Consider the following 57,671-nt stretch of genomic DNA (forward strand, 5'->3'; position numbering starts at 1 on the left):
CACGCCTGGCAGCGGTGCAGAAGTTCATTGTCAGCCGGCTGGGCGACGGGTTTGTCTTCCTGGGCGTCGGTCTGCTCTATGCGGAGCATGGCACCTTTATTCTGCCGGATATCATCGCGCAAAGTGGCGCGGTTGCCACCAATGGCGTCTATGCCTGGTGGGCCTCAGTGGCCCTGGCGCTGGCCGCGGTGCTCAAGTGTGCCCAGATTCCCTTTCATGGCTGGTTGCTGCGGGTCATGGAGGCGCCAACCCCCGTGTCGGCGCTGCTTCACGCCGGAGTTATCAACCTGGGTGGTTTTCTCTGGCTTCGGCTGTTTCCTGTCTTTGATGGCTTTACGCCTGGCCACATGATCCTGCTGGCAGTCGGGGGCACTACGGCGGTTGTCGCGGTGCTTACCATGATGACCCATTATTCCGTCAAGCATGCCCTGGCCTGGTCCACCTGTGCCCAGATGGGTTTCATGTTGTTCGAGATCGGCATGGGCGCCTATACCCTGGCCCTGCTTCATCTGCTCGCCCACTCTGTCTACAAGGCCCATTCGTTCCTGGCTTCCGGGCGTACGGTGGCGGTGTCCGCAACCCATGGTTTTCCTCCCGCGCCCTGGCAGGTTCGCTTTCTCAGGGCCGGGGTCTGTGCTGGTGTCGCCGGTGTTGTGATTGTGCTGGCGCCGCAGATCGTCCAATACAACCCTGTGCTTGGTGCGGTGCTGGTGCTGGCGGTGGGTGCGGCCGTTCTGGGTATACCCGGTGGCACCTCGCCTCTGGTGGCGGGACGCCTGTGCCTGCTGGCTGTGGCGCTGGTGCCGGGCTACTTCCTGCTCCACCTGTTGCTGGGGCCGGCATTGCCTGACCACCAGCCGGTGCTACTGCCGCTGGCGGCACAGTGGGTGGGATGGCTGGTGGTTGCGGCGCTGCTGACAGGCACCGTCATGACCCATCTCAGCCCCCGGTACCGTCTGGTCCGGGCACTCTGCACCCACTTCCGTCACGGGCTTTACCTGGACGTACCCTTTGACCGGGTAACCGGTTTCCTGGCCGCCAGGGCCCTTCGTGCACCCTACGCATTGCGTCGCGTGCCTCATCATCCCTTCAGAGTGGAGGATCGGTCATGACTCTTCCCGCCATGGCAACCGCCGCTGTGCAGCCATTGTCCGGTGACTGGCAAGAGCGGCTCAGGTCTGTCTGCCCCCGTATTGCGCCGGTCTGGCCGCTGGATCAGTGGATTGCGGTGAATCCGTTCTGGGGGCTGAAACATCTGCCGGCGCCGACCGCAGACCGACTCCTGAGGCAGCGGGGTGGTTTTTCCATCCTGATGCCGCCCGCCTTTTACAAGGAGGCCTGGGATGGTGGGCGGATCCGCCGCGGAGACCTGGAGCAGGCCCTGCGCGAACGGGAGAGCACGGAGGATCCGGATGCGCTCGTACGCTGGCTGTCGTTGGCGCCTCCGGTTGATGTGGGCGGTTGTGCCGCATCCGTGCTGGAAACCTATGCTCCCGTGCGTGAGGGCGAGCCGGTCATCAACGTGGTGCGGGATCAGATTGCAGAAACCTGTGCCGCGTTCTTTGATGGACGCCAGGCCGGCTGGTCCATGAGCCGTGATACCGATTGCCTTTACCGGTTCTGGCTCGAATCCAGCCGGAACAGCCTGCTGCTGGACACCGCTACGGGTGTCGGCGGGGCGCGGAATTGCCTGCGGTCCATGCCCGAGGACCCGGCCGCGGCCATCCGGCAGGCGGTCTCAACCCTGAATCTCAATGGGGAGACCCTTGAGGCCATGGGCCACTACTGGCTGCTGCAGGTCAATGGCTGGGCCTCCTGGTGCCGGGGCGAGGACTGGCGGGCCAACCTTGGGAAAGGCGGTTCCGATCGTGTCTGGGAGCTTCTGGCCATCACCCTGGTCTGGGAAGCGACGGGTCTGGTATGCGCCTCGATGGAGCAGAAAGTCCGGTACCGTAAAAACCGTGCCGGTCTGAACAGGCTGCCCCCGGCGGGCCGTTCTGATCAGCTATGGCTGTGGCATCGTGCCTTTGAAATCGGCTACCAGAGGACACTCTGGCAATCGCTGATGCGTCCACGGAACGAAAGCGCCAGTGATACAGGGCCGGTAGCCCTGCAGGCGGTGTTCTGTATAGATGTGCGTTCGGAAGTGATGCGTCGTCACCTGGAAAGGGTGCTACCCCAGGCACGGACACTGGGTTTTGCCGGCTTCTTCGGGCTGCCCATGGAGCACCAGGCCCACGGGCCGTTCCGGCCTGTCCGGCGCCTGCCGGGCCTGCTGTCAGCGAATTATCGTCTGATGGACACCTGCGGCAGTCCGGGGCAGGACCGTCAGGTGAACCGGATGCTGGACCAGCGGGAGATCGGCCGGGGCTCGGTCCGAAAGGCCAAGTACGGCAGCCTGTCGACCTTCACGCTGGTGGAAACCACCGGCCTGGCGTGGGCCTGGAAACTGGTGCGTGACAGTCTGAAGCGCCCGGAAGGAAACCACACCCCGGCCACACCGCCGGAAGGACGGCTGGTTCACGCCACCGGCGGTGATCCCCTGAGCGACGCCGAGAAAGCGGGGCTGCTGGCCGGCGCTCTGCGCGGTATGTCCCTGACCCGGGATTTCGCGCCCCTGGTGGCCTTTATCGGGCACGGCAGCCGAACCGACAATAACCCGAACCAGGCCGGTCTCGACTGCGGCGCCTGCGGCGGCCAGAGTGGTGCCGTCAACGCCCGTCTGACCGCCCGCCTGTTCAATGATCCCTCGGTGCGGGCGGCGCTTTCGGGGCAGGGCATCCGCATACCGGACTATTGCTGGGCGGTGGCCGGCGAACATTGCACGTTGACGGATACGGTCTCGCTGCTGGAAACCGACCGCGTACCTGACACCCACTTGTCCCGTGTGGAGGCGTTGTCCCGGGCCTTCGCGAAGGCCAGTGTCGAGGCACGGCGGGAAAGGGCCACGGCGCTGGGGCTCAACGGGCTGGGTGACGGACAGCTGCTCGAGATGATGGAGCGCAGGGGGCGTGACTGGTCCGAGGTTCGACCGGAGTGGGGCCTGGCGAATAACGGTGCCATTGTCTTCGCCCGGCGGGACTTTACCCGTGGTGCAGACCTGGGTGGGCGGGTGTTCCTGCATGAATACGACGCAGCTCAGGACAGCGACGGCAGCATTCTGGAAGCGCTGCTGACTGCTCCCATGGTGGTGGCTAACTGGATCAACCTGCAGTATTTCGCCTCCGTCACGGCGCCGCAGGTACACGGTGCGGGTAACAAACTCCTGCATTCCGTGGTGGGCGGGAACGTCGGCGTGATTGAAGGCAACAGCCCGCAGCTGAGGATCGGCCTGCCTCTGCAGTCCGTGCATGATGGCACGCTCTGGCGCCATGAGCCGGTGCGTCTGACCGTGGTGATCGATGCTCCGGCGGACCGGATCGAGGGTATTCTCAGCCGGCAACGGAATGTCGCCGACCTTGTGGAAAACCAGTGGCTGTTCCTATGCCGGTATACGGAGCAGGGCGTGGCGCAATACCGCGATGGCCAGTGGGATGAGGCGATGGCACAGCGGTAGACGGTCGTGTCTGCCGCTGTCGGGTCCGGCCTCAGTAGGCGCCGCGGATCAGATCAATGCCCGGCCGCAGCACCTCGTGCCATTCCTCCTCAAGGGCGGGTGAGTATTCGGGGTCGTGGTGTCGCACGGCTTTCATCAGCGCCGTCAGCCACAGCTCGTACCAGGCCGGGTCAATATTGTAGTGGTGACGGTCGTGGCTCTCGCCCAGTGCCCTGAGCTTGCGGTCGGACATGCCTCGCGCCGTCAGTATCAGCTGCATGATGCCATTGCGCAGCAGGTGGCGCTGGGCGGCCATGTCGGTATTGGCAAATCGCTCCCGGATCTGTTCCGAGCTGTCCATGAAGAAGGTATAGAAGTTGATAAAGAACTGCTCGTCGCGGCAGCAGCGTCCATAGCTCTGGAAGACGTTGTCGGTCGGGTTCATCCTTGCTCACTCCTGATAAATTAGGGGGCTATCTTAATCACGCGCTCCCGAATAGCAAGTAGCCGAAAGTCACAGGCGGTCAGGATATCCACGCCCGTTTGCCAATACCGGCAGCGATGCTGTGGTACCGTCATGACCGCGCTGGCTCGTGTTACTGAACCGTCGCTCAGCGGGCTGAACAACGGCCTGTAATGTCCAGGGCCATAGCCACTTCCACTCTACTCTCTCCATCAGCTCTCCCCGACGATGCTCGCAGTTGAGCAGGACAAGGTGCAAGGGCCCTGCCCCCCGTTTCCCTCTGCGCTGGCGCCTTGGGTATGCTGGCTCACCTAATATAATTAAATAATCTAAGGTTATGCCTAAAAAGATGGTAGGCTTTGACAATCATCAATCAACGACGCCACACCGATAAACACAAGAGGGCCGAGTTATGACCAGCAGCACACAGCAGCCTGTTGCAGGCACACAGTACAGCATCGTTATCGTGGGTGGCGGCGCTGCCGGCATTTCTGTCGCCGCCAGTATTCACAGGCGCGACCGGAACATCGACATCGCCGTTATCGAGCCGTCCGACACGCACCACTACCAGCCGGGCTGGACCATGGTGGGTGGCGGGGTGTTCGCGCCGGAGGTCACAGCCCGACCAACATCCGAAGTCATGCCCGGGTATGTCACCTGGGTCCGGCAGACGGTGACCGACGTGGACCATGACGCGAACCAGGTTCGTCTGGGAGATGGGTCGGTGATTTCCTACCAGGCGCTGATCCTCGCCCCCGGGCTTGAACTGAACTGGGCCGCCGTCGATGGCCTGGAGGCTGCCCTGGGGTCCAATGGCGTGACCTCAAACTATCGTCAGGGTATGGCGCAATACACCTGGGACAGGGTGCAGCACCTCAAGAAGGGCACGGCGCTGTTCACTCAGCCGCCCATGCCCATCAAATGTGCCGGGACTCCCCAGAAAGCCATGTATCTGTCCGCAGACCATTGGTTGAAGGCGGGAGCGCTGGGGGAAGTGGACGTCCAGTTCCACAATGCCGGTGCGGTGCTGTTTGGCGTCCCGGCCTATGTTCCGGCGCTGCAGGAATACATCGACAAATACGGTATTGATGTGAACTTCCAGAGCAACCTGGTGGCCGTGAATGGTCCCGCCAGAAAAGCCACCTTCCGGGTGACCGATGGGGAGGGGGCCGTGAGCGAGCGGGAAGTGGGGTTTGATCTGCTCCATGCCGTACCGCCCCAGCGGGCGCCAGCGTTCATCCGTGAGTCGGCGCTGGCCAACGACGGCGGCTGGCTGGACCTGGCTGACGATACCCTCCAGCACAAAACCTGCAATAACGTCTTCGGCCTGGGGGATGTCAGCGGTACCAGCAATGCCAAGACGGCCGCCGCCGTGCGTAAGCAGGCGCCGGTGGTGGCCGAAAACGTGATTTCAGCGTTGCGGGGGCAGCCGCTGCAGGCCGCGTACCTGGGCTATGGCTCCTGCCCGCTGACGGTGGAAAACGGTCGTATTGTGCTGGCGGAATTCGGCTACAACGGTGTTCTGCAGCCGAGTTTCCCCAAGTGGATCAATGATGGCACCAAAGCTACCCGCGCGGCCTGGTGGCTCAAGGCCAAACAGCTGCCGACGCTGTACTGGCACGGGATGCTGAAGGGGCGGGAGTGGCTGGCACACCCGGCTACGCGGACCGTGGAGTGATCCGTGACCATCAGGTGGGTTCTGAGTCCGGTTTGGTGGTCTGCCATGACCAAATGTCAGTTTTGGTTGCTCTGGATCAACCCAGGCTATCGACGGCATTGCTTTGGTATGTCTAAATCGCATATGAATAGAACCAAAAGTATGATTTGGTGTGTGAGTGAATGACACTCCATACGGAGGATTGAGTATGAACAAGCCACTTGTGACCCATTTTTTCGATGAGCCCACCAACACCTTCAGCTATGTGGTTCAGGACCCGGACAGTGACGCCTGCGCCATCATCGACTCGGTGCTGGACTTTGACTATGCCGCTGGCCGCACCGATGTAAGATCCGCCGACGAAATCATCCGATTCGTGACAGACAACGGGCTGAGTGTTGAGTGGATTCTGGAAACCCATGTCCACGCTGATCACCTGTCCGCGGCTCCCTACCTCCACCAAAAGCTGGGTGGCAAGACCGGCATTGGCGCCAGGATCGTTGAGGTACAGAACATCTTTGGCAAGGCCTTTAATGCCGGCACCGACTTTGCCCGCGATGGCAGCCAGTTCGACCGGCTGTTCGAAGAGGGTGATTCCTTCCGGATCGGCAACCTGGAGGGCAGCGTCCTGCATACGCCCGGACATACCCCGGCCTGCCTGACCTATGTGATCGGCGATGCTGCTTTTGTGGGGGACACCCTGTTCGCCCCGGACGCCGGCACGGCCCGCTGTGATTTCCCCGGTGGTGATGCTCATACCTTGTTCCAGTCGGTCAAGAAGGTACTGGCCCTGCCGAGGGAAACCCGGATCTTCCTGTGCCATGACTATAAGGCACCGGGGCGCGACGAGTTCATGCACGAAACCACGGTGGCCGAGCAGCGGACCAGCAATATCCACGTCCGCGAGGGTATGACAGAGGACGACTTCGTTCGCCTGCGGACCGAACGCGACGCCACGCTGGATATGCCGCGGCTGATCCTGCCATCGGTGCAGGTCAACATGAGGGCAGGGGAGATGCCTCCGGCCGAGGACAACGGCCAGGTCTACCTCAAGGTTCCCATCAACCTGTTCTGAGGATGGAGAACATGAGGATGCATAACCGCGCAGCGCATCGGGCCGTGGCGCACACCGGCCACCGGACAACGCTGGCACCGGAGTGAACACCATGACCAATCGATTGGCCCGGCTGCTGCCCATCGCAGGCTGGCTCAGGGACTACCAGGGACAGACGTTCGTCAGTGATGCTCTGGCGGCGGTGATCGTCACGCTGATGCTGGTGCCCCAGGCCCTGGCCTATGCCCTGCTGGCGGGGCTACCGCCCGAAGTGGGTCTGTATGCCAGCATGTTGCCCCTGGTGGCCTATGCGGTGTTCGGCACCAGCGCCACGCTTGCCGTCGGGCCGGTGGCGGTGGCGTCACTGATGACAGCCTCCGCCCTTGGGGGGATCGCCCAGGCCGGCTCGCCGGAATATGTGGGTGCGGCCCTGGTGCTGGCAGCCCTGTCAGGGCTGATCCTGTTCGGGATGGGCCTGCTGCGCCTGGGATTTCTGGCCAACTTCCTCAGTCATCCGGTGATCTCCGGCTTTGTCACCGCGTCCGGGATCCTGATCGCCGGTAGTCAGCTCGGTCACATCCTGGGCATCCAGGGCGGTGGCCACAATCTTCTGGCGATGGTTCAGGGGCTGCTGTCACAGCTGGATCGCATCAATCCGATCACCCTGACCATTGGTGGTGGAGCGCTGGTCTTCCTGTACCTGTGCCGGACGTTCCTGAAACGGGGTCTGGTCGGCCTGGGTATGGGCGAACGGCTGGCGGATCTGACTGCCAAGGCGGCACCGGTCACCGCGGTGATGGTGACCACAGCGGTTGCCTGGGTTTTCGAGCTCGGTGCCAAAGGCGTCAATCTGGTGGGTGAAGTGCCCAGCGGCCTGCCAGACATTGCCCTGCCATCCCTGGCCCCGGACATCTGGGCAACACTGTTACCGGCTGCTGTGCTGATCAGCCTGGTGGGGTTTGTGGAGTCCGTGTCCGTGGCCCAGACGCTTGCAGCGAAGCGACGTCAGAGGATCGATCCGAACGCCGAGCTGATTGCCCTCGGCCTGGCTAACATGACAGCCGGCGTCAGCGGCGGTTCTCCCGTTTCAGGGGGATTTTCCCGCTCCGTGGTCAACTTTGAGGCCGGTGCCCAGACTCCGGTTGCCGGTGCCCTGACGGCCGTCGGCATCGCGGTGGCGACGCTGACGCTGACGGGGCTGCTGGCATTCCTGCCCAAGGCCACCCTGGCTGCCACCATTATCATCGCCGTGAGTACACTGATCGACCTGCCGGCGATCCGGCGAACCCTCAGTTACTCGAAATCCGATGGCGCCGCGATGCTGGCCACGATCCTCCTCACCCTGGGGCAGGGGGTGGAAGCGGGTATTGTGGTCGGCGTGGTGCTATCTATCGGTCTGCACCTGTATCGCACCAGCCGTCCCCACAGTGCGGTCGTTGGCCGGATGCCGGGTACTGAGCATTTCCGCAACGTGCAGCGGCATGAAGTGGAAGTGGACGACTGTACGGTGGTGTTACGGGTGGACGAGAGTCTGTATTTCGCCAACGCCCGCTATCTCGAGGAAACGGTCCTGCAACTGGTGTCCGATCATCCGTTGATGAAGAACCTGGTGCTGGCCTGCCAGGCGGTCAACGATATTGATGCCTCTGCCCTGGAAAGTCTCGAAGCGATCAACCGGCGGCTCAGCGATGCGGGTATCAGACTGCATCTGGCCGAGGTTAAGGGGCCGGTCATGGACTGTCTGAAGCGGACACCTTTCTGTGACGAGCTGACCGGCCAGGTATTCCTGAGCACCTATGACGCCTGGAAGGCATTGGTGACTACCGCTGACGGTTTCCTCAAGACGGGGTGAAGCCAATCCTGACCGGCGGAGGGGAAGGTCCAGGCCGCCTGGAGCCGGCTGGCGGTCTGGTGGTTATTCATTAGCTGGCTGACGACTCGTAGTCGCGGATCATGGCGGACAATTGATCCTTGAGATGGAGGCGCTGCTTCTTGAGATTTTCAAGGTGGTCATCGGAGGTGTTTTCCGCACCCGTCTCGTAGCGATGCACCTCATGTTCAATGTCATGATATTCATCGAAAAGCTTCGCGAAATGCGTGCTGCTGCTTTTCAGGTGATGAATGGCGTCTTTTGATTCGGGCATTTCATGAACCAGATCGTGCTTTTCTACAGGCATATAGAAAATCCTATGATTGGCGGGAAGTGGAATTGCCCTAGCGTACGTTTTTCATGCTACGCCCTTTGAGACACTCGTCAATGGCTCCACGGCTCAGCAGCGAACTCAAGTATCACCGTGGAATCTTTCCCACGGTGATACTTTCCGGGTCAGAGTTCCTTCATCGCTCCGGTAGTCGCCTGGAGAACGTCTTTGGCATCCCCCTTCACCATCAGGCTGTTGTCGCGGATGAACAGGCCATTGGGTATGCCTGCAAAACCCGGTGAAAGACTGCGTTTGACAACAACCACGGTCCTGGCCTTATGCACATCCAGAATCGGCATACCAAAGATGGGTGAACCGGGGTCTTCGGCGGCCGCCGGATTCACCACATCGTTGGCGCCGAGGACAATGGCGACATCCGCCTGGGGCAGTTCGGGGTTGATGGCCTCCATATCCTTGAGCTGGTCATACGGGATTTCCGCCTCGGCCAGCAGCACGTTCATGTGGCCGGGCATACGGCCGGCTACCGGGTGAATGGCGTAGCTGACTTTCACGCCGCGTGCTTCCAGCTGGCTGGCCAGTTCCTTCACGGCATGCTGGGCCTGGGCCACGGCAAGTCCGTACCCCGGCACCATGACCACGCTCCTGGCGCCATCAAGCAGCAGCGCCAGGTCATCCGGGGTCGCGTACTTGACCTTGCCTTCGTAGAAGTCGCCCTCGTCCTGACGACCGGTAGCCTGGTCGGTCTGGCCAAAGGCGCCGCCGAACAGGACGTTGGGCAGTGACCGGTTCATGGCCTTGCACATAACGGCCGTCAGGATCAGCCCCGAGGCGCCGACCAGCGATCCGGTGATAATCAGTCCCTGGTTGCCCAGGACAAAACCTGTGGCCGCGCCGGCCAGTCCGGAGTAGGCGTTGAGCAGCGCCACCACCACCGGCATGTCAGCACCACCGATGGGTTGCACCAGTCCCACTCCAAGTAGCAGGCACAGCCCGACCACGACCGCCAGAACCATGGGATTGGGGGTGGCACTGGTGATGAAGGACGCGCCGCCCCCAACGATGGCAACCAGGCAGGTGAGTGCCACGATCTGCCAGAGGCGATTGTTGCGACTGTCACCAAGATTGCCCTTGAGTTTCAGCACGGCCACCAATGAACCGGTCAGGGTAACCGAGCCAATGACAATGGAAGCCATGATGGCGGTGGTCCAGCCACTGCCACCGAGCATGCCGGCGCCCTGGGCATTGAACCAGGTGCTGGTGGCTACCGCGACGGAGGCGGCACCACCGATACCGTTGAGACTGGCCACCAGCTCCGGCATCTGGGTCATGGCAGTGCGTTTTGCCAGCCAGACACCGATGCCGCCGCCCAGCAGCATGCCCGCGATGATACTGGCGTAGCTGACCACCTGGTGGTGGAGCAGTGCGGCCACTATCGCAATCAGCATGCCCACTGCAGCCATCTGGTTGCCGCGAACCGCAGTTTTCGGTTTGGTCATGCCCTTGATGCCGAGGATGAAGCACACAGCCGCGGCGAGATAGGAAAAATTCAGCAGAGCAAACATGATTACCCCTTCCTTTTGAACATGTTCAGCATGCGGTCAGTGACCAGGAAACCGGCCACGATGTTGATACTGGCGAGCGTGACCGCCACAAAACCCAGGATGGCGGCCAGTGTCGGTGACAGGTTCGAGCTGCCGGCACTGATGATGGCGCCAACAACCACAATGCCGGAGATGGCGTTGGTGCCGCTCATCAGCGGTGTGTGCAGGGTTGGAGGTACCTTGTTGATCAGCTCGACGCCGACAAACAGCGCAAGAATGAAAATGGTGAAACTCAGGACAAAGACTTCCATCAGGCGTTCTCCTCGACGTCTGTGGCGGGTTCTTCAGTGATCTCTGGTTGGGCGCCGTGCAGCACCTGGCCGTGATGGGTGACCAGGGTCGCCGATACGATGTCGTCATCCAGGTCGGGGGCCAGGTGACCGTCCTCTGTCATATTGAAGAGGAAGGCGCTGATGTTCCGGGTCAGCAACTGGGAGGCATGGACGGGCACACGGGATGGATGATTGACGTGTCCCACCAGGGTGACGCCGTCGATATCCACCTTCTGGTTGAGCCGGGTTCCCTCCACATTGCCGCCTCTTTCGGCAGCCAGGTCGACCACAACGGAACCGCCCTTCATGCGGTGGAGCATGTCCTGGTCGATCAGTTTCGGGGCCGGTTTGCCGGGCACCGAGGCGGTGGTAACCACCAGGTCAGCCCGGGCGACACAGTCCGCGAGTTGCTGACGCTGCGCCGCATAGAAGGCCTCATCCTGGGCCTTTGCGTAACCGCCGTCGCCGGAGGTATCCGCCTCTGGCACCTCAATGGCGATGAAGTCGGCGCCAAGGCTCTCCACCTGCTCTTTCACTTCGGGGCGCAGGTCGTAGGCTTCCACCACCGCGCCCAGGCGACGGGCGGTGGCAATCGCCATCAGTCCCGCCACGCCAGCTCCGATCACCAGCACCCGGGCGGGGTGGATGGTGCCGGCGGCGGTCATCAGCATCGGGAAATAGCGGGGCAGAGCCATGGCGCCGCTCAGCACGGCGCGATAACCGCTGATGCCGGCCATGGCGCTCAAGACATCCATCGACTGGGCCCGGGTGGTCCTGGGCACCAGATCCAGGGCGAAGGCCTGGACCGACCTGGCGGCCAGCTGCTCAAGCAACGGGCGATTGAACCAGGGGTCGAGGAGGCAGATCAGGGTGGACTCGGGCTGGAGCAGGTCCGCCTCTTCCGAGTCCGGTGCCAGAACCTTCAGAATGACCTGTGCCTGCCGGTACAGGGATTCGGCATCACCGGCAATAATAGCGCCGGCGTGGCGGTACTCGTCATCGGAAAAATGGGCCGGTAGTCCCGCTCCGCTTTCGACCACGACCTCGTAGCCGGCTTCCAGCAGGGGGGTAATACCAGACGGTATGATAGCGACGCGGTTTTCACCACTCTTCCGCTCTCTGGGAATGCCAATCATCATGCGTACAGGCTCCGTTCAGAGTCAGGTTGGTTGGTCCCGGAGGTGAGTCCGAGGGTGCTCAGGGTGTGATTTCTGACATCGGCGAGCAGGCCATGGTCTTCCCGCAGGGACTGGCCGTAGCTCGGAATCATGGCCTGCAGGGTTTGCCGGCGCTCACCTGTCACCAGGTCCGGCAGGCAGCGTTCGATGACGTCCAGCATTGCGGGGACACAGGTGGAAGCCCCTGGTGAAGCCCCCAGCAGCGCCGCCAGGGAGCGATCGCCGGAGGTCAGTACCTCGGTGCCGAACTCCAGGGTGCCCCTGCGGTTGTGGTCGGGTTTGATGATCTGCACTCGCTGTCCGGCACGAACCAGTTTCCAGGCGTCCGGATTCACCTCGGGCAGGAAACTGCCGAGTTGTGCCAGGCGTGACTCGCGAGAGCTAAGGGCTTCCCGGATCAGGTACCGGGTCAGGGGCCAGTTGCCCCGGGCCACGTCCATCATCGGGCGGAGGTTGTCACGCCGTACCGAGGCGGGCAGGTCCAGCGGGCTTCCCCGCTTCAGGAAGCGGGTGGTAAACCCGGCAAACGGCCCGAAGAGCAATGCCGCCTTGCCATCGATGTAGCGGGTATCCAGGTGAGGGACCGACATGGGGGGTGCGCCCACCGGAGCCTGGCTGTAGACCTTGGCGTTGTGGGCCGTTGCCAGGGCTTCGTCCTCACAGGCCAGCCACAGGCCGGATACCGGAAAGCCGCCATACCCCCTGGCTTCACGAACACCCGCCTTCTGGAGCAGCGAAAGCGAAGCACCACCCGCACCGATGAACAGGAAGCGGGCGGTCAGCTCCCGGGTCTCGGACGTGGCAGGGTTCCATAGTGTCACCTTCCAGTGATCGCCAGGCCGCTCAATGTCGGTTACCTGCCAGCCGAGGTTGATCTCGCAGTTATCCCGTTGTGCCAGGGACCGCCCCAGCAGACGGGTCAGTGCACCGAAGTTCACGTCGCTGCCGTGGGCAACCCGGGTCGCCGCCGCCGGCTCGAACACCGAGCGGGAGCGGGTCACCAGGGGCAGCCACTGGTTCAGTGTTGATGACTGGTCCGAGAACTCCATGTCGGCAAACAGCGGGTGCTCCTGCAGGGCGGAATGCCGGTTCTTCAGGAATCGGCAGGCCTCCTGGCCCTGCACCCAGCTCAGGTGAGGCACATTGCGAATGAAGTTCTCCGGCGCGGGTAGCCGGCCACTGGCCACCAGTGAGCTCCAGAACTGCAGCGACACTTCGAACTGCTCATTGATGGTCAACGCACGGTCGATGGATACGGTGCCGTCGGGCTGCTCCGGGGTGTAGTTGAGTTCGCAGTAGCCGGCATGACCGGTACCGGCGTTGTTCCAGGCATCGGAACTCTCCGGAGCCAGCTGGCTGGACTGCTCAACCACGGTAATGGTGCGGGAGGTGTCGAGTTCGGCGATGAGGGACGCCAGGGTAACGCTCATGACGCCCCCGCCAATCAGCAGGACATCGGTGTGTTGGCTCGACATATTGAAACCTCGTAGGTAGTTACCGAAACAGGAGGGCGGAGTCTAGACGGATCCGGTCCGTAAAAAACTCGATTTATTGATGGGGATAGTTCGAGAAAATCGATGAATAGAAGGTTTTGGCAGCTGGAAGGCTTACGTAATCCGTGGGAACGTCAGGAAAGGTCGCCGCTGCTCATGGTAGCGACGACCTTAATAGGGGAAGTGGTTTTCGTGGTGAGAGACGAGAGGTGTTCAGGCAGGCATGCAGTTGAAGGTAACGCCACACAGCCGGAATCCGTCGGGCCCGGTCGGTAGCCCGCTGGCCTTCGCCCGGGCCAGTATGTCGCACGGGTCCGCTACGTTCACGTCGACACCGGTCAACCCCTGCCCGGATGCTGTGTCCCCTTTTGAGAAACGCAGAACCGCGTTGGCCAGCTCAATGGCAGGCAGCCCGTTGTGAACCTGGACGGGTTCCCCGAGCACCCGGGACCAATGTTGCGCCAGGCGCTGGGGATCGTTGCCTGACAGTTCCAGGCCGACGATCCCCCTGACCGATTCGTTGCGGCCCATCCCGGTCCACGCCAGGCCACCGGCCGGCTGCCAGTTGCCTGTCATGTCGGCCTGCTGGTCCCAGTCCACCTCAAGAAAGGCGGCTTCCATGTCCCGGGGATGCAGTTGCATGATGTTCCAGGTGCCCCGGTCTGATTCGTAGGCCACCCGGACCTGGTTGTCTGCCGCCCGGGCCCGAAGCTGTGCCTGTTCTTCCAGCGTCGGAGCCTGGCAGATCACCATATAGCCACCGTCTCCGCCTTTGCGCTCGAGAAAGCGACCGGCCGCGGTACCAGGCTGTGTTGGTGCCACCACCTCCAGGAACTGGCTGCCCAGGGCAAACAGGGCATTCTCCAGGCCAAAGGTGGCCACCTCGGGGTCCCGGTGGCAGACAGGGGTCCGGAACACCGCTTCGATGTCACGCCGGCAGGGTTCCAGTTTTTCGGCAACCAGGCAGACCTGGCGAAGGTGGATAGGCATGGAGGGGCTCCTTTTATTCGGTATGTTGCCGGGTATGTCCAAGCATGAGCTCCGCCAGCTTTGGCACCAGCGCCGGTGAGATCTCGTGGCCCATCTCCGGTATTACCACATGTTGTGCGTTGGGAATGGCTTTGGCCGTCGCGTCTCCGCCGCTGGGCGTCACCAGCGGGTCGCGGTCACCATGGATAACCAGCGTGGGTGCCTGGATGGTTTTGACCTGATTCGTTCGGTCCCCACTTTTGAAGATGGCACCCACCTGCCGTGACATGGCGTGAACCAGGTCCGGGGCGCCGCGGTCCCAGGCCTGCCTGAACAGTTCCCTGTTGGCCTCAGGGTCTGAGGGAAAACCGGGCCCGCCAGCCAGTTTGATGGTTTTCAGGTTCCATGCGATGTAGGCCTCACGGCTCTTCTCGGTGGGTTTCGCGAAGTGCAGCATCAGCCGGGGGACCGGTTGCCCGACGTTGCGGGCCCCGGTGGTGGAGAAAATGGAGATGAGGCTCTTGACCCGTTCCGGATACCGGGCCGCGATAACCTGGGCAATCATGCCGCCCATGGACATGCCCGCCACATGGGCCCGGTCCAGGTCCAGGTGATCCAGCAGTTGCATGGCATCTTCGGCCATATCATCCAGGCCATAGGCCCCTTTCGGTGCTTTTCCGGTGAGCTTCTGCCAGAGCGATGGTTCCGGTCCGTCGATTCGTGAGGAACGTCCGGAGTCGCGGTTGTCGAAGGTGATGACGCGATGGCCGTTCTGGCACAACGTTTCAATCAGCTCGCCCGGCCAGTGGATCAGCTGAAAACCCAGACCAATGACCAGCAGGATGGGGTCGCCGCTGCTTTTGCCGTAATCGCGATAGCACAGATTGACGCCGGTCTTGAGTTCAACGAACTTGTCTTCGCTCATGTGATGTCCTTGAGGGGATGACTTGTTATTGTGTTTGTAGGGGGCGTCGCAGGGATAACACCCAGGTAACAAGGGCAGACGCCACCAGCGCACCGGCGAAGGGCGCCAGCGTTGGCGCGCCACCGGGGAAGCTGGCGATGTGGAAGGCCTCGGTAATGCTCCCGGTGATGACCCAGCTGGGCAGGATCGCCCCGGCCAGGCCTGCCAGTACACCGCCCATTGCCGCCGCCGTTGTGACCCGGGACCAGAGTCCCATCAGCACCGGAATGATGGCCGTCGCGCACAGCAGGTCGGCAATCAGGAACAGCCGCAGAACCGATACGCCCTGCAGTGCCACCGCAATGACTGGCACCATGAGTACCACGGTCACCCAGCGGGCCGAGGTCAGCGTCAGGCCTTGTTTTTCGGCCACCGCCAGGGAGGCGATACCGTTCTGCAGGGTGTCCACCGACGAGGCGACCAGCGTCACCGCCAGGACCAGGGCGACGGCTCCCAACCATTGCGGCGCTTCACTGAGCAGTGCAAAAAAAGGAATAGGTGGCGTGCCCAGGTCCAGTCCCGCCATGGCGGCACTCATGCCCAGACCACCAACCACGGCCACCACGACGATGGTCGTTCCCCCGCCGAGGATTGCCCCCTTCCAGAGGGAGGCGCTGTCCCGCGCCGCCCATACCCGTTGCCAGTAACCCTGGTGGAACAGGTTGGCGGCGGTCACCGCAAGTACCAGCGTCAGGGCAACACTGACTGCGCTCCAGAAGGGGATGCCGGGCATGTCGGCCGTTCCGGCCGTAACCGGCAGGTGTTTCCAGTCCACAAACAGCACGGCGGCCAGCAGTGCCATCAGCATGAGCGCCTGCCAGCGATCCGTGGCGAGGCTGGCCCGTAACCCGCCCCAGGTGGTGTAGACCAGGGTGGTCAGCGCGACGGCAATGATCACGAGCTGGCCGTTGAGGTCTGACAGCAACCCGGTAATGGCTCCTATAGCCGTCAGCTCCGCCGCCAGGAAACAGAGCATATAGAGGACCGAAATCACCGACACCCACCGGCGCATGCCCTTACCGAAGCGCTGCTCTGCAAACTCGCTGATACTGCGCCCTTTGGGCAGTTGCTTTCGGATCAGTGGGCCCAGGGCGGCGAACACGATGAAGGGCAGCGCCGCACCCAGGGCATAGCCTGCGAGGGCGACCGGACCGACGAATGCGCCCACCTCCGGCGGCGCAAACAGAATCCAGGCGCCCATGCCGGAGGCCAGGAAGGAAAGGCCGATGGTTGTGGCGCCCTGACTGTTGCGGGCAGTCATGTAGTCGTCGAGGCCGTTCGCTGTTTTACGGGCACGCAGCCCCAGCCAGGCGAAAAGGCATAAAGCTGCCACTATGGCAGCCAGGTGTGTCATCATCATGTCGCACTTCCTCCGCCGGTATGAACCGGATCAGGTTCCAGGGTCTGTCCACTGTCCCGTCCGGTCAACGCAACGGGATACCAGGACACTCTCAGCCCCGACCACGAAGATCGGGACTCCCCTGTCGACTGGATTGAATTGTCAGCTTGTCATATTTCAGCCCCTCAGGGCCTTGGGGCACTGTAAGGTGACAGGAAGTCAAGGTCCAGCCAACGAGTGGTGCTCAATGACTTGCAATCGCGCCTTGTGGCCCTTATACCATCATATCAGGCGACATAACGGCAGTTGCTGTTCCAGTCTTTCTGAAAAACATGCCTGGGTGATGCCAACCGGTGCGCCCATCGATTCGTATACATGTATCCATAACCAGAAGAGAGCCTGACGCCATTTATGGCCATACACTTTTATGAAGAAGGTGACCTGTCATCCGGATTTCATGGTTGGCGGGTTGCCGTGATGATCCGCGGCAAGCGCTACCAGAAGTACCTGAGCCTGCGCCCGCCCAGTGATAACGTGCCCCCGGAGCTCTGGAAGCGGTACCAGAAAACCCGAGCCGAGTACTACGACGCCCGCTGGTCCATGCGTGCAGCGGCCGTAAAATACCTGGACTTCATTCGCACCGAACATGCCCGAACCAAACCCTGCAGGGGCGTGGGATTTCAGGGGATCACCCTGGGCATTGGTACCATTGGTGGGGGCCAGACCGAGCAGTGTTACTTCCAGGTGAACGTGCCGGGCAACCCGGTCCGGATTGCGATCACCGAACATCAGACCCTGTCACGGGCCTGGGACCAGGCGGTGACGCTATGGGGTGAAACCTTCGGGATCCGTCCCCGGGACATTGAGAAGAAACGTCAGACTCCACCCACGCCAGAGCAGTTCAAACAGTTGCGCAAGCACCTGAACGACGAGCAGAACGCCAGTCTGGGGGTGGGGGTGCTGCACCATGTCTATGCCGAACAGCGGGCCGAACTCGAGCGCAACAAAGCCCGCATCAGGCTCAAGGACCAGCCGGTTGAGAAGGATGAGCTGTTGGAGGTGCACTCCCGTCTGGAGCGTGAGATCAGCAAATACATGGATAAGTCCCGGGCGCGGGCCTGAGCAGTGAAGAGACTGGGCCGGTGTGACGGCGTATCCGGCTCTTGGCATAGAGGTCGGTTAAGGCCTGCCGGCGATGCCCTTTGTACCGCAGAATGAAGATCTGGTTTTAAGTGCTGAAGATTCGTGTTCGCGAATCATGCCGGCCAACCGATCCTTGAGGTTCAGGCGCTGCTTCTTGAGATCTTCCAGGGGCTCGTCGGAGGTTTTCTCTGCGCCTACTTCGAAGTGGTGAACGGCATGATCTACCTCATGGTACTCGTCAACTGCTGACACCTTGCCCGTTTTGTGTAACTGACGCCTTTTCCGGGATGCTTGCTTTCTTCCTGCCATGAACAGTCGCCGCTGACAGGGAATGTAATCCCGATGTCATAAACGGTGCGCAGTATCAGACCTTCATCTGACGATGATGGAGTGGTCGTTGCTTCGACGGTTCAGAGTTCCTGAAGAGCAGGAGGTCAGCATGTCGAGAGAATTCCTGGTTCTCTTCCTTCGCTCCTGGTTGCCGGCACCGGACCAGCCAGTTTATCAACTGTGGCGGCGCTGGCTGGTATTGCTGCTGTTCTGGCCGTTGCTGCTGGCCCTGTTGCTGATCAATGGCAGCGGACTGGCCCTGGATCGCCTGTTCTTTCCCGGTTATCGCCATGTCCGCATCCGGGCCCCGGTGTTTGTCATTGGCATACCCCGCAGCGGCACCACGTTTCTGCACCGGTTGCTGGCACTGGACCGGCGCTTCAGCACCACGGCGTTGTGGGAACTGGTGTTCGCACCCTCCATTACCCAGCGCTATTTCTGGCTGGGCTTTGCGCGACTGGACCGGCTGGCAGGCGCACCTCTGGCCCGATTGTTGGCAAGTGTCGAGCGGCGGGTGCTCGGCAAGCTGGATGATATCCACGGCACCGGCCTGGCTGCCCCGGAGGAGGACTATCTTGCCCTGGCGCCGGTGTTGGGCTGTTTCCTGCTGGTGCTGCCACTGCCGGACGAGCGGCTCTGGCGACTGGCCCGGGGCGACCAGGCGCTTTCCGGGCGGGAGAAACGTCGTATCCTTGGCTTCTACCGGGGCATTGTGCAGCGGCATCTCTGGTTTCATGGCCCCGAGCGGACCCTGCTATCCAAGAACCCCTCCTTTACACCCCTGATCGAAAGTCTGGTGGCGGAGTTTCCGGATGCCCGCTTCGTGGCCTGTTTCCGCAATCCCACACGGGCGGTGCCCTCGCAGATCAATGCCATTCTGGTGGGTGCGCGCATCTTCCGTGGCCGTGACATTGATGCGGATTACTGGCGCGACCGGCTGACCGACATGCTCTGTTTCTATTACCGCCACCTTTTCGAGACCTTGCCGAACCTGCCAGGTTGCGTATACGCACAGGTCCTGCTGGAAGAACTGGCGCCCCGCCCTTATGCCGCCGTGATGTCCGTGTACCAGCAGTTCGGGTGGACGCCGGATGAAGGCTTTGATTCTGCGCTGAAAAAAGAGGAGGAACGCGCCCGGCATTACCAGAGCAATCATCAGTATTCGCTGACCGGAGTGGCCCTGCCCCCCCAGCGCCTGTCGCGGGATTTCGGCTTTGTTTATCGGCACCTGGGCTATCCCTTGCCTGAATCCGAGCAACCGTGATTACCGGAGTGCCGGCACAGGTCTGTCTTGTGACCCCAGTTTGGCCAGTAATACTTTCGACATAAAACGGGCTCAAACTGAATGAATGGAAACACAAGACCTGCGCATACTTTTCGTCGTGGACGCCATCAAGGGTCGAAACGGAGTGGGCACCTACTACCAGGACCTGGTGGGCCTGCTGGGAGGGCGCATTGCTCGTGCAGAGCTGGTCGCGCCATCGCTGGACCACCCCCATACCTGTCAGGGCGGTTCTCTTCCAATGCCGGGGGACACCACCCAGCGCCTGTTTTTTCCACACATGCGAGCATTGACCCGGCTGATGGAAGAGATGCAGCCTCACGTAGTGGTGGTTCCCGGACCCGCATCTTTTCTCTCGGCGGTTACTGGCTGGCCAGCAAGATGGGTATTCCAGTCTGTGTGACCTTCCAGACCGACTACACCCATCTGGTGCGGCTATATTGGGGCCCCTGTCTGGCACGGCTGGCCAGCGTACTGCTCAACCGGTTAAATCGGGCCATGTTCCGCGGCGCGTCCTCGGTGGTCACAATCAGTGAGCCCATGGCGCGATTAGCCCGCGCCATCGGTGTGCTCCGGCCACAGATGGTGGGCACCCCCGTGGCGCGGGAATTCACCCGCACTCCGGCCGAGCCTCCGCGAGACGGCGTCCGGTCGGTGCTCTATGTGGGACGGCTGGCAGCGGAAAAGCATATTGACGCCTTTCTGGAACTCGCAGCTCGTCGTCCGGACCTGACCTTCACAGTACTCGGCGACGGCCCCTTGCGAAGTGAGGTTCAGGCCAGTGCCCGGCGGCTGAACAACCTGTTTTTTGCCGGCTGGCTTTCCCGCGAGGAGGTCATGGCCTTTCTCGACGATCATGACGTGCTGATACTGCCCTCGTCGGTGGAAGCCTTCGGTACTGTGGCCCTGGAAGCCATGGCCCGGGCGCGCTGGGTGATCACCTCACACGCCTGTGGCATCAATCAGTGGCCCGGACTGGTCCGGGGCCTGCTGCCGCTTCACGAAGGGGAGACCCTCGGCCAGGGCCTGCGGCGGCTCGAGCGGATGGAGCCGGACCGGCGCACCGAGCTCGCCAGGCGTGCCCGCCATCTGGCGTTTGCGGTGAATGACGAGACCCTGGCGAGCTGGGAAGACGTATTGTGTCAGACCGCGATGCGCGTGCCTGAGCGGCCTGCACCGTCAGCTACCCTGGGATTGCTGCGTCGACTTGGCGCCCGAACCTCGGTATGAACGCTGTGGCTGACGGGCTCGAGGCCCTGATCTCGATTCATGACGTGATGCCGGAAACCCGACAACAGGTCCAGGCCCTGCTGGACCGGCTGCCGCCGGCAGTGCCCACAGGTTCGGTTCTGTTGCTGGTGGTTCCCGGTCAGGATTGGTCCCCAGGGGATCGGGCCTGGTTGGCCTCGTTGCAACGTCAGGGGTATCCCCTCGCCGGCCACGGCTGGTGTCATCAATGCGCGTCGCCGCGCACGGTCTATCATCGCCTGCATAGTGCGCTGCTTTCCCGTGACGCGGCGGAGCACCTCTCCCTGGACGCCGGGGCGATCGCCAGACTGATCCGGGCCAATTATCAGTGGTTTGAACAACACGGCCTGGAGCCACCGGAACTCTATGTGCCGCCCGCCTGGGCACTGGGGTCTATCGAACGCGAAACATTGCCTACGCTGCCGTTTCGCTTCTATGAAACCCTGACCGGGATCTATGATGCGGATCGGGACGACTTTTGTCGTTTACCGGTCATTGGCTTTGAGGCGGATACTACCGTTCGGGCTCGACTGCTAAGGTCGATCAACAATGTGCAGCTATGCCTGGCGCGGTGGCAGCGCCAGCCGGTACGCATTGCCATTCATCCCCACGACGCGGAGCTGTATCTGGCGAGGGATCTGCAAGCGGCCCTGGCGTCGGTGCGGAACCCACTGCCTCTGTCCTCTTCCTGCCGGGATGGAGCGGGCCGGGCTCTCTTTGCGGAGGGTCTTAGCGCCTCTGGATCTGTTCGATCAATTCGGCACGCTCGGAAGCAGTCCTGGAGTCTACCGGAGTAGTTCCGGAGGAGTCTGAGGTAAACGCAACCAGAACAATTGCCATGATCGCAAAAAGCAGGGGAACGACAAGCCCGGCAATCTCGACCCCATCAAAGGCGACTTCTTTGAGTTCAGGGGCGCCAAGGTCCTTTGCGTTTTCCATTATCGAGTGCCTTGTGTTTCCGGTATGCCAGGCTGCGGGCCTGGCGAGTGTGTCTGGAAGCTGTTTGTGCCGCGAATGTTAGGGGCTGATGAGGGGGTGGGCAATCGATTTTTTCACGTGATGAAGGCACGTATGGGTATTCGCCTACTCGCTGTCTTCAGTGGCGTAAGTGTTTGTTACAGAGTGCTTCTCTTTGGTTCGATCGTGTCATTCTGATGTCATTTCAGAGTGGACTTTGACATTGAACTGGTCCGGATATAGCAACACTTCTATGCGACGGTTCATGCGCCGGGTGGCGGCGTCAGTTTCCTCCACCAGCGGACGGGTGTCCGCGTAGCCTGCTGCCTGCATTCGCTCGCGGGCTATGCCGGTGATCTCCAGCACCCGCACCGCTGAGGCGGCTCGGGCGGCCGACAGCTCCCAGTTGCTGGGATACCGGTCTTGCAGGATGGGGGATATGGGGCGGCTGTCACTGTGGCCCTGAACGCTGATGAGGTGGTCAGGGAAGCTTTCCAGCGCAGTGGCGAGCAGTTTCAGGGTCTCACGACCGGGCTTGCCTATACGGGCGGAGCCGGAATCAAACACGATTCTTTCCGGTAGTTTGATGACGGTGGTGCCGTCTTCCAGTCGCGATACCAGTGTCTGCTTCTCGTTGCTCAGGTCCTCCAGCTGGGTCTGCAGGTTATCCATGGCAGAGCGCTCACGCTGCAGACGGGCCTCCAGTTCCTCGATGGTTTCGCTGGCACTGCGTCTCTGGGCCTGCTGCAGGGCCAGCTGCTCCCGCGCTTCCCGGTACTGTTCAGCAACCGACTGGCGCTCTTCGGCCACCTCCTCCAGGGCCGCTTTTCGTTGTGCGAGTTGTTCGCGGGCCTGTTGCCGTTCGGTCCGCGCCGTTTCCAGCTCATCGGCGAGCTCATCCGCCTGGGCGCGGGTGCGGGTCTGCTCCTCTGTGGCTGCGGCCAGGGAGGATTCCAGTTTTTCGCGGCTGGCAAGCAGTTTCGTGATTCGGGATTTGCTTAGTGCCAGCTCCTCATCGAGTGCTTCGATCCGGGCCTGGCCCTGTTCCAACCGATCGCCCCGGGCGCTGGCCTGCTTCTGGCTGGCGGACAGGTCGGCCTCCAGGTCAGCAATACGCTCTTTCAGGTCTTCAATCTGGCTCCGCGAAGCTTCCAGTTCATTGTCAGAACGGGCAAGAGACTGCTGCGCTTCATTGAGCCGGGCTTCCAGCCGGTCTGCACTGGTACTCCGCTGGGCCAGGCGTTGCCGGGCCCGGGAAAGTTCCTGCTGCAGGTCTTCGGCGTCGGACAGGGCTTCTTCCCGGGCGTTTTCAAGCTGCGCCATTTCCGAGTAAAGGGACCGATAGAAATAGACGCTGGCAATAGCTGCCAGCACCAGGAGAATAATCAGTGTTATGGAGAACCAACCTTGTCGCGCCATAGCGATGCCCACATGCTGTTATCAACTACATATATTTTAAAGGCCAGTCTAGCAGTTGTTGGGATCAAGGCGTCGATCCCATAACGTCGCCGATTTCCCGGGCCCAAAGAAGCCCGTGGAGTGTTCTCGGAACTACCCAATCATGGACTCGATACCGTTTCGTTGGTGTTACTGAGGAATGCGCCTTGCCAGGCCCTGCAACGCGCGCTTATTCCGGGTGGGGCATGCCAAAAAGTGATGCTAGATCGAATGGATAGCTGTATCGGTAAAACAGGTCATTGTGTAGTTCCAAACCTGAAACGTGACCGGTACTCCGTCGGCGTCAATCCCGTCCAGCGTTTGAACATACGGCGAAAGTTGGCACTATCACAGCACTCGAGCCATTTTGCCACCTCATCGTGGCTCCAGCCTTTAACGTAGAACTGGTACAGGCTCAGGTGCAGCCGCGCCTCGTCGTAGATGATCTGGTACGAGGTTTCACACTCTTTTAAACGGCGTTTTAGTGTAGCTGGGCTCGTGCCCAGATAATCGCTAACGACGCTAAGGCTTCTGAAATTGGCAGGATCACTCAAAATGACCCGGTAAACGAGTTCCGGTAGGCCATGGGCAGGCTGGGCGTTATTCAGAAGCTCTGCAGATTCCGATAGAACAGACGCACGAACCAGCTCTGATACATTTTTCCAGGGTTCGAAAAGCGCTCGGCTTTCGATACGCATCAGGTCTATTCCGGCTGAGAACCGTAGCGTTTCACCAAACGCAACAAGGTACTCGGAGGTGTTTTTGGGCTGGGGCTGCTTCAGATAGATTTGCCAGGGAAGCGTTCTGCCGGCCAACCAGTTGGAAGCACTGCGCACTCCGGACATCAGCGCCGTAACCACAAAGGGTTTGGCTTTTCCTAAGCCGCCGGCGTCGGTCCAGTAGAGGTAGGTCCATTGATCGTCCTTGACCAGGTTGGGAGCCATGAAGGGGCACAGAAAAAAACGAAACCGGACCAACGTTTCCAGAAACGCCATCAGGTTTCCGGAGTGCGCCAGAAGCGTACTGGGTGAGCCATAGTGCCCTGGGAAGAGCTGGCTGCCCCACAACAGGTTCAGCGCAGAACTGCTGTCCATGCCCGAAACATTCGTGATCAGGCGCCGGAAAGCGCTTGCCGAGAGCTTCTGACTGGCGTTGCGAATATCGGAAGGAAACAAGCCCGTGTTCCTGAGCAAGCGATCCTCAGCAATATTCCTGGACATGGCCAGTTCTATTAACAAAGCCACCTGATGATGCGCCGCCAGCACCCGGTCCTCCGCGGTATAGAACCGGGGCGCCTCTCCACTGGACGTCATGCCGCATACTCCTTGCGTGAGGCACCTTTCGCCTGCGCAAGAGAACGGTTTGCCCGCTCCATCAATTCCGTTGCATCTGAAGACTTTGCCTGAGCCACTCCGACACTGACCGAAACCGGGATTGTGTTGCCCTGCACCGCAGATTTGTGGGCCAGGTGAGCAACGGCATCGGAAATCTCGCTTGCTATCAGTCTTGCAGCGGCTTCTCCGGTCCCAGGTAGCAGTATTGCGAAACGGTCTCCAGCAAACCTGCACACCAGGTCGTGCCTGCGAACGTTCATAAGTAACAGTTCGCCGATCACTTTGAGCAGACGATCTCCCTCCAGCGTACCGTATTCCCGGTTAATCAGATCGAACCCGTCCACATCCACCATTAACAACGATGGGGGAACGATCCTGTCATCCAGGCTTTGAAGTTCCGTCTCAATCTGGGATTTCAGATAGTCTGATCGGGAGAGTTTGGTAACCGAATCCACCTGCCTATGTTCTCTGACGGAGAGCTCTCGTCCGCGCAACTGATCCTGAATCACCAATTGTTCCTGGTGCCAGTGATACATTCCCCAGGTAACCAGCAGCATTCCGATCGGTAACGGGACGGACTCCAGCCAGGTATCCCACCATTGTGAGTTGGCGAAACGTATGAATTCGTCCAGGTTGTCTTGCCAGAGCGCGAGAAATACCAGACCGAAGCCAGCGGTGAGAATAGTACTGACCCGCCCGGCTGGCCGGCTGCGGAGGATGAAGATCAGCCAGGTCAGGAGCATGGCCGCCGTCCCACCTTCGCCAAACACATCGAGCCAGTCGATCTCGCCCCAGGTTTTCACATCACCCAGTATCAGGCTCGCGACCAGCGTGGTGTTTGCAATAACGGCAAGTAGCAGCAGTTTCGCACGATGAGGTTTCAGGCCTGTCAGACTCATGCTTACATCCAGTGAGTTAGTGAACGAGGGCAGCTATATCAGGCCGTCATTTCATTTCCGTGACACATGGTGGGGGTCAAATTGGCTCAGTGTTTCGGTGAAGTCGGATGTAAAAAAATATCTGCAGGCCGCATGCGCGGCGAGAGAGGCCATGTTGAATGGCTTCTGGTGAGGATGGTTGAGAGTCATTTGAGCTCATTCGCGGTCAGAAATGTCGTGTAACTTATTGAATAAAAAAGCTGTTCAAAAAAATGTAACCGTTCAGACACATTTGAATCCTAAGGTCTGCGTCACCAGTCGGAAGCAAGCAAAAGGATTCAAAGATGTACCCCAGGTTATTGCCAGCCCTGTTGGCACTCTTCTTGTCAGTCGTTGTAAGCGGCTGCACGACGCTCTTCCCCGGGAGCGACGCTACCCCAGTCCGCTTTGCTGTACTCGGCGATGCCGAGCCAAAACCAAAAGCAGCATTTCCAAACGTCGAAGCCGCAGTTCAAGACGTCAACAAACTGGCCAAACAGCAGAAGGTGGAATTTGTATTGGGTGTCGGTGACATCGCTCACAAGGGCACCTTGCTTCAATACGACAATGTAACGCCTGTCCTGCAGCAGCTGTCTCTGCCTTTCTATCCGATCATGGGTAATGAGGAGCATGGCAGTACTGTGGATCGATTCCTGCAGTACGCAACCCGTTGGAACAACGGGAAGATTGAAGTTACAGCCCCAAGCTATGTCCTCGAACAGGAAAACGTCGCCATTGTGATGGCTTCGCCGGATTTTGGCAGGGACTTTAATGACTCCGGGATTACCTGGATGTTGGAGCAGATCGAAGCCCTCAGTCCAAAGCCGGTTCTGCTGGTGGTTCATGGCGCCCAGGCGGGGATATATCCGGAACGGGCTGACAAAGGGATCAAGCACCCAGGGTTTTCCGACGTAGTTGCCCAGCCAAATCTGACTGCGGTGATCTCTGGTGATCTTCACATGGATATGGATCGGGTCGTTCATTCCAAGCAAATCGACGGCGTTCACTATCTGCATATTCCGGCACTTGAGCGCACCAAGATTCCTGATGAAAGCCGTCACAACCCCATGTTTCGTGTTTTCAATGTTCACGCCGATGGCACCGTCACAGTAGACACCTACCAGGTTGGCTTGCCAGAGCCGCTTCAGCGCCACGCCTATCAGTTCGACCTCAGGCGCTAACGCTTTATTGGGACAGATAACGATCACCTGAATCAATCATCTCCAATGACAGAGGCCTTACCAATGAAAATGGAAACAACCAGCTTCAAACGCTCCCGCCTGGCGTTCGCTATTGCCGCTCTGTGCATCGGTTCAACGACTTCCATGGCCGGTGCACAGGAGAGTGCCGCACCGGTATCTGCGGAAGAAACGGTGACGGTCGTCGGGCAGGCTGCCCGGCTCCGGACCTCGCTGAATCAGCAAAGGATGTCCGACAACCTTCAAACGATTGTCACATCCGATTCCATTAACGCACTTCCGGATGCGAACGTTTCTGAATCCCTGCAACGATTGCCCGGCATTTCGATTGAGCGAGATCAGGGCGAGGGCCGGTTTGTTCGTATTCGCGGCCTGGGGCCGGATCTGAACAGCGTGAGTGTAAACGGTACGCAATTGCCGGCTCCAGAGGGCGACCGGCGGGCTGTGGCCCTGGATGTTCTGCCTTCGGGCCTGGTTTCCTCGTTGGTTGTTACCAAAGCACCTACGCCGGATATGGACGCAAACGGTATTGGTGGAAACATCAACATAAAAAGCATCTCCGCACTTGATAAGGATGGGCCTTTTGGCAAAGCCAAAATCGAAATGAGCCACAACGAGCTTGTGGACAAGACCAGCCCGGCAGGGGCGCTGTCTGGTGGAACAACGTTAGATCTGGGAACTGACGGTGCTCGCCTGGGTGTTGCCGCGGCTCTTAGTTGGGAAGAGCGTGAGTTCGGGTCTGACAACGTGGAGACGGGAGGCGCCTGGGACTTTGGCGAAGACCCCGCCGTGCTTGAGGAAATTGAGCAGCGGGATTACCTCATAACCCGTGAACGCCTTGGTGCGGCACTGAACCTGGATCTGGAACTCAATCCGGACAACCTTCTGTACCTGCGAACCATGTACAGCCGTTATTCGGATGATGAGAAACGGGTAGGCAACATTTTTGAGTTTGAAGATCATCTGGCCGAAGGCGCCACCGGGTCTGCTGAAGTTGAGCGAGAGCTTAAAGCCCGCGAAGAAGTTCAGGAAATACTCTCCGCCTCTTTGGGTGGTGAGCACCGGCTGCGTGAATGGTTGGTCGAGTACAGCATCAGCGCCAGTGAAGCCTCTGAGAAAGAAGACGATGGCCTGGGCGGCGCTGTTTTTGTTGCGGAAGATTCCTTTGATGGCGTGGGATTCCGGGGTACACGAAAGCCGGATGTGTCTGGCCCTGCCTCCTTGTACCAGGCAACCACTTTCAGTCTTGATGAGGTGGAGCTGGCGGACAGCGAAGCTACCGACGAAGAGCAGAACGTTCGCTTCGATATTACGCGGGATCTGAGCTTTGGGGCTCACCCGGGGCTCGTCAAATTTGGTGCGAAAGCGAGCCAAAGAACCAAGGAAACAGACGAGAACGTCTGGGTTTATGACGACTTTGAAAGCGCGGGAATCAGCGCAGACCGTTTAGGGATGGAAAACTTTGCCGGCGGTGAGCTGGATTACAACCCAGGGCGAGTGGGTAGCGATCTCAAGGCCGATGCAATCAGGGATCTCGTTTCAGGCCTGAATAAAGCTGACTATTTTGATGAAGAAGAATCTCGCATCAACGACTACCGCATTGATGAAGACATCACTGCCGCCTATCTGATGGGCCGGGTGGACGTGCGTGGTCTACGTCTTCTGGGTGGCTTCCGCTACGAACATACGGATCTGAGCGCTGAAGGCACCAGGCTTGAAGATGGTGAGTTCCTCGATAACCGGGTATCCAATGACTATGGCAACCTGCTGGGTTCTCTTCACGCCCGATACGAGATAGGTGATCGCACCCAGTTACGGGCATCGCTGACTCAGTCTCTGGCGCGTCCGACATTCGAGCAGCTGTCACCAGCATTTGTGATCGAAGATGATGAAGCCGAGTTTGGTAACCCCAATCTTGATCCGCTGGAGTCCGATAACTTCGATATCGGGATTGAACATTACATGGGGCCAACCAGTGCCATCTCGGCCTACGCGTTTTACAAGCGTATCGACAACTTCATTTATTCCACCGATGTTGCTGGCACCGGTGAATGGGCCGACTTCTCCGAAGCCAAAACCTTTGACAATGGCGACACCGCCGAACTGCGTGGGGTAGAGCTGGCGGTCTCTCACAAGTTCAGCAGCCTGCCTGCGCCGTGGAATGGCGTCATCGTCGGTGCCAACGGTACCTGGACCCGATCAGATGCCACGGTTACCTCAACTGACGACGGCACGCCTGTTCGCCGAAACGTGCGTCTGCCTGGGCAGTCGGACACCACCGGTAACCTGACACTGGGCTATGAAACCGACCGTGCCAGTATCCGCCTTGCGGGTAACTACAAGTCTGATTACCTGATGGAAATCCCCGATGTGGCCGATGAGCGTTACGACCTCTACGAGGATGATCATTTTCAGCTTGATCTGACCGCAAGCTACTACCTCATGGATAACCTCATGATTCAGTTTGATGCGGTGAACCTCACGGACCGTCCTTATTACGCCTATACCGGCAGTGAGCAGTACAACGCCCAGTATGAAGAGTACGGCCGCACCTACCGCCTGTCTTTGACCATGACCAGTTTCTGAAGCCATGTGTTCCCCGGCCATTCCGGCCGGGGCCAGAAATCAATCGCACTCATGAATTGGAAAAACCGAATGTCAGCAACACGAAAACGTCTTTTCTCGGCAGCCATCGCCATCGCTACCCTGGCCGGCTGCTCATCTTCTTCAGAGTTACCCGAGGAGGCTCCGGTTCTGGATACTCTGCCATTGTCTGGCGAATGGGCCCGCGCCACAGAAAGCAAGCAAGGTTGGGTGGTAACCAATGAACAGAATGGTATTGCATTAGTCGAATTGGATGGCGATGTGGTCGATAGCTGGGAGACGAATGCTGAGTTCCTGGACGCACGGAGCGTTCGCGGGAATGCAGGTTCTCTGGAAGTATTCGCAAGCTATAACCCCGAATCGGGCGAGCCACTGCTGTTCACCGTGTCACCTCAGGGAAAAACAATAGAGAACCGCACCACGGTGACTTCGTTAGGGTTCCCCATCGAAGGTTTGTGTCTGTTCAACGACACAGACAACGGCGATCTCTACCTTTTTGCTCTAAGTGAAAAGTTCCTCGCCCATCAGTATCTGGTTACACAGTCTGCAAATCATGGTTTTCAGCTAGTGGAGGTGCGGAATCTTCCCATACCTGCTGGCGCCGAAACCTGTGCAGCGAATGATGTGACCGACACCCTGTTTGTGGCAGAGGAGGGGGTTGGCATCTGGGCTTACAGTGCGAATCCGGAGGCCGATCTGGCCCGAAGTCCGGTTGCCATGGCGGAGCCATTTGGCGCACTTGGTAACGGTCCCAAAGGTCTCGATACGATTCCCGGCGGCATCGTTGCGTTCGAACTGGGTCGCCCGTTCATTCATCTTGTGCAGGCTACAGGGGACGGCTACAAACACCACAGCAGTGTGAATCTGGGCGAGGACACAGCGCCGGATTCCATTACCGCAACAGCCAGCAGTGACCAAGTCAGGGCGGTTCTGTTCGATGAGAACAGCGAACAACTCAAGCAGACAAACCTGTCCTTTACGGCAACAGATTCCTCGCAGTCGGCCGGTTTCAAGAAGGTGCTTCCGGTGGTTGAAACAGATCCTGTGCCAGTCATCGGTGATGCTGCCGATGATCCCGAGATCTGGGTCAATGAAAGAGCCCCCGGCAAAAGCCTGATTCTCGGCACGGACAAGCGCAATGGTCTGCTTGTCTACAACCTGGAAGGAGAGGAGCTTCAGAGTCTGAATGTCGGGCGCATTAACAACGTCGATGTTCGTTACGGTGTGCCCTATCAGGGGAAAAACGCCGACATCGCCGTTGGCACCAATCGAACCCGAAACAGCCTCAGCCTGTTTGCCATCGACCGGGAACGCTCTTCAGTTATTCCGGTTACAGAAGTGCCGACAGGGCTGTCCGAGATCTATGGGTTCTGCATGTACCAGTCGGACACGGGCACCTACGCTATTGCCAACGACAAGGATGGTCGCTTCCATCAGTTGCGGTTGACCCTCACAGACAAGAGCTGGACTGGCGAGCTGGTACGGGAGTTCAAGGTAGCGTCACAGCCTGAGGGCTGCGTCGCCGATGATCGCCGGAAAACCCTGTTTGTGGGCGAGGAAGACGAGGCTATCTGGGCCCTGGGCGCCGAACCTGATTCCGGCCATGAAATGTTGAAGGTGGACAGTGTTGGCGAGCATCTCACTGATGACATTGAGGGTCTGACATTCTATCGCGGCGAAACGCAGGACTACCTTGTTGCCTCCAGCCAGGGCGATAACACCTACGTCATCTACAACGCCAAGGCCCCCCACCAGTTCCGTGGCAAGTTCCGGATTGGTATCAACCACGACAAGCTCATCGACGGTGCCTCTGAGACCGACGGTATTGCAGCCACGTCGGCGGATATGGGCGGTATCTGGAGTGAGGGCATGCTGGTTGTTCAGGACGGGCGGAATGTACTTCCCTCAGAGGCCCAGAATTTCAAATACGTGCCATGGAGCCATATCCGAAGCGCTTTGGATCTCGAGCGCTGAGGCTTGGTACAGGGACGTCGTGGGTGTCCCTGTGCTGTCACAAATCAGCCATAGCATTGACACAGTCATCGAATAACCGAGGAGCTTCCCGTGTCTTATCTCTACCTCAAGGCGCCCGTCTGTGCAGGTCTGGCTCTGTGTCTGACCGCAATATCGGGCTTGTATGCCCCCCATGTTACGGCTGCAGACCTGGACGATGTCACCCGCCAGGCTGCTGACCGAGTTGCCCAAACGACGAAAGCGGAAAAGGCAGTGGCCGGGCTGGATCAACAAACCCGACAGATCGCGGCGGAGTATCGACAGCTGCTCATGGAAGCGGAGCAGCTGAGCGCCTATAACCGGCTTGTCGCTCAGCAAGTGGCGAATCAGGAAGACGACATTCAGCGCCTTGAACAAACTGTTCAGAACGCCGAGGGGATGGAGCAGAAGCTGCTGCCCATTGTGACTGACATGATGTCGAGCCTGGAGAACTTTGTCGAGCTGGATAAGCCGTTTTTGCTGGAAGAGCGCCAGCGCAGCATTGAAGAGCTCTACGAAAGTCTTGAAGACCCCAGCGAGTCCCTTGCGATCACGTTGCGACGAGTGATCGACACCTATCAGGCGGAGATTGAATACGGCCGAAATCTTCAGTCCTGGCGTCAGTCTCTGGCAACAGGCAGCAGCGAGCGTGAAGTCGACATGTTACGGGTTGGTCGGCTGGCTCTGATGTACCGGACGCTGGACCGGAAGGAAATCGCCCTCTGGCAGCCTGACTCCAGAGAATGGCAAATCCTGGACGCAAACCAGTGGAATCGTGCCTTTGATCAAGCCCGAAAAATTGCCCGCAAACAGGCGGCACCGGACCTGGTCACCATTCCTGTGTTCGCCACCAGTACCGCTTTTAAGAAAGAAGGAGTCCAGCCATGAAGCAACCATATCTGGCGTGCCTGATGCTGGGCGTTTTTCTGTTCGCTGGCGTGGTTCAAGCCCAGCAAAACGAACCGCAACGCCCCATGTCCATGACTCAGTTGCTGGACCGGGTTCGAGCCGCAGCCAGCGAGGAACGCTCTGCTCAAGAAGCTCGAGTCAATCGTTTTGTGCAGCAGCGAGACAAACAGGCAGAGCGGCTTGAAGCTCTACGACGAGAGGTCGCAGAGGCGCGTGCTGAAAGTGAGTCGCTTGAGCGGCAATTCGAAAAAAACGAGCAAAACCTGGTTACCCTCCGGCAATCAAGAGATGAAGCGCTTGGGGATTTGCAGGAACTCTCTGGTGTACTGGCCAACTCAGCCGGTCAGATTCGCGCGACGTTGAAGGACTCACCAATACACCTTCAGTTCCCGGAACGGGATGGCTTTCTGCAGGAGTTGATCCACTCACTGGAAACGGATACCGGACTTCCTGATGTCAGTGACATACGCCAGTTCTGGTATGAGCTGCATCGTGAGCTGGTTGCCTCCGGGGAAACTCATACGTTTGAGACCACCGTTACGTCTTTGTCTGGAGACTCGGTTTCCAGGCCCGTATCGCGTCTGGGTACGTTCAATGTTGTCAGTGAGGGTGAGTATCTCCAGTACCTCCCCGCAACCGGAACATTAACCGAGCTGGCGAAGCAGCCAGGTCGCCAGTACCAGGTACCGGATAATCTGCTTGAGGCGTCCCAGCCTGTGAGTGTTTCCCTTGATCCAACCCGTGGCCAGTTGCTGGATATGCTCCTTCAGGTGCCCGATCTGTCTGAACGGATACGGCAGGGTGGCGTTGTTGGGTATGTGATCCTGGCACTGGGCGCGGTAGGCCTGTTGCTGGCCTTGGAGCGACTTCTGGTGTTGGGGCTGATGGGCAGCCGGGTAAACCGGCAGGCTCGTAAACCTGATTCTCCGGGGAAGAATCCACTGGGAAGGATTCTGACTGCGGCCCGCAGCTGGCAAGGAGCTGACGCGGAATCACTGGAAGTCGCGATGGGGGAGGCATTGCTCAAGGAGCGGCCGGCAATTCATCGAGGGCTGGCGCTGATGAAGATCATCGCGACCGTAGCCCCGCTTCTCGGCCTATTGGGTACCGTGGTTGGCATGATCCTCACCTTCCAGTCCATCACGCTTTTCGGCAACGGAGACCCGAAAATGATGGCGGGTGGGATCTCCCAGGCATTGGTAACCACCGTTCTGGGTCTGGCTACGGCCATCCCCGTTCTGTTCATGCACACCCTGGTCAGCGCAAGAGCCAGGACCATTTGGCAGGTGCTGGAAGAACAAGCAGCCGGTGTTATCGCCGAGAGCTTCAGAGGTACCAGCCAGGGCCGGGTTAAACCGTCCGTATCTTCATCCCAGCCAGAGCCGGAGCTTTCCCCGTCATGAATGCAGAGATAGAAACCTTGCTTCTGGATATTGCGGCCTTTCTGGATCAGGGCGGCCCGGTGATGTGGGTAATTGCGCTGACCAGTGCTCTGCTCTGGGCTTTGGTAGTAGAGCGGATTCTGTATGTGCTGGTAGCGTTTCCGCGCTACCGCAACAGGATCCTGCGGGTCTGGCACGAACTCCAGCCAGAATCCAGATGGGTAAAGCAGAAGATGAGAAGCAGGTTGGCCTCTGTCACCCGCCAACGCCTTGAACGCAATCAGCCGGTCATCCGTGTTCTGGTCGCCATCTGCCCGCTGTTGGGCCTTTTGGGAACAGTAACCGGCATGCTGACGGTTTTTGATGTGCTGGCGTTTACCGGTACCGGGAACGCTAGAGCCATGGCGGATGGCGTTTCGCGAGCCACCCTGCCGACACTCGCCGGGATGGTCGTCAGTCTGGTTGGTCTGGTGGCTATTTTGTTGCTGGCGAGATTGAGCCTGCGGGCTGAAATGCAGATCAAGCACCTTCTCAACGACACCCCTTCCGGCACCGCTCAGGAGGTAGCCAGACATGCGTAAGTTTGCATGGAATGAACACGAAACGGCTGATGAAAGTACGATCGATGTGACACCCATGCTGGATGTGGTGTTCATCCTGCTGATCTTCTTTCTGGTAACAGCGTCCTTCGTTCGCGAGTCTGGTATCGAAGTGGAGAGGCCCCAGGCAACCACGGCGGAATCGAAGGATAACGCAGCTATACTGATCGCGATCGACAGCTCTGACAGTGTGTGGATTGACCGCCGAAAAGTGGCAACGGATTCCATCACCGGCATGGTGGCCCGTCTGCACTCCGAGAGTCCGAAAGGGTCGGTCGTGATTCAGGCGGATGCTGACGCTTCTACGCGAGCTCTGGTTGCGGTCATGGATGCAACTCGCCGGGCCGGTGTATCGGATATCGCGTTGGCGACGGAGCAGTAATCGTTTATGACTTCCCAGCACCCAACGCCAATTGCGACCGCGCTTAAGCCACGGCGTCACCCTGCATTCTGGTTTATGTCGATTACCCTCGGTTTGTCGCTTGCAGTGATTTTGGTCGCAGGCATACGACAACTGGTGCTTACCGACAATGTCGATGATGGAGGCTCAAGCCAACGTGTGTCTCTGGATTTCGTACACATTCCACCGGAACCGCCGGCAAGAGAACAGCGGCAAAAGCCCGAACCGCCACCAAAGCCAAAGCCTCCTCCCAAAACTCCGGAGGTGCCCTCTGTTACTGCAGACCTACCGGCGCCTTCTCCCTTGCCCACACCGGCAATGCCAGCCTTTGGAGGACTAGCGCTGGATGCTGGCGGCTTCAACCTGGGAGCAAGAAAGCAGGGAGAGTTCCAGCCATTGGTGAAAATCGCTCCTCGCTATCCAGAAAGAGCGTTGATGAGGGGAATAGAGGGTGACTGCACCGTTGAATACACGGTTCGAGAGGATGGCACGGTTGAGGACATCAAGGTCCTGGAATCGGCCTGCGACAGCTATCTCTTTGAGAAGCCGGCCGTCGCTGCTGCTGCCCGTTTCCGTTATCAGCCACGCACATCCGACGGTCAGCCGGTTGCGGTTAAAGGGGTACGCAACACTTTCGAATTCCGCATAGAGGAACAGTAACGTGAAAACTCACCTGTACTGTCTGATATTCGCTGGGCTTTTGGGGATGTCGTCTTTTTCCTCCGCCGATGCAATGAGGGAGTCTGTTTATGACAAACTGAATTCGGCCAAGGTGCTGATTGAGAAGGGGCAGCTTGAAACGGCCAGCCAAAAATTGGGCACGTTGGCCGGGCAGAAGAACCTGACCACGTATGAACGTTCCCAGGTGCTGAATCTGAGCGGGTACCTGGCTATTCAACAGACAGATTACCCCAATGCTATCCGTCACTATCGAGCCCTATTGGCGCTTGCAGAGGTTCCTGAAGGACTGCAGCTCAGTACCCAACGAAATCTTGCCCAACTGCACTATCAGACAGCTGATTGGCAAAAGGCACTGACAGTGTTGGGCAACATGCCTGCAGAGTCTGTGAGTAAAGACTCACAGTTGTTGATGCTGAAGGCCCATAGCCTCTTCCAACTTGACCGGTACAGGCAAGCAGCGACGGTGCTTGAAGCCCTTGATAGTCGAAGGTCATCGGAACAAGCGCTGAATCTCCTCCGGGCCTGCTATCAACAGCTGAAGGATCACAAGGGTGCCATCCGGGTGCTGGAAGTCCTCGCTGAACGCTTTCCTGATACGGATTATCTTAAAGCGCTGGCCAGTCTCTACGGAACGCAGGGTAATTACCGTTATCAGCTGGCTTTGCTTGAAACCCTGTATACCGACGGGCGGTTGGAGTCTGAAAGTGAGTGGCACGCACTGATTACGTTGCACCTTCATCAGAACCAGCCGGGCAAGGCTGCACTCCGGCTCCGGGAGGCCATTGATCGCGGCATCTTGCCGGTATCAGATAAGAACCAGTTCAAGCTGGCTCAGGCCTGGATACAGGCCCGGGAAACAGACAAGGCAATCGCCATTCTCGAAGAACTTTCCGGCCGCACCAGTAACGGCGAGAGTGAACTGATGGCGGGGCGCCTCTTGTTGCAGTACGACCAGTGGAAAAAGGCTGTGCCGTGGCTGCGAAAAGCATTGGACAAAACACCATCGGAAGATCCTGAAATCTCACTTCTGCTCGGCATTGCCGAGTTGCGCAGCGGCCAGCACATTCACGCCAGGCAATCACTCCAGCGCGCTGCACACAACCCGAAGACAAAAGAGCGCGCCAGACAATGGCTGTCGTATCTGGACCAGATTTCGACGCCTGTGACCGTCCTCCACGAGTAAGCTCTCAACTCATGCAAAAGGAATATAAACATGACCATCACTCGCAATGATCATGGGTTTCATCAGGAAATGGAGCGTCTTGATGACGTTCCGGATAACCGGTCAAGCAGCCGGAACCTTGCCGACCGTGTTCAACAGGATCGACGCAGATTCCTGCAAGGCAGTCTCGCCACGGCAGTGGCGTCGTTTTTTATGGCACCTCCGCAGATAGCCATGGCCAGCGGTACTGCGAGTTATGCCGGCCTGACCGGTGCAAAGATCGGGTTCAGGCCCGTGCCTCCTCAAATGGCTGCTGATTTCGATTCGGTGGTGGTTCCGGAGGGCTATAAGGCCCAACCGTTTTTCTCCTGGGGCGACCCGGTTGTGCGTGGCGCGAGCCCGTGGCAGCCGGATGCTTCGGATGACTGGCAGAGCCAGGCGTTGCAGGCGGGTCAGAATCATGACGGAATGGCGTACTTTTCATTCCCCGAAAATCCGAAAACTCACGGCTTGCTCGTGATCAACCACGAGTACATCAATCCCACCCTCCACCCCAATGGCTTCAACAGCAACAAACTTGAAGATGGGTCAATCCAACGGTCGGAAGCTGAAGTGCGCAAGGAACAAATGGCCCATGGTGTGAGCGTGATTGAGGTCAAAAAGAGCGGTAGCCAATGGGAGATTGTCAAGGATTCCCGTTATGGACGCCGTGTTACTGCGCAAACCCCCATGAACTTGACAGGGCCTGCGGCCGGTGTGGATTTGCTCAAGACCGCGTCTGACATTACCGGCAAACGAGTACTTGGGACTATCAATAACTGCGCTATGGGCCAGACGCCCTGGGGAACCTACCTGACGTGTGAGGAAAACTGGAAGAACTACTTCGTAAACCGCGACCCTGACGATTACTCGAGCCGCCGCGAACACCATCGCTATGGTGTGGCTCAGGGCCTGAACAGCAAAAACTACGCCTGGGATTCTGTCGATGCCCGGTTCAATGCGACGCCAGATGAGAGTCAGCGCTACCTGGGCCAGGTCAACGAACCGAACCGGTTTGGTTGGGTGGTGGAGTTTGACCCTTTTGATCCCGAGTCCGTGCCGAAGAAGCGCACAGCCCTCGGTCGGCTGGTCAGGGAGTGTGCTACCGTCACCCATGATGAAGAAGGCCGAGTAGCCATTTACTCCGGTGACGACACACGGGGCGAGTACGTTTACAAGTTTGTTCCGAAAGGACGTTACCAGCGGGGAAACGCGGCAGCCAACACTGACCTTCTGGACGAAGGCACGCTCTATGTGGCTGTGTTCCATGAAGATGGTGAAGGCGAGTGGCGGGCTCTGGAACTCGGCCGCTATGGCCTGACTCCCCGTAATGGCTTTCATACCCAGGCTGATGTTCTGATCAATGCCCGGATGGCGGCAGATATTGTTGGCGCAACCCCCATGGACCGTCCCGAGTGGGTTGCGGTTCACCCGGCTTCTAAGGAGGTCTACGTTGCGCTCACCAACAATAAGCACAGAGGGCATAAACCTGACCAGCCCGTTGACGCGGCAAACCCCCGCAAAGACAACCTCCATGGCCAGATCGTCAGATGGCGTGAAAAGAACGATCGAGTAGATGCTACCAGCTTCCGATGGGAAATCTTTCTTCTGGCAGGGGACACCTCCGACGCTGGCGCGCCCGAACACTTAACAGGAACAATCAATGGTGATGTCTTTTCCTCGCCAGATGGACTCTGGTTTGACCCTCAGGGTCGACTGTGGATTCAGACAGACTACGGAGACGACGATGCCCAGAACGCCAACATGGGTACCAACCAGATGCTTTGCGCCGACCCGGGAACCCGAGAGGTCAAGCGGTTCCTCGCAGGGCCAAGGGGCTGCGAAGTAACTGGTGTTACAACTACGCCGGATGGCAAAGCCATGTGGGTGAACATTCAGCATCCGGGGTTAAGTTATCCTGCCTCCGATGGGAAAACCCGAGCACGCTCTACAACCGTATTGATCACGAAAACGGACGGTGGCGTTATTGGCACGTGATACCGCTGGTAGTATCGCCTCGGTGTAGTGAATTTGCGGCAAGGCGTGATCTGCTTGTCTATTTCTGAAACTCCACTTCAGGATGCATGGCGTCCTGTTTTTGGGCAAAATCAGAGGTTGATGCTCTATTTCGTTTGGTTTAGCGGGAGCAACCACACGAGCCAATCATCGGGCGCTTGATTTCCCGGTCGTGAACGGACTCCGGAGCTGTGAGCAGAAAGGGGGTGTCCTTGCGGGCTGCCATTGCTGATCGACTGAACTGCGGTCTGGGACTGCTGCGGTCCGTGGTTATATATCGACGTCCTGGGCGCCAGAGATCCTTGCGCCGGCTCTACCGTGAATTCATCCTCCCCGGGGATCTGGTGTTCGACATCGGCGCCCACCTGGGGGATCGCAGCTCGGCGTTTGCTGCACTGGGCGCGCGAGTGGTGGCCCTGGAGCCGCAGCCCCAACTTCTGCCCTGGCTGAGATGGCTGACCCGGCATCAACCCGGGATAGAGTGCCTGCCACAGGCGGTGGGGCGGGCTCCGGGTAACGCTGAACTGGCGCTGAGCCAACGCAATCCCACGGTGGCGTCACTGGATGCTCGCTGGCGCAAGCACCTGCGTGCAACCGCTGCCGGATTCCGGCATGTGCGCTGGGAAGACTCGGTCACTGTGACGGTCACCACGATGGACGAGCTGATTCGACAGTATGGCCGGCCCGGCTTCTGCAAGATTGATGTGGAAGGCTTCGAGGTGGAGGTGCTGGCGGGACTGAGCCAGCCGTTGCCGGCACTGTCCTTTGAGTTCGTGAACGGTACCCTGGAGCAGGCAGTGAAATGCCTGGACGAACTGGAGAGGCTCGGCCGGCACGAGTTCAATGTGATTGCCGGCGAGCAGCGCCGTTTTATCTGGTCTTCCTGGCAGGATCCCGAAGCACTCCGGCAATGGCTTTACACGGGCGCTGACGGGATCGCTTCGGGGGATATCTATGCCCGGTTAACCGCCTGAATGTCTGTTGCTGCAGGTCAGGAATGCCCTTGCGGAGTTCCCGAATACGTCCGATGCTGAAATCAGCACCTGATCGACAGGAAATGCCGTGGCGGTCTGAACCGGACATCTGATCGCGTTGTCGCTACGGTCACAGGGGAGGGCAAGGCATGCCGCAGATTCAGAAATACCCCGCCGGCTGGCGGGTACTGCATTGGCTAATGGCGCTGATGGTTCTGACGTTGATACCGGTTGGACTCTGGATGGCTTCACGGGCGGAAGCCGACATCTGGGGAGCGCTGACGAATACACTGTACAGCTCGCATAAGGCCATTGGATTCAGTGTGCTGTTACTGATGATCCTGCGGATCGGCATGAAAATCCGGCTACAGGCGCCGCCTTACCCGGAGCACATGCCACGCACATTGCAGATTGCCGCAAAGAGCTTACATCACCTGATCTATATCCTGCTGGTCGTGACGCCGTTGTTTGGCTGGGCCGGTGTGACAGCTTATCCGGCGCTGGACATCGTGGGCGGTTACGGCCTGCCGGCCATGCCTTTTGTGCCGCAGAGTGAAGATCTGGCCGGCAGCCTGTTTTATATACACGGGTGGCTTGCCATCACACTGAGTGTGCTGATTGCCGGTCATATCGCGGCAGCTTTGCGCCATATGGTCCGTAAAGACGGTATTTTTCGCCGGATGGTCTGAGCCAGGCAATGCAACGCTGCAGGCACGTAACCTGGAGTGCGAGGTGTTTTCAGGCATACGGTTTTTGCCCGCCGGAGAAGCCATGCCCGCTATCCTGAGCTCAGGGAGTCCAGGGCCCTGAGGATGGCGGGCCCAAGACGGTTGAGACGTGTGAGATTACCTTTCTCAGACGAACTTAACATACTGACCAGGTTGCGCTCACCGTGCCGTTTATAGTCTTTGTAGACCTTGAACAGTGTTTCCAGCGTTTTGGGGCCAATGCCGGGGATGGCCCGTAGTGCCTGTCTGACTTCGCCCGTTCCCCTTTCGGAGTGTCCCAGGACATCGTCCAGTTTGTTGGTGATGGCGCTGTCGAGCCGGTAGTCGCCCATGCGGGCGGGCATACGGATATCCGCATCCCGATCCTCCTGGCGTGTCTCAACCGTCGTCTGTTCCGCTTCGGTCGCGTCTGTCACCGGTTGAAAATCAGTGTCCTGGGTTTCGGCCGGTGGGGTATAGCGGGACACGATGGTGGCGCTGATCTGATTAACCTTCCGGTTATCCAGGGTGTAGACCGCGGCTTCGCAGTGAAAGCTGGCATTGACCGAATTGAGCTCTATACGGCCAGTGGGGTGGGACAGGTCGGCATCCTGAACGCTGACCCTGACCCGGTAATAGGTCCAGTAGCGGTTGGTGTTCACCCATTGCTTGACCCGGCTTTCGATCTGGCTTTCATGGGCCTGGTTCGCCTGGTGGGTGATCGGGAACAGATTGATATCACGGCCGACACCGCCCAGCTGGTCATTGAGCAGGTGCCCACGAATGAAGCGGCGGTCGCCCTCCGCTGAGGTATCTGTGACCAGTTTTCCCATCAGGCTGCGTTGACCGCTGGGGCCTGATCCCCGGGGGTGATCGGGGCCGAGCGGGTCCGCGGTCATTTCAGCCCCCACGGTGTGGCCCTGCAGATCACCACTGCCATAGCGGATCTCGGTTGTTTTTCCTGCCAGGCCGGTTCCGGCGGCCATTTCAGACATCGTAACCTCAAGGTCGGGGTTGATGGCCAGCGCCACTTTTGTCTGTTCACCCACGGTCACATAGGCCACGCGGCTAAGCCGGAAGCGACGCTTGATGCGCAGGAAATAGTCGTCCAGGCTCTCGGAATCGTCCACTTGCCTGGCGGCCAGTTCCAGGACCTGGCGCGCGGCATCCAGGTCTTCCCGTTGCTGGGCAGCCGTGCGGGGCTGCGGGGCCGGAGGTTCCTGCAGGGTGCCCAGATTCACTCCACGGGGATAGCGGGGCTGGTTTGCGGTCGGGGTTTCGTCCTCCGTCACGGTCCTTTCCTGGCCCGTGGGGCGTTCGGCCGCTGCCTCCCGGTCCTGTTCCCGTTCGGAATCACGACGTTGATCCCTGCCCTGATCGTTACCCCGGTCCCGCGATGGTGTGCCACGGTCCGGCCTGTCTGATGTGCGCTGACGGCCCCCGGACGCCGGGGATTCGCTGCCTTGCGAACGCCGGTTTCCGCCATTGCCGCTCCCCTGCTGTGGCTGCTGCTGGTGCTGGGGGCTGGCTCCGCCACCGCCGGCGCTGGGCGACCCGGATCGGGCCCCGGGCTGCCGGGAGCGGTCGGCCAGTTCCCCTGGCACACGGTCGTTGCCGCCGCGCTCGCGGGTCGGGCCCTGCCATTGTGCTTCATTGCGCAGGGTTTCGCGGGCGCCGGAAGCGGGGGGGCCATCTTTGGGGATGGCGTCCTGGATCAGCTGCTCGGCGTTGGGGATATCTTCGGTGCTGACACTGATCTCCGGCGGTTCAGGGTTGGAAAAGTTGTAGCTGAGCTCAGCCTGCAGGGCCAGGTTGGGGCCCAGGTCCCAGACCCATTCCGCCAGTTCCCATTCCTCGTCCCAGACCGTGACGAACAGCGCTTCGATTTCGGCCCAGGCATTCAGGCCCAGTTTGAATTTGGCCCCGGCCGCCATGGTCGCTGTGCCTTCGATCAGGTAGTCGCCGTCATCGTAGGCCAGTTCCGGAATCACCGAGATGGCACCGTAGATGCCTGCGGTGGCCATGCCTTCGATGCCACCGGTGAGTGAGCCCAGCTTTACATCCAGACCCAGGCCGGCGCCGATGCCCAGGTAGGCTTCGGCAAACGCAGGGATATAGAGTTCGCCGGTAACGGCAAAGGACGGTTGTTCCTCCGCGCCAATGGTGTATTCACCGGTCACGGTAATGTCGCGCAGCACACCCGGCCCGACGCCGGCACGCATACCGGCGCGAAGACGGATGACCGCCACCAGGATGGCCCAGAGCGGGATGTTCTGGCTGCGCTGGAAGATTTCCCGTTCCACCCGTTCCTCGGGAAACAGTTCGATCGGTTCCGGCACCCGGATCTCGCCCACGGTATCGACGGTGCCGTCGGGGTTGATGGTGACCTGCAGGGTACCTTCCAGGTTGGGGGCTATCTCGGCAGTCACATCACCACCGCCGTGGATATTCAGTTCGTCGTTTTCGGCCTGTTGCAGGCCCAGGGTGATGGTGCCCTCGAGGCGGCCGTCGTCCACGCTGAACGAGACCTGCTGCTCCGCCGACCAGCGTTGGTCCCGGTATTCCACATGCAGTGTGGTACTGATGCCGGGCAGGCGTTCGCTGTCAATGGCGATGTCGGCCGAGCCTTCCAGCTGGCCGTTCACCAGGTTGACCTGCACGGTGGTCGACTGAAGTCCGGGCAGGTCCGTGAGTTCGACGGTTGCCCCGATGTCGGTGCGCCCCTGCTGATAGTCGGCGCTGAGTTCGCCGCCGCCTACGCTGCCCAGGGTGACGGTCCCCCGGCCCCGGAGGCTGGCCGCACCCTCTTCGTCGATACTGCCGCGGATGTTGGCACCACGCACCGGCAAACCGTCGGGGAAGTCCTCTGCGGAGAGGTTGAAGCGACCGAAGAACCGGCCCTGGCGATTGTAGCCTATCCGACCGGTGGTCTCGGAAAAGCCGGGCAGGTTGAGATTGAACTCCGTTGAGCCCTGTACATGGTCGTCGGCAATGCTGGCATTGAGAGTGGCCTCGCCCAGTTCCCGATAGACCAGTTTGACGCCTTCCAGGCCGCCGGACAGGGTCTGGTTGTCGTAGTTGAGGCTGACGGAGCCTTCGGTCAGGGACAGGCCGGGAACCGGAGGATCCAGGCGGGAAACCGGCGTGGACAGGGTGCCGGACAGACTGCCGTCTTCCTGAACGCGCAATTCAGTCCGGGTACCGGCAAGCACCGGATGGGTGATTTCCACGTAGCCATCGCCGCTGAGCTGGCCGGCGTCGTTAAAGCGCACGTTGGCCTGACCTTCGGCCAGGTGTTGGTACGCCAGGTCGACGGTGAGGTTGCCCGACAGGTGGCCGTCGGTCAGACGGATGGCGCCGCTGCCGGTGATCTCCAGTCGGGGCATTCGGGAGGGCTTGAGGTCCGCCCAGTCAAACTGCAGTTCTGCGCTGAGCTGCTGGTTGTCGTCCAGGCCCAGGTGACCGGTGGGATTGTTCAGGGCTGGCAGCTGGGTGTCGATCTCGACGTCGTTGAGATCGACATTGCCCTCCCGGTCGACAATGCTGAATCTGACTTCATCGGCCACGACATGGGGCAGGGCGAGCTCACCACGCACCTCGCCCCTTTCCCGTTCGGTGTTGTAAACGAACCTGGTCAGCCGGAGCCCGGGAATGCCCAGGTTGCGCTCCTGAAACTGAGCCGTCAGCCGCCGGTTACCTTCCAGGTCTTCCGCGTTCAGGCGGACACCCCCGCCCAGCTGGATGAGGAAACCGCCGTCTTCCAGCCTTCCGGTCATGGCGGTGTTGCCCGGGCCGGCGGGCTGGGGCCCGGTTGCTGCCGGGGCGGGCCGTGACGCCGGGGCAGGCGTCTGCGAGCCTTGCCGGTCCGGTTGCGGTGGTGCGGTGGCGCGTCCGTTACTCATGGGTCAGTCCACCTTCTTCAGGCGCTGGTAGTAGTCGCCGAACAGGTTCTTGGTGACCGGCCTGCCGAGTTTGCCGTACTCGCGGGCAATGGCCCGGACCAGGTGCCCCATGTTGATGGCGCGGTCCTCCTCGGCAGCATAGCAGCCGGCCAGAAGCAGGGTGTTCTTGATATGGCCCCCGGTCAGCTCGAACTGGCGGGCGAGGAAGTCCAGTTCCAGGTCTGTGGTCACCGGCGCTTCGGTGGTGAGCAGCTGTTGCCAGATACGGTGGCGCTCTTCCACGCCCGGCAGGGGGAATTCCACCACCACCTGGATACGTCGCATGAACGCTTCGTCGATGTTCTGGGCCAGGTTGGATGCCAGAATGCAGAGGCCGGCATGATCTTCAATCTGCTGCAACAGGTAGCTGGTTTCGATATTGGCGTAGCGGTCGTGGGCGTCTTTGACTTCCGAGCGCTTGCCAAACAGAGCATCCGCCTCATCGAAGAACAGCACCACCTCGGCCTGGGCCGCATGGTGGAAGATGTTCTGCAGGTTTTTTTCGGTTTCACCGATGTACTTGCTGACCACGGTGGCGAGGTCCACCCGGTAGAGTTCCAGTCCCAGGGTTCGGGCCACCACGCTGGCGGCGAGGGTCTTGCCGGTGCCGGACGGCCCCACGAACAGCGCGCTCAGGCCTGGGGGCTGGCTGAACAGCCGGGACAGGCCCCAGTCACTCAGTACCTGCTGCTGGTGGCTGGCACGGAGGGTCAGTTCCTGCAACATGGCCTTATTGGCCGCCGGCAGCACCAGCTGCTCCCAGTCCTGCTGACAGTCAACGCGCTGGGCACCTCCCTGCATCGGCTGGGCAGCGGTTTCCTTGCACAGCTGGCGCAGAGTGGTGGCATCCGCCTGGCCATCAAGGGCCAGCCGACTCTCCAGCCTGCGGCTGACCTCCCGGATCTGGGGGCTGGAGAAACGGTAGCGCCGGGCCAGTTGCCGGGGCATGTCCGCCGGTTGCCGGTTCAGCCATTGGGCAGGCAGGTGATGTTGCCAGTGTGTCGCCCGTTGATCATCGTCGGGCGTCTGCAGATGAATCTCCAGGGGTGGTGAGCAACTGGTGCCCGGCTGGTATCCACGGGGGTCGGTAATGATGAGGTTGTCGGGCAGGATCTGGTACAGCGCCGCCAGCTGGTCCCGGCTGAGGGGCGCTTCGGAGCCTGCGCTGACCAGGGCCTCCCTCAGCTGTTGTTCCCGCCGCACGCGTCGTAACAGATGCCGCCATGCCTCCTCATCGTCGCCGTTGCCTGCTTCTGGTCGCAGGCGAAGCAGGTCGGCGCCGCGCTTCCGGGCCAGCCACAGGTCCCATTCTTCACCGGATTCGTCCCGCAACAGTACCGGTGGCAGTGGCTGGTTGCCGGTAAAGTGGCGTGGCACTGCCGCCAGCGGCGGTGGCGCAGTCGTGTGCAGGCGCGGTTGTGGGTGGCGGAGCAGTTCCACGTCTGTCACCAGTTCCGCATCCAGGCAGTCATTGCCAAGGAGAAAATCGACAATGCGGTCGTCCAGCTTCAGTGGTCTGTCCAGCAGCGGCCGCGAGGGCTCCATCATGGTAACGATGCTTTGCCGCCGCAATGGCGCATCGGCGGCAAACAGGCGTCTTATGCGGGCATTGAGGTCGCTCTGGCCGGCGTGGGGGAAAAGCTGGAGGGCCAGGCCCGGTGTCATATACCGGCGTTGTACATCGTCCTGCAGGAAGGCCCATACACGGGCAAAGCGCGGGTCCACTTCCCCGGCCAGCAGGTAGAGGATCAGGTCGGACTCCATCTGGCCAAGCCCCAGGGCTTCGGCCAGGCGTTGCGGTGGGAGGCGGGAGGCCGTGGCCCCGGCACGGGCCACGATACGCTGGCGCAGCGCCATGATGTCGTCGGTGGTGCCGCCGTAACTGGCGGCTTTGCCGGAGCCCAGCTCCCGCAGCAGGCGATTGATATCCGCATCGTCGAGGAACAGCCCCATGAAGCCTTCCTGGTGCTGGTCACCCCGAACGGCCCGGAAACGGGCAACGGCGTATTCCAGTTGCAGCGTAATCAGCTGCAGGACATCGTTCAGGTAGTCCTGATCATGATCATATCCGGGCAGGGGGTGTTCCGCTTCCGTCATGACATGGCTCCTGGCAGATGAAGTGTCAGCAGGCGGTCGCCGAGCCAGGGCAGGCGGCCCTGATCCCCGCTCAACCCGGCCATGCGCACCACCATGGACAGGGGAAGTTCGTCAAAGGACAGTTCCAGACTGCTGTCGCTGAGCCAGAGTTGCCCCGGCTGTTGCAGGAACTGCCTGCGCAGATAGTCGTGACTGCTGTGCCGGAAGCCCGGCAATCGTGCCCTGAGCCGTGCAGCCAGGTCGTCCGCCAGCTCACGTTCCGGGTCGTCGGCAGCGGCATTGGGCCAGGGCGGCAGGTGCTCGAGCTGGTGTGGCTTGTCGGCTTCCGGTATCTCCAGCAGGAGCTGCCACAACGCGGATTCGCTTCGTGCCAGGGGCGTCAGCTCGCCACCCGCCAGCCGGGTCAGCGCCAGGTACAGGTGCAGCGGGGAATAGGTCCGGTAAACTCCGTCATCGCGAATCAGCGGCAGCAGCAGGGCGGAACCGGCAAACGCTGTTCGTTGCGACATCGCAGATCGCCCGGCAGAGGTCAGGGGAGTGACGGCCCGGTGGCCGGTAGCCGGTCGTTCAGGGGCGGTGTCGGTGATCAGGTCCGCCCAGTCGTCTTTGCCTTCACCGTGCCTCTGGTACTGCAGGATCAGTTGACGTAGCGACAGTAACTCGGGCGAGGGCTGTCTGGCACAGAGTTCAGACAGGACAATGAGCCAGTCCCCGGGTTCGGTGACCCCGGGTTCCTGCAACAGCACCGCCTGCCAGCCACGACGTATCAATGCCCATTGCTGGATGGCCAGGACCCGTTCAGGTTGCAGCTCCTGCTGGCGGCGCGATACCTGGCAGAGCAGCGTGAACGCGGCCTGCCAGTAGCCGGCGACGACCGTATCCACCACCGTGAGGTCCTCCTGCGCCAGCGGTTCGAAGGCTGTCAGTGACAGCGGCCGGGCCAGCGTATCCTCGTCCCCGGCGGCCAGAAAGCCACGGCGGAAAATCTGCCGGATGTCCGCTGTGGCAACACGATCAACCAGCGCCTTCAGGTGGCCCAGTTTGCCGAGATGGTCGGCAACAGTACCCAGCCAGTGAGGGCGCGCGAGCAACAGTTCCGTGATCACGGTGCTGTCCGGCATTGTCCGCCAATGGCGCAGGCGCTGGTAGGGCCACTGGGACCAGGCCTCGCCCTGTAGCAGGTCAGCCATGAAATGGGCGCTGAAATCGGCTTCGCTGGCGTAGTAGCGCACCTGATCACGATTGCCCTGTTGCAGGGCCTGTTGCAACGCCCGGTGCAGGGCCTCGGCCCAGGATGAAGCCAGGGGCAGGCGGGTCCAGTCCACCGATGCCAGCAGCAGGGTGATATCCAGTTGCCGGATGCAGTACAGGCCCGGCCGGTCGGCCAGTTCCTTCTCCAGGAGGCGGGCCAGAGCCTGGGCCAGTTCTTCCTGTGCAGTACGATCCAGCCGCCGCCGGATACCAGCGGGATCGGTCATGCCGCTTGGCAACTGATAGTGATTGTCCAGGTGTTGTATCTCGAGCTTCATGAGTACGCCCTTCTACTCCGGCAGCAGCCCCAGGTAATCGCAGAACCAGTCCGTGCTTCGTGGAAACCGTTGCTGATAGGCGGTGCGATCTGCCTGGGTGGTCGGGTCAAGAAACTGCTCGGCCAGTGCGTGTTCCACCTGGGCGCTGCCGAACTGGTGGCGAAGTATCCGGGCCAGCCGTCGGCCCTCGAAGTGCATCAGGACCATGCGCACCCGGTTGTAGATAATCCGGTAGTGGTCGATCTGGTAGGGCGGCTTCTGGCGGAAATAATGGGCCACGGTACTGGCTGGCTGAACCCGGATATGCCAGCCCGCGCGCCAGACGCGGATGCAGAATTCCACATCCTCGCTGCCCCAGCGGCTCATGCGGCCGTCGTAGCCACCCGCATCGGTAAAGGCCTCCCGACGTACCAGTTGGCAGCCGGCCGGCTGGAACGGCACCTCCCGGACCTGGTCGGCGTGCGGCAGCCAGATCATATCCAGGCGAGCGTCACGCCAAGTGCCACCGTAACCACACATCCGCAGATTCTGGGTGTTGCTGATGGCCGGTCCCACCACTCCCGTTCCAGGGTGATCGTCCAGCGCATCAAGCAGCGGCTGCAGCCAGCCCTGGGGGGCGTAGCAGTGGGCATCCATAAACAGCAGCAGCCTGCCGTTGGCCATTTCCGCGCCGCGATTGCGGGCGCGGGCCGGGCCCTGCCGGGGGCCGGACAGGATTCGCAGCCGTGGGTCCGGATGCTGCTTCAGTCGATCTGCACTGCCGTCATCGGAGCCGTCATCCACCACGATCAGTTCGAAGTGGATACCCCTGGTGTTCTCCAGCAGAGAGCTAACGGTGTCCGCCAGATTGTCCCCCTCGTTACAGGCGGGCACGATGATACTGAGTTCAGGGTTGTGTGGCATGGCTGCTCCTACGCCAGTGGTGGCCCGATGTGTCAGCGTCGCCGGATCAGGTGGCGGGCATGATCAATCATGGTCCTGGCCTTGGCGTCGGAAACCCGTGCGGTACGGGCCACGGATCTCGCATCCGCGTTGGCGAGATCCGCCACCGAGGTATAACCGCGGCCCCGCAGTCGGTCGCCACGTGTGTCGCCCACGCCTTCGGCTTCCTCAATGGGCCGTCTGGTGCCGTCTTCGATATTGAATTCGTTCTCATCCAGGGTCAGGGGCTGCGGGCGTCTGATGCTTTCCAGGGCGTTGATTTTGTAACCGGCGGCCCGTACTTCCGAGACGCCCAGGATGTCGGTGAGCGCCTGGGTATCGGCCGCATGGAGTTCCAGCATGTTGTTGATGCCGGCCTCCTTGAGCCTTGCCTTCTCTCCGGCCCCGAGCAACGTGAGTTCATCGATGGATGTCTGGCGGCCACGCTCAATGTCGATGGTCCGACCATCCAGGGTGTTGATCAGGGTTTCGTCAATCAGTCCGGGGTTGGTGACCGGGCCAAGGGTCACGCCGGGGTTGAGCGGGCCCCCGGGGCCAACCGTGCCTATTGGGCCAATCGTCACTCCCGGGTTGATCGTCACGCCCGGGTCGATCGTCACTCCCGGGTCGATCGTCACTCCCGGGTCGATCGTCACTCCCGGGTCGATCGTTACTCCCGGGTCGATCGTTACTCCCGGGTCGATCGTTACTCCAGGATCGATGGTGACGCCGGGGTCGATGGTGACAATAGGGCCATCAGGCTCCTGGGTAACGGGGTCGTCAGGCTCCGGGGTCACGGGCTCGGGTGGATTCGGGGGCGATGTATTGGGTGGGTTTGTGGCCGGCGGCTCCTGCCCACAAAGGCACTGCAGATGGGCCTGGAGCATGGCGGTGCTGAACAGCCGTTTACGGGGGTACCGGTTGTCGATCTCGATGATCCGGCAATCCAGGATCAGCAACGTGGCCAGGACCAGGAAATTGTCCTCGTCCCGGCCCCGGGGTGGACAGTATGGCAGGGCGTCCCCACAGAGCAGGCTGCTCAGTTGCGAGCAATCGGTCTGCGTGGGCTGATGCAGTTCCGGCAACGCTTTGATCAGTTCAATACTGACACCGTGCCGGATACGGCTGACCTGGGGGAATCCTCCCGGATGCTGGCAGTCGATGGGTACCGGATGCCCGGCCGCGCAGGGTTCCTGGATGGGGCGGGCAATCAGGTAGACGCGACAGGTTTCGGCCTCGCTGTGGCCTTCGCGGCCGGGTTCCTCCAGGTTGTTGCAGTCTTCGGCCGACGGGCAGAGGTCTTTTATCTGAGGCTGCAGGTCAATGATGTCGGCGTCCGCTGGCAGGTAGAGCTCATCCCCCGCCGGCGTGAGGCCATAGCCCTCGCTGATCATGACCCTGGTGCCCAGCTCCGACTGGGTCCGGTCGACCCGCGCGCCGCAGACCACGCCCCAACCATGCAGGAAGCGATTCTGCCGCCGGAAACGCTGGTCCTGGTACTGCTGCTCCAGGCGCAGGTCATCGGCGCCCAGGCGCTGCCGTTCGAAGTAGGATGGCCGAACCGGTTGATTGGCCTTGCAGGCGTTGCTGTTGCTCATGGTCGGGCCTCCTGGCTCACTCTATGACGATTCGGGTGACGAAGAACCAACTGACAAAGACACCGCCCTCCCGGCCATTGCCCGTGGGACGGTAGCCAGGTTCATTCTTCAGGTTGTTGGACAGTGCCCCGCCCACATGCTGACCATCGATGGCCTTGCCGTCCGCCATCAGGAATTCACAGTTCAGGTTGAGCCGGAATGTCAGTCTGGTCGCCCGGCGGTCACCCAGATTGATGTCTTCCGGGAAGCGAATCAGTATGCCGTCCGCCTTGCCCTCCTCCGAATCAATAATGTCGAAGTCCTTGATGTATCCCTCTGGCTCTATGTCTGGCCGAATGGGCAGGATTTCGGACGGAGCCACGGTAATGACCTGGCCGGATACATGGAGCTCCAGGGTGGCGACGGGCGAGGGGCCACCTTTGATCATCAGAGGTGCCAGCTCGACCGGCCGGTCGAACGCGATGGCGAATCCGGTTCTGGAAGTAAATTCCACCGCCTCGTCCGGATTGCTGAGCCCTTCACTGTCGAAGCCTGAGTGTTCCCAGTTGATGGCGATGATGTGTCCAAGATCGGGGTCGTTGATGGGGCCCGGTTCCCCGCGTTGGCCACGCTGTCCCCGTTCACCCCGGGGGCCGGCCGGGCCTTGCGGACCAGCCGGTCCGGCCGGGCCTCGGGGGCCGGCAGGACCCAGGGGGCCCGCTGGTCCCTCAGGCCCCTCGGGGCCCTGTGCGCCCGCGGGGCCACGTGGTCCGGGGGTGCCTTCGGCAAAGCCCTCTTCCAGCATGCACAGGATGACGTCCTGGATCCGCTGGGTACTGGGCACGAAGCGCCGGTACGTGAGGTTGTCGATGGCAACGTCGTCGGTGCGCGCTTCACCAGGGTCCTGGATGACCTGACCGGGCTGGTAGAGGGGCAGATGGGCCAGCACCACGCAGTGATCGTCGCTGTCGCACCCAGGGCAACCGTCCAGCGCCTGCTGGAACAGGGCGCCGCATTCCGCCTCCTCGATGTCCACAATGGCCACCAGCCCACGGTCCGGCTGGCGTTCGTCGTCGCGATCGTCTGATACCACGTAGAGGCGCCCACCCAGGGGCATCAGGCGCTGCAGGCGGCCCTCGCCATGGATGTTTATCTGGGTGTCCAGCGCTTCATTCGAGGGCGTATCGCCGCTCACGCTGGCTACCTCGTCAATATCGATGGCGGCCACCCGGGTGGACCGCTGCTCACCCCCGGCCTGGAGCTCGACCACATAGGCCCAGCGTTCGTTGGGGGCCAGTGACAGGTCCAGGGGCGCACCATTCCAGACGGCGCCACGCCCTTCCGGGACCAGGGTTTTCTCTTCCACGTTCCAGCCGAACCGACGCAACAGGCCCTGGTGGTCGCTTCCCTCGCCCCGCCGGCTCAGGAGGTAGACATATTCGCTGTCGCGGCTGACCTTCAGGGCGATGGGGGTTTCTTCGGCGGCCACCTCGGGGGGCAGGTCCGGCGTTTCATCCGCACCGTCGCCGCCGGCGAGAAACCTGGCTACGTTGACGATCCGCAGCCGGTGCGCCGGTTCACTGTTGCCGGGGTCGGTCAGGAACAGGAATCGGCCATCTTCGGCAATGTCCATAACGGACGCCCCGGTGAGTGCCGGCGTGTCGCTGAATTCCGTGTTCAGGTCCAGTTCCAGCCGGTTTTCCGGACCACTCAGGGGGCGGCTTTCCGGGACTCTCGACAGCCAGTCATTGAGCGCGTCCTCGGTCCAGCCGACCAGTTTTCCGGACTCCAGCAAAAGCGCGAAAAGGGCGCCGTTGCGGGGTGATACCAGGAGCCTTGCCGGTTCGCCCAGTTCGATGCCGGCCGCCGGCAGGGTGGTCTCCCGGATCAGTTCCTGCCGATAGATGCCGATGCCGGTCACCGCTTCGTCACGCCCGGCAATGTCCAGTTGGGAGGCCGCAAGAAAAAGCCGGTCACCATGCAGGGACACGGCGACATCGGTGGGCGAGCGGCCCGCGTCGAGGGCGGTGACCAGGTCGTGGTTTTCCTGGGCGTAGACATAGATGCGCGCCTCGGAGTTCTCGTGGCCCTCGGCGGTGATATAGACCAGCCCGAACTCCGGGTCGATCGTGAGGCCGGTGATCGACTGGCGGCTGAGGGGCACACTGTGCTCCCACTCCAACTGGGCCTGGGCGGGAGGTCGTGCCGGGGTGCGGGTTTCAGGCCGTTCGGCCCGCAAGCGGAAGGTGACAGTTTCCTGGATGCGGTTGGGGGCATTGGCCTGGTCGGCGCAGTCGCAATCCGGTAACAGCACCGGTACCGGTTCGGCGGGCTCCTCGCCGTAGCAGGCGGTAATAAACAGGTGTTCACTGCCGTCCAGTTCCAGGCCCTGCTCCTCGATCAGCTCGGCGATCGGGATCAGGGTCTTTCTGGGGATGATGAGTTCCCGGCCGCAACAGTCCAGCGCCATGCCCGGTTCGATGTAGACAGCCTCGTCGCGGCATTCCGGGTTGGGGTGTGCACGGATACGGAGACCACACACCGTGCCGTGGCCATGGAGGTTCTGGTTGAGCAGTCGGGATTTCTGGACGTGGTAAACCTGCTCGTCAATCAGGTCACGCTCGACCAGCAGCTTGCCGTTGAAATAGTGATTGCGTTCAAGCCGCTCGAGGCCGCAGGGAATGCAGGCAGATTCGTTGTCCTTCATAACAGTCGTCCCTAGTGATCAATGGAGTGAGTGTCATGGCGACTGGGCTTCGGGCCCAATACTTCCACTGCTGCGCTGGAACCAATGGCCGCTGTCAGGCCATCGTCGCGCGGATCATCCAGTACGTTTGCTCCCAGGGGGAGTCGTGGGTTGTGTCCCAGCAGGGCGTCCACCCCCAGCGTGGCCTGTCGGGCCACACAGACACCCACTTCGAAGAGCCGCAGCTGGTAGTGGCTATGGGCGGGTTTCTGGGCGTCGATCAGTCTTTCCAGCTGCTCCCGCTCAGCCTGGTCGGAAGCAGCGAAGGCCGGCAGCACCAGCGTGAAACGGTGGGCCAGCGGCATTCCCTCCGGCACCAGTGACGCGTGGGCAACGGGCACCGTGGCGGGGTCACGTTCACGCAAGCGGTAGTGTTCAATGATCTGGGGCATGGGGTCGTTCAGACCGGTGTGCCACTGCACCATCTGCCTGAGTCCGGCGAGGGTGCCTCGCTGGCGGAAATGGGGAATGGCCTGGCTGATCATGGTGCGACGAAGGTCCGCCGGCCACTGGGCGAGGAATTGAAGGTTGAACCAGCTGCCCAGCCAGTCGAGAAACTCTCCGGGGGGCACGTTGTTGGTATCCAGCAGGCGCGCGAAATGGTCGATTTCATATTCCACCTCGGCAAACACGGTATCGAAGTAGCTGAGGAAACGGTCCAGGAAGTGGCGACTGTCCGGGTCCTGGTGAAACGGTGGCGGCAGGAAGCGCAGGGAAGACTGGCGCGGTGCCTGGATATCAATCGCGCGCACCAGCGGACTGGCCAGACCATCTCCCCGGAATTCGATACGCAGCCAGAGATAACGGGCCGGCTGGCTCTGCACCAGTATTTCCGGGGCCTGCCCCGGCTCGATCAACAGGGGGCGGGACCAGCGTTCGCCCAGCGTGTCCAGTTGCTCGTCGGTCAGTGGTGCCTTGTCAGTGAAGGTCTGTATCAGCAGTCGGGTGTTGGCGGGCAGCTCCGCTTCCAGCGATACCCGGTGCCAGCCCCAGTTATCCTGCTCGCCGTCCAGGGCTGCGCTCATCCAGACGCCGCTGCGAGGGCGAGCGATGCGTCGGGGTCTGGACAGCAGCGGCAGTGATGTTCCCGACAGATAACCGAAACTGTCTACGGACAGTTCACTCAGGGGCAGGGCGGGGCAGTCCGGTCGCTCATCCTGCGGTAACCACAGTGTGCCCTGGTGCAAATGCAGAGGTGGAGGAAAATCCTGGCTGAACACGGTGTCGGCTGGCGTATCGATTGGCTCCGGGCGGGCCGCCTGGCCAGCATCGGAGGAAGGAACGGTCAGCTTCTGGAGCCGACGGGCCTCCACATCCAGTATGAAAAGCTCGTCCTGACGGTTGAGCACAATCTGTGTGGCACCCGGGCTCAGTGTGTCCGGAGCACTGCACAGGGCAATCTGTCCAAGGGCGTCGAGGCGAACCACCCGGGCGCTGTCTTCGGTACGCAGTAACACCCAGCAACGCCCCCGGCTGTCTTCGGCCAGTGCCCAGGGTTGCGCTGGCAGGTTCATGATCCGGCGGATGCGCAGTGATGGCCAGAGCAGGAACAGCAAACGCTGCTGGCCGGTATCGGCGATGATCAGTTCGCCGGCGCGGCTGAAACACACATCACGAGGCTGGCTGAGGTGGTAAGGGTCGCGTCTTTCCGGCGCCTGGGAGAACCCATCCAGCCCGTTCCGGCAGGACGGCTCCGGTGATGAAGGCTCGGGTGTTTCCCAGAGGGGAGCAAACGGCACGGTTGCTTCGTTGGCGGCTGTATTGCTCTCGCAACAGGTCGGTCGGGCCGGATCGTGGCCCAGTATCCGGTTATGGTCCGGGTCCGCCAGGAACAGGAAGCCGGTCGGCGTGGCGGCCAGGCCCCGGGGCCTGGTGGTTCCTCCCAGGGTGCCGGCGGGCTCGAACGGCGAGATCGGGTATTGCCCCGCCCGGCCCAGCATCAGGCCACCACGCCGGGGGTTGAAGAAGATGCTGTCTGACGTGCGGGTACGCCAGCCCACATGGCGATCAAGCCGCAGGAACGGGGCCTGGGTGGGACGAACGGAGTCGGTCATGACGCCCCCTGGTGCTGGTAGCGGACTGAAAGCTGAATGACATCCGCCGGCAGGTGAACCAGATTACCCGGGGCGATTTCAATGCGGTCACGGCACCCGGCGTCGCTGGCGGCTTCGTTGTCCAACTGGAGGTACAGGTCCATGACCCGGCCCACCCCCGGCAGGGTCAGCAGTTGCTGGTAGACATGGCCATACAGGATATCCTCGCCGAAGGGCCAGCCGCGTCCGTCATTACCGCCCCGCAGCGGGTGAAAGTATTCAAGCAGGCGTTGTCGGGCGTTTTCCTGGACAGCCTTCAGGTCGGCGTCGGCACCGGCCTCGATGGTGGCTTTCAGGGTGGCGACGCGGGTGTACTCGGGGCCGGTGACGTAAAGCTCGGTAGTCACCAGCCGGCAGGTATTCAGGTGGGCGCACACCGCCCGCAACTGGGCCTCACTCGGCTGCGGCGTGGGATGGTCGGTCACCGGCAGGATGACCACGCTGACGGCACCGTCGGCATCGGCTTCCAGCTGGCCTGATGCATCAAGGCGATACCGTGGCAAGGCGTAGGCTCGCTGGATTGCCACGCCGCGGGTCTGCCGGGCCAGTTCTGAAAAGTCTTCGGCGGTGACGGCCCGGTCCCGGGTTTTCAGGCTCTGGGACGCTCGCAACCGGGTGTCTTCCAGAGGTTCCGCATCCTCACCGTTGGCGGCTTTGACGCGGTTGCTGACCTTGTCCACCCGGGGCAGCGGGCTCTTCAGTTTGGTGATGCTGCCGGGGCCCACATTGCCAATGGCGCCACCCCCATAGCGGTAGCGGCGGGCAATGATTTCAGCACCGGCAATGGGAATGCGCCCGTGCTTGCCGTCGCCAAAGCTCACGGTTCCCTCGATGGGGTCCAGCACAAAGACCTCACTGGCGGCATCGGTGCCGTAGAAATCATCCACCCGGCGCCACTCCCTGCGGGTGCCGGACTCCTCAACCTCCAGCACCAGGTCCGGGGCACGGGTGTCCGGGTCGAAGTAGACCGGCGTCCTGGCCAGTTGAAATTGCTGGGCCGGTCGGCCATTGCCGAACCCGAGGCGTTCCGCCAGCCGGGTGACCGCGGCGGTGGCGGGCACGGTGTTCAGGGCCAGCTCATTGATCAGGTCGTTCCGGGTGGGTTCCTCATTCAGTTCGGCCTTCAGCCAGATCATCGGGTAGGGGGGCACCGGCGGCGTATCGTAGCCGGCGTCCAGGGCCAGCCAGCTGGATCCGGGGACATTCCCGACCGTCAGCCCGACGCTGTCGTCAAGATCGTCGAGTTTTTCGATGATGCCGTTGACGGACTCGCAACAGCTTTTGACGTCGTTGAGTTCCGCTTCCGGGACGCCCATGGCCATCCAGTCGTCGTCGCTGAGTGCGCTGGTGTCCAGGGTCAGCGCGCTGTCCCGCAGGTCGTCTTTAAGCTGTTCCAGGGTGGTGGGATACTTGTGTAAACCCAGCGCCTCCCAGAGGCTTCGGGGTAGCTGGTCCAGAGAGTACGCCGGCAGACCTTCCGGTATTTCCAGTCGGATATGGCCGCTATTGGTCAGCCCCGCGGTATCGTCCCCCACATCCAGGGTCTGCCAGTCCGCCGCGACAGGCGCTGCCAGCAGGTTGCCGGCCTCCGTGCCGGTAAAGGCTGACCAGTCAATCCGCTGCCCGGCCCTGGTGGCCTCGTGGGGCAGCAGGCAACGTTCGCCCCTGGGGCCCTGAATAATCTCGCCATCGGCATCGCGATCGAAGACGCCGGTTGCAAAGACGGTGAGGTCCAGTTGTCCGGCTGGAAAACTGTCCAGGCTGTAGTCCTCCTTCGGGTTTCGGTGTGGGCGTGGCACCAGTCCAATGAGGCATCGATTGCCGCTCCCTGGCTTCGGACCGAAGGGGTGGAACGCATGCAGGAAGGTGGTGGTGGCCTGTTTGGTGTCGTACTCGGTAATCAACTGGTAGGGATTGGGGGCGGATTCCGGTGCGGTGTTGGGAATCAGTACGGCTCCCAGGGCGGCGTTCAGGGCAGTCAGCGTATAGTCGGTTTCGAAGATCAGCGGCTGTTCGAGTTCGGGGTCGTCCACACCAACCTGGCTTTGCCTGGGGATCAGCACTTTCAGCGGGTCCGCCGGGCCGGACAGCTTCTTCAGGCTGAAGGACAGCTCGGTGGAGGCCGCCCTGGCCGGTTCACGGCTGACGTGCAGCAGCTCCAGAAACTTCAGGTGATTGACGTCCGGTAGCTGGTTGAGCTGATACAGAAGCGTCTCGGTGAGCCATGCGTGCAGCTTGACCATGGTCATGCCGGGATCGGAGTCGTTGAAGTTGGTCCACTCCGGGGTATAACGGGGAATCCGGTCCCTGGCTTCGTCCACCAGCTCCTTGAAGGTGCGGTTATCGAGTTTTGGTGTCGGTAAAGTCACGGCATTGCTCCCTTTGCTCCGGCAAGACCTTGGGCCTGATGGGCTGCGGCGGAATGCGGGTACATCAGGCCAGCCCTTCATTGATGTAGAACGGGTACACCAGGTTGTGGAACGCGTTATTGGCGCGAATCCGGTAGTCCACATGGATGAGCAGGTGATTGGGCTCCCCGGGCGTGGTTTCCCCCCGTACATCAAGCAGGTCGATGCGTGGTTCCCACTTCAGCAGCGCCTGCTGCACCGCCCGGATGATCAGCGCGCGGGTATTGGTATCGTTGGGGGCAAACAGGTACTGATGGATGCCGCAGCCGAAGCGGGGTTCCATCACCCGGCTCTTGAGCGGCGTGCTGAGGATCAGCCAGATGGATTCCTCGATACTCTGGCTGCCGCTGACCCAGGACA

At 60.8% G+C, this 57,671-nt stretch carries 44 protein-coding genes (2 of these 44 cut by a window edge); 22 read left to right on the top strand and 22 right to left on the bottom strand.

The annotated features are described in order from the left end of the window. Both ACFOZ5_RS18095 and ACFOZ5_RS18100 read left to right on the top strand, forming a co-directional pair. On the top strand, positions 1-1,112 hold the 3' portion of the coding sequence (locus ACFOZ5_RS18095; RefSeq protein WP_379889965.1) for an NADH-quinone oxidoreductase subunit L. Its footprint begins 505 nt before the window's first position; the window shows 1,112 of its 1,617 coding nt (coding positions 506-1,617); its start codon lies beyond the left edge, outside the window; it ends in the stop codon at positions 1,110-1,112. Beyond that, positions 1,109-3,556: a YbcC family protein gene (locus ACFOZ5_RS18100; RefSeq protein WP_379889967.1), complete on the top strand. Its 2,448-nt coding sequence runs from the start codon at positions 1,109-1,111 to the stop codon at positions 3,554-3,556. The genes ACFOZ5_RS18095 and ACFOZ5_RS18100 overlap by 4 nt, the downstream gene beginning before the upstream one ends. A gap of 31 nt (positions 3,557-3,587) precedes the next feature. On the opposite strand, the gene ACFOZ5_RS18105 is transcribed toward ACFOZ5_RS18100, so the two are convergent. Continuing rightward, positions 3,588-3,980 carry a globin gene (locus tag ACFOZ5_RS18105; protein ID WP_379889969.1) on the bottom strand — a complete coding sequence of 131 codons (393 nt, stop codon included), beginning with the start codon at positions 3,978-3,980 and terminating at the stop codon, positions 3,588-3,590. 430 nt (positions 3,981-4,410) lie between these two features. Between ACFOZ5_RS18105 and ACFOZ5_RS18110 the strand changes: the two genes are divergently transcribed. The 3 genes from ACFOZ5_RS18110 to ACFOZ5_RS18120 all read left to right on the top strand — a co-directional run bounded on the left by ACFOZ5_RS18110 (position 4,411) and on the right by ACFOZ5_RS18120 (position 8,561). Beyond that, entirely contained in the window at positions 4,411-5,676 is a 1,266-nt protein-coding gene (locus ACFOZ5_RS18110; protein WP_379889972.1) for an NAD(P)/FAD-dependent oxidoreductase, read from the top strand. A 187-nt stretch (positions 5,677-5,863) separates the two neighbouring features. Continuing rightward, positions 5,864-6,730, top strand: coding sequence for an MBL fold metallo-hydrolase (locus tag ACFOZ5_RS18115; protein WP_379889974.1), 867 nt, complete (start codon positions 5,864-5,866; stop codon positions 6,728-6,730). A 91-nt stretch (positions 6,731-6,821) separates the two neighbouring features. Beyond that, the gene (locus ACFOZ5_RS18120) at positions 6,822-8,561 is read left to right on the top strand and encodes a SulP family inorganic anion transporter (RefSeq protein WP_379889976.1); all 1,740 of its coding nucleotides are present in this window, start codon (positions 6,822-6,824) and stop codon (positions 8,559-8,561) included. Between the two features lie 70 nt (positions 8,562-8,631). Here the strand turns inward: ACFOZ5_RS18120 and ACFOZ5_RS18125 are convergent, their stop codons facing one another. The 8 genes from ACFOZ5_RS18125 to ACFOZ5_RS18160 form a co-directional block, all read right to left on the bottom strand. Further along, entirely contained in the window at positions 8,632-8,886 is a 255-nt protein-coding gene (locus ACFOZ5_RS18125) for a YdcH family protein (protein WP_379889979.1), read from the bottom strand. Positions 8,887-9,035: 149 nt separating this feature from the next. After that, a complete protein-coding gene (locus ACFOZ5_RS18130) occupies positions 9,036-10,433 on the bottom strand; it encodes an NAD(P)(+) transhydrogenase (Re/Si-specific) subunit beta (protein ID WP_379889981.1) in 1,398 nt (465 codons plus the stop codon). Positions 10,434-10,435: 2 nt separating this feature from the next. Further along, positions 10,436-10,723 (bottom strand): NAD(P) transhydrogenase subunit alpha, encoded by a 288-nt coding sequence (locus tag ACFOZ5_RS18135; RefSeq protein WP_379889983.1) that lies wholly within the window; start codon positions 10,721-10,723, stop codon positions 10,436-10,438. Next, positions 10,723-11,883, bottom strand: a complete 1,161-nt coding sequence (locus ACFOZ5_RS18140; protein ID WP_379889984.1) for a Re/Si-specific NAD(P)(+) transhydrogenase subunit alpha — start codon at positions 11,881-11,883, stop codon at positions 10,723-10,725. Before ACFOZ5_RS18140 ends, ACFOZ5_RS18135 begins: the two co-directional genes overlap by 1 nt. Then, positions 11,880-13,397: a malate dehydrogenase (quinone) gene (gene mqo / locus ACFOZ5_RS18145; RefSeq protein WP_379889987.1), complete on the bottom strand. Its 1,518-nt coding sequence runs from the start codon at positions 13,395-13,397 to the stop codon at positions 11,880-11,882. The genes ACFOZ5_RS18140 and mqo overlap by 4 nt, the downstream gene beginning before the upstream one ends. Before the next feature lie 231 nt (positions 13,398-13,628). Further along, complete coding sequence (locus tag ACFOZ5_RS18150) at positions 13,629-14,405, bottom strand: VOC family protein (RefSeq protein ID WP_379889989.1); 777 nt, start codon at positions 14,403-14,405, stop codon at positions 13,629-13,631. Between the two features lie 13 nt (positions 14,406-14,418). Then, positions 14,419-15,309, bottom strand: a complete 891-nt coding sequence (locus ACFOZ5_RS18155) for an alpha/beta fold hydrolase (RefSeq protein ID WP_379889991.1) — start codon at positions 15,307-15,309, stop codon at positions 14,419-14,421. Positions 15,310-15,334: 25 nt separating this feature from the next. Then, on the bottom strand, positions 15,335-16,708 hold the full coding sequence (locus tag ACFOZ5_RS18160; protein WP_379889993.1) for a sodium:solute symporter: 1,374 nt from the start codon (positions 16,706-16,708) through the stop codon (positions 15,335-15,337). Between the two features lie 390 nt (positions 16,709-17,098). Between ACFOZ5_RS18160 and ACFOZ5_RS18165 the strand changes: the two genes are divergently transcribed. Next, entirely contained in the window at positions 17,099-17,809 is a 711-nt protein-coding gene (locus ACFOZ5_RS18165; RefSeq protein WP_379889994.1) for a hypothetical protein, read from the top strand. A 57-nt stretch (positions 17,810-17,866) separates the two neighbouring features. On the opposite strand, the gene ACFOZ5_RS18170 is transcribed toward ACFOZ5_RS18165, so the two are convergent. Next, entirely contained in the window at positions 17,867-18,139 is a 273-nt protein-coding gene (locus ACFOZ5_RS18170) for a YdcH family protein (protein WP_379889996.1), read from the bottom strand. 130 nt (positions 18,140-18,269) lie between these two features. On the opposite strand from ACFOZ5_RS18170, the gene ACFOZ5_RS18175 reads away from it, so the two are divergent. The 4 genes from ACFOZ5_RS18175 (at position 18,270) to ACFOZ5_RS18190 (ending at position 21,487) form a co-directional block, all read left to right on the top strand. Further along, complete coding sequence (locus ACFOZ5_RS18175) at positions 18,270-19,424, top strand: sulfotransferase (protein ID WP_379889998.1); 1,155 nt, start codon at positions 18,270-18,272, stop codon at positions 19,422-19,424. Between the two features lie 85 nt (positions 19,425-19,509). Then, positions 19,510-19,845, top strand: a complete 336-nt coding sequence (locus tag ACFOZ5_RS18180; RefSeq protein WP_379890000.1) for a hypothetical protein — start codon at positions 19,510-19,512, stop codon at positions 19,843-19,845. Continuing rightward, positions 19,824-20,672: a glycosyltransferase gene (locus ACFOZ5_RS18185; RefSeq protein WP_379890002.1), complete on the top strand. Its 849-nt coding sequence runs from the start codon at positions 19,824-19,826 to the stop codon at positions 20,670-20,672. The genes ACFOZ5_RS18180 and ACFOZ5_RS18185 overlap by 22 nt, the downstream gene beginning before the upstream one ends. Continuing rightward, positions 20,669-21,487, top strand: coding sequence for a polysaccharide deacetylase family protein (locus ACFOZ5_RS18190; RefSeq protein ID WP_379890004.1), 819 nt, complete (start codon positions 20,669-20,671; stop codon positions 21,485-21,487). The genes ACFOZ5_RS18185 and ACFOZ5_RS18190 overlap by 4 nt, the downstream gene beginning before the upstream one ends. Before the next feature lie 349 nt (positions 21,488-21,836). Here ACFOZ5_RS18190 and ACFOZ5_RS18195 read toward each other — a convergent pair whose 3' ends face one another. The 3 genes from ACFOZ5_RS18195 to ACFOZ5_RS18205 form a co-directional block, all read right to left on the bottom strand. Beyond that, entirely contained in the window at positions 21,837-23,066 is a 1,230-nt protein-coding gene (locus ACFOZ5_RS18195) for an OmpA family protein (RefSeq protein WP_379890006.1), read from the bottom strand. 275 nt (positions 23,067-23,341) lie between these two features. Beyond that, complete coding sequence (locus tag ACFOZ5_RS18200; RefSeq protein ID WP_379890008.1) at positions 23,342-24,397, bottom strand: AraC family transcriptional regulator; 1,056 nt, start codon at positions 24,395-24,397, stop codon at positions 23,342-23,344. Beyond that, a complete protein-coding gene (locus ACFOZ5_RS18205; RefSeq protein ID WP_379890010.1) occupies positions 24,394-25,317 on the bottom strand; it encodes a GGDEF domain-containing protein in 924 nt (307 codons plus the stop codon). Before ACFOZ5_RS18205 ends, ACFOZ5_RS18200 begins: the two co-directional genes overlap by 4 nt. Before the next feature lie 323 nt (positions 25,318-25,640). Between ACFOZ5_RS18205 and ACFOZ5_RS18210 the strand changes: the two genes are divergently transcribed. From ACFOZ5_RS18210 to ACFOZ5_RS18265, 12 genes are all read left to right on the top strand, one after another. Further along, positions 25,641-26,516 (top strand): metallophosphoesterase family protein, encoded by an 876-nt coding sequence (locus tag ACFOZ5_RS18210; RefSeq protein ID WP_379890012.1) that lies wholly within the window; start codon positions 25,641-25,643, stop codon positions 26,514-26,516. A gap of 69 nt (positions 26,517-26,585) precedes the next feature. Continuing rightward, entirely contained in the window at positions 26,586-29,120 is a 2,535-nt protein-coding gene (locus ACFOZ5_RS18215; RefSeq protein WP_379890085.1) for a TonB-dependent receptor, read from the top strand. Between the two features lie 6 nt (positions 29,121-29,126). Continuing rightward, entirely contained in the window at positions 29,127-31,112 is a 1,986-nt protein-coding gene (locus ACFOZ5_RS18220) for a phytase (RefSeq protein ID WP_379890014.1), read from the top strand. Positions 31,113-31,202: 90 nt separating this feature from the next. Then, positions 31,203-32,018 carry a DUF3450 domain-containing protein gene (locus ACFOZ5_RS18225; RefSeq protein WP_379890017.1) on the top strand — a complete coding sequence of 272 codons (816 nt, stop codon included), beginning with the start codon at positions 31,203-31,205 and terminating at the stop codon, positions 32,016-32,018. Continuing rightward, positions 32,015-33,442 (top strand): MotA/TolQ/ExbB proton channel family protein, encoded by a 1,428-nt coding sequence (locus tag ACFOZ5_RS18230; RefSeq protein WP_379890019.1) that lies wholly within the window; start codon positions 32,015-32,017, stop codon positions 33,440-33,442. The genes ACFOZ5_RS18225 and ACFOZ5_RS18230 overlap by 4 nt, the downstream gene beginning before the upstream one ends. Further along, positions 33,439-34,002 carry a MotA/TolQ/ExbB proton channel family protein gene (locus ACFOZ5_RS18235; protein WP_379890021.1) on the top strand — a complete coding sequence of 188 codons (564 nt, stop codon included), beginning with the start codon at positions 33,439-33,441 and terminating at the stop codon, positions 34,000-34,002. Before ACFOZ5_RS18230 ends, ACFOZ5_RS18235 begins: the two co-directional genes overlap by 4 nt. Then, positions 33,995-34,402, top strand: coding sequence for an ExbD/TolR family protein (locus ACFOZ5_RS18240; RefSeq protein ID WP_379890023.1), 408 nt, complete (start codon positions 33,995-33,997; stop codon positions 34,400-34,402). The genes ACFOZ5_RS18235 and ACFOZ5_RS18240 overlap by 8 nt, the downstream gene beginning before the upstream one ends. Positions 34,403-34,408: 6 nt before the next feature. Beyond that, positions 34,409-35,080 (top strand): energy transducer TonB, encoded by a 672-nt coding sequence (locus tag ACFOZ5_RS18245; RefSeq protein WP_379890025.1) that lies wholly within the window; start codon positions 34,409-34,411, stop codon positions 35,078-35,080. A 1-nt stretch (position 35,081) separates the two neighbouring features. Beyond that, positions 35,082-36,284 carry a tetratricopeptide repeat protein gene (locus ACFOZ5_RS18250; protein ID WP_379890027.1) on the top strand — a complete coding sequence of 401 codons (1,203 nt, stop codon included), beginning with the start codon at positions 35,082-35,084 and terminating at the stop codon, positions 36,282-36,284. 36 nt (positions 36,285-36,320) lie between these two features. Continuing rightward, positions 36,321-38,300 (top strand): PhoX family protein, encoded by a 1,980-nt coding sequence (locus ACFOZ5_RS18255; RefSeq protein ID WP_449288629.1) that lies wholly within the window; start codon positions 36,321-36,323, stop codon positions 38,298-38,300. Between the two features lie 320 nt (positions 38,301-38,620). After that, entirely contained in the window at positions 38,621-39,292 is a 672-nt protein-coding gene (locus ACFOZ5_RS18260) for an FkbM family methyltransferase (RefSeq protein WP_379890031.1), read from the top strand. 149 nt (positions 39,293-39,441) lie between these two features. After that, positions 39,442-39,981 carry a cytochrome b gene (locus ACFOZ5_RS18265; protein WP_379890033.1) on the top strand — a complete coding sequence of 180 codons (540 nt, stop codon included), beginning with the start codon at positions 39,442-39,444 and terminating at the stop codon, positions 39,979-39,981. Positions 39,982-40,070: 89 nt separating this feature from the next. Here ACFOZ5_RS18265 and ACFOZ5_RS18270 read toward each other — a convergent pair whose 3' ends face one another. From ACFOZ5_RS18270 to ACFOZ5_RS18310, 9 genes are all read right to left on the bottom strand, one after another. After that, complete coding sequence (locus ACFOZ5_RS18270) at positions 40,071-43,901, bottom strand: hypothetical protein (RefSeq protein WP_379890035.1); 3,831 nt, start codon at positions 43,899-43,901, stop codon at positions 40,071-40,073. Between the two features lie 3 nt (positions 43,902-43,904). Continuing rightward, a complete protein-coding gene (locus ACFOZ5_RS18275; RefSeq protein ID WP_379890037.1) occupies positions 43,905-46,037 on the bottom strand; it encodes an ATP-binding protein in 2,133 nt (710 codons plus the stop codon). After that, positions 46,034-47,566, bottom strand: coding sequence for a hypothetical protein (locus ACFOZ5_RS18280; protein ID WP_379890039.1), 1,533 nt, complete (start codon positions 47,564-47,566; stop codon positions 46,034-46,036). Before ACFOZ5_RS18280 ends, ACFOZ5_RS18275 begins: the two co-directional genes overlap by 4 nt. Before the next feature lie 12 nt (positions 47,567-47,578). Further along, the gene (locus ACFOZ5_RS18285) at positions 47,579-48,469 is read right to left on the bottom strand and encodes a glycosyltransferase family 2 protein (RefSeq protein ID WP_379890041.1); all 891 of its coding nucleotides are present in this window, start codon (positions 48,467-48,469) and stop codon (positions 47,579-47,581) included. Between the two features lie 32 nt (positions 48,470-48,501). Continuing rightward, the gene (locus ACFOZ5_RS18290; RefSeq protein ID WP_379890043.1) at positions 48,502-50,085 is read right to left on the bottom strand and encodes a helix-hairpin-helix domain-containing protein; all 1,584 of its coding nucleotides are present in this window, start codon (positions 50,083-50,085) and stop codon (positions 48,502-48,504) included. Positions 50,086-50,101: 16 nt separating this feature from the next. After that, on the bottom strand, positions 50,102-52,771 hold the full coding sequence (locus tag ACFOZ5_RS18295; protein WP_379890045.1) for a hypothetical protein: 2,670 nt from the start codon (positions 52,769-52,771) through the stop codon (positions 50,102-50,104). Positions 52,772-52,782: 11 nt separating this feature from the next. Next, positions 52,783-54,864 carry a phage tail protein gene (locus tag ACFOZ5_RS18300; RefSeq protein WP_379890047.1) on the bottom strand — a complete coding sequence of 694 codons (2,082 nt, stop codon included), beginning with the start codon at positions 54,862-54,864 and terminating at the stop codon, positions 52,783-52,785. Continuing rightward, positions 54,861-57,272, bottom strand: coding sequence for a putative baseplate assembly protein (locus ACFOZ5_RS18305; protein WP_379890049.1), 2,412 nt, complete (start codon positions 57,270-57,272; stop codon positions 54,861-54,863). The genes ACFOZ5_RS18300 and ACFOZ5_RS18305 overlap by 4 nt, the downstream gene beginning before the upstream one ends. Positions 57,273-57,336: 64 nt before the next feature. Further along, a protein-coding gene (locus tag ACFOZ5_RS18310) for a GPW/gp25 family protein (RefSeq protein ID WP_379890051.1) crosses the window boundary here: on the bottom strand, positions 57,337-57,671 show its 3' portion. Its footprint extends 61 nt past the window's final position; 335 of the gene's 396 nt are visible here — the last part of the coding sequence; the start codon falls outside the window, past its right edge — the gene reads right to left on this strand; its stop codon occupies positions 57,337-57,339.

Origin of the sequence: Marinobacter lacisalsi, from assembly GCF_042651045.1 — a bacterium.
Classification (GTDB): domain Bacteria; phylum Pseudomonadota; class Gammaproteobacteria; order Pseudomonadales; family Oleiphilaceae; genus Marinobacter; species Marinobacter lacisalsi.

Bases quoted from the DNA above. Each gene is read 5' to 3' on its own strand.
- ACFOZ5_RS18195 (WP_379890006.1), bottom strand. From the start codon at position 23,066: ATGGCGCGACAAGGTTGGTTCTCCATAACACTGATTATTCTCCTGGTG.
- ACFOZ5_RS18120 (WP_379889976.1), top strand. From the start codon at position 6,822: ATGACCAATCGATTGGCCCGGCTGCTGCCCATCGCAGGCTGGCTCAGG.
- ACFOZ5_RS18155 (WP_379889991.1), bottom strand. From the start codon at position 15,309: ATGAGCGAAGACAAGTTCGTTGAACTCAAGACCGGCGTCAATCTGTGC.
- ACFOZ5_RS18205 (WP_379890010.1), bottom strand. From the start codon at position 25,317: ATGAGTCTGACAGGCCTGAAACCTCATCGTGCGAAACTGCTGCTACTT.
- ACFOZ5_RS18180 (WP_379890000.1), top strand. From the start codon at position 19,510: ATGGAAACACAAGACCTGCGCATACTTTTCGTCGTGGACGCCATCAAG.
- ACFOZ5_RS18100 (WP_379889967.1), top strand. From the start codon at position 1,109: ATGACTCTTCCCGCCATGGCAACCGCCGCTGTGCAGCCATTGTCCGGT.
- mqo (WP_379889987.1), bottom strand. From the start codon at position 13,397: ATGTCGAGCCAACACACCGATGTCCTGCTGATTGGCGGGGGCGTCATG.
- ACFOZ5_RS18275 (WP_379890037.1), bottom strand. From the start codon at position 46,037: ATGACGGAAGCGGAACACCCCCTGCCCGGATATGATCATGATCAGGAC.
- ACFOZ5_RS18140 (WP_379889984.1), bottom strand. From the start codon at position 11,883: ATGATGATTGGCATTCCCAGAGAGCGGAAGAGTGGTGAAAACCGCGTC.
- ACFOZ5_RS18290 (WP_379890043.1), bottom strand. From the start codon at position 50,085: ATGAGCAACAGCAACGCCTGCAAGGCCAATCAACCGGTTCGGCCATCC.
- ACFOZ5_RS18240 (WP_379890023.1), top strand. From the start codon at position 33,995: ATGCGTAAGTTTGCATGGAATGAACACGAAACGGCTGATGAAAGTACG.
- ACFOZ5_RS18175 (WP_379889998.1), top strand. From the start codon at position 18,270: ATGTCGAGAGAATTCCTGGTTCTCTTCCTTCGCTCCTGGTTGCCGGCA.
- ACFOZ5_RS18200 (WP_379890008.1), bottom strand. From the start codon at position 24,397: ATGACGTCCAGTGGAGAGGCGCCCCGGTTCTATACCGCGGAGGACCGG.
- ACFOZ5_RS18270 (WP_379890035.1), bottom strand. From the start codon at position 43,901: ATGAGTAACGGACGCGCCACCGCACCACCGCAACCGGACCGGCAAGGC.
- ACFOZ5_RS18215 (WP_379890085.1), top strand. From the start codon at position 26,586: ATGGAAACAACCAGCTTCAAACGCTCCCGCCTGGCGTTCGCTATTGCC.
- ACFOZ5_RS18265 (WP_379890033.1), top strand. From the start codon at position 39,442: ATGCCGCAGATTCAGAAATACCCCGCCGGCTGGCGGGTACTGCATTGG.
- ACFOZ5_RS18285 (WP_379890041.1), bottom strand. From the start codon at position 48,469: ATGCCACACAACCCTGAACTCAGTATCATCGTGCCCGCCTGTAACGAG.
- ACFOZ5_RS18130 (WP_379889981.1), bottom strand. From the start codon at position 10,433: ATGTTTGCTCTGCTGAATTTTTCCTATCTCGCCGCGGCTGTGTGCTTC.
- ACFOZ5_RS18230 (WP_379890019.1), top strand. From the start codon at position 32,015: ATGAAGCAACCATATCTGGCGTGCCTGATGCTGGGCGTTTTTCTGTTC.
- ACFOZ5_RS18105 (WP_379889969.1), bottom strand. From the start codon at position 3,980: ATGAACCCGACCGACAACGTCTTCCAGAGCTATGGACGCTGCTGCCGC.
- ACFOZ5_RS18210 (WP_379890012.1), top strand. From the start codon at position 25,641: ATGTACCCCAGGTTATTGCCAGCCCTGTTGGCACTCTTCTTGTCAGTC.
- ACFOZ5_RS18115 (WP_379889974.1), top strand. From the start codon at position 5,864: ATGAACAAGCCACTTGTGACCCATTTTTTCGATGAGCCCACCAACACC.
- ACFOZ5_RS18295 (WP_379890045.1), bottom strand. From the start codon at position 52,771: ATGAAGGACAACGAATCTGCCTGCATTCCCTGCGGCCTCGAGCGGCTT.
- ACFOZ5_RS18235 (WP_379890021.1), top strand. From the start codon at position 33,439: ATGAATGCAGAGATAGAAACCTTGCTTCTGGATATTGCGGCCTTTCTG.
- ACFOZ5_RS18170 (WP_379889996.1), bottom strand. From the start codon at position 18,139: ATGGCAGGAAGAAAGCAAGCATCCCGGAAAAGGCGTCAGTTACACAAA.
- ACFOZ5_RS18245 (WP_379890025.1), top strand. From the start codon at position 34,409: ATGACTTCCCAGCACCCAACGCCAATTGCGACCGCGCTTAAGCCACGG.
- ACFOZ5_RS18110 (WP_379889972.1), top strand. From the start codon at position 4,411: ATGACCAGCAGCACACAGCAGCCTGTTGCAGGCACACAGTACAGCATC.
- ACFOZ5_RS18125 (WP_379889979.1), bottom strand. From the start codon at position 8,886: ATGCCTGTAGAAAAGCACGATCTGGTTCATGAAATGCCCGAATCAAAA.
- ACFOZ5_RS18135 (WP_379889983.1), bottom strand. From the start codon at position 10,723: ATGGAAGTCTTTGTCCTGAGTTTCACCATTTTCATTCTTGCGCTGTTT.
- ACFOZ5_RS18185 (WP_379890002.1), top strand. From the start codon at position 19,824: ATGGGTATTCCAGTCTGTGTGACCTTCCAGACCGACTACACCCATCTG.
- ACFOZ5_RS18165 (WP_379889994.1), top strand. From the start codon at position 17,099: ATGGCCATACACTTTTATGAAGAAGGTGACCTGTCATCCGGATTTCAT.
- ACFOZ5_RS18280 (WP_379890039.1), bottom strand. From the start codon at position 47,566: ATGAAGCTCGAGATACAACACCTGGACAATCACTATCAGTTGCCAAGC.
- ACFOZ5_RS18150 (WP_379889989.1), bottom strand. From the start codon at position 14,405: ATGCCTATCCACCTTCGCCAGGTCTGCCTGGTTGCCGAAAAACTGGAA.
- ACFOZ5_RS18300 (WP_379890047.1), bottom strand. From the start codon at position 54,864: ATGACCGACTCCGTTCGTCCCACCCAGGCCCCGTTCCTGCGGCTTGAT.
- ACFOZ5_RS18190 (WP_379890004.1), top strand. From the start codon at position 20,669: ATGAACGCTGTGGCTGACGGGCTCGAGGCCCTGATCTCGATTCATGAC.
- ACFOZ5_RS18160 (WP_379889993.1), bottom strand. From the start codon at position 16,708: ATGATGATGACACACCTGGCTGCCATAGTGGCAGCTTTATGCCTTTTC.